Below are 55,762 nucleotides of genomic sequence, written 5' to 3'. Positions count from 1 at the left end.
AAGGGCGGCGATTGCCGCCTCAGGCGCGCTAACGTCGGATTCATCAAAAGCAGCCGGACGCGGTGCGACTCCGCCCCGTCCTCCTCGGCGCGGAAATCCTTCAGCGGCAACTATTTCTGCACTCGAGCAGCACACACTCGAGTAGCACACCGGCACATTCACGAGAGAACGGAACACCGATGTACGCAGCAGAGGTCGATTCGGTGGCGCGTAAACAAGCTCGTTCGCACCGGAGACCCGAGCACCGCCTCAAGGACGGCGAGCGAAGACCCAGGGCGTCATCCCAGCGTCTGCCACCAACCGTCCACCGCGGGCGGGTTCGCCACGTCGATCCGCTGACCGGGCTTCGGCACGGCGAGGGTGAGGTCGTTCGCCTTCGCCTCACGCCACACCCGGTCCGCAGGCTCGCCCCAGGGGTGCATGGCGAGGGAGAACGTGGCCCAGTGCACCGGCACGAGCAGCCCACCGCGAACGTCGATGTGCGCGGCGATGCCCTCTTCGGGCGTCATGTGGATGTCCGGCCAGTGCGGGGCGTACGCGCCGACCTGGATCAGCGTGGCGTCGAACGGGCCGTACTCCTCGCCGATCTTGGCGAAGCCGTCGAAGTAGCCGGTGTCCCCGCTGTAGAACACCCTGTGCTGCGGCCCGGCGATGACCCACGACGTCCACAGGGTGCTGTCATTGCCGATGCCGCGGCCGGAGAAGTGCTGGGCCGGCGTCGCCACGAACCGGATGCCGGCGACCTCGGCTTCCTCGTGCCAGTCGAGCTCGACGATCCGCGAAGCCGGCACGTGCCACCGCTCCAGGTGCGCGCCGACGCCCAGCGGCACGAGGAACGGCGCGTCGTGCGCCTCGAGCAGGGCGCGCACGGTGGCGAGGTCGAGGTGGTCGTAGTGGTCGTGCGAGATCACGATCGCGTCGATTCGGCCGACGGCGTCCAGCGGCACCGGCGCGGCGTGCAGGCGGCGCGGGCCGACGAAAGCGGCGGGCGAGACCCGGTCGCTCCACACCGGATCGCACAGCACGCGGGCGCCGTCGATCTCCACGAGCGTCGACGCGTGGCCGTACCAGGTGAGGAACAGCCCTTCGGAGGAATCGGCGCCGGCATCGGCCACGAGCGGGATCTCTCCGGTCGGCTTGCGGCGGTCGCGGTCGTCGCCGAAGAGCAGCTCGCGCAGGATGCCGCCGGCGGCCGACGGCGACGGGGACGAGCGCGTGGGTGAGGCGTTGCGGAAGACGCCGTCGGCGTACTGCGGCGAACGACGCATCCGCTCGGCACGCGCGCCGGTGGCCTTCGCGCCGAAGGCCACCGGGAGGTCACCGAGTGCCGAGACAGTTTTCCTGAGCATGCCCCCGAGTCTACGAACGCTTCCTGAGAGGAGCCCCAGCTTCGTGGAGGTGGGTCAGCGCCTGCCGGTAGGACTCCACGAGGCTCGTCTGCAGGTAGGGAATGCCGAGCTCGGCGCAGTAGCCCTGCACGATCGGTTGCGCGCGTCGCAAGTGCACCGACGGCATGCTCGGGAAGAGGTGGTGCTCGATCTGGTAGTTGAGGCCGCCGAGGGCGACGTCCACGATCGCGCCGCCGCGGACGTTGCGCGAGGTGAGCACCTGCTTGCGAAGGAAGTCGAGCTGGGGGCGGCCGGTGAGCGTCGGCATGCCCTTGTGGTTCGGCGCGAAGATCGATCCCATGTAGACACCCCACAGTCCTTGGTGGACGGCGAAGAAGAGCAGGGCCAAGCCCGGCGGGAGGACGACGAACAGCGCGGTGAGGTAGGTCGCGAAGTGCAGCGCCAGAAGAGCGGCCTCGAGGCCACGCCGGCGCAGGCCGGGCCGGGCGACCGCGCGGATGCCGGACCAATGCAGGTTCAGGCCTTCGAGCGTGAGCAGCGGGAAGAAGAGGAACGCCTGGTGCCGCCCGATGAACCGGGGCACGCCGCGGCTGGCGCGGGCCTGGTCCTTCGACCAGACGAGGATGTCGGGGTCGACGTCGGGATCCAGCTCCTCGTGGTTGGGGTTCGCGTGGTGGCGGGTGTGCTTGTCCATCCACCAGCCGTAGCTCATGCCCACGCCCAGGTTGCCCGCGAGGAGCCCGGCGGCTTCGGTCGGGCGTCGCGTGCGGAACACCTGGCGGTGGGCGAGGTCGTGGGAGAGCAGGGCGATCTGGCCGAACATGAAGGCCTGGAACGCGGCGACGGCGAGCTGCCACCACGAGTCCCCGAGGAGCGCGAAGGCGACCCAGCCGCCGGCGAACAGCGTGGCCACCACGGCGATCCTGGCCGTGTAGTAGCCGGGGCGCCGCGCGAGCAGCCCCGCGTCGGTGATGCGACGGGAAAGGCGGGCGAAGTCGCTGCCCGGGCCGGCCGCGGCCGGGAGGACGAGATTGTCTGTGGTCACCTCGTCGAGTTTTTCGGGGAAGCCGGTCGAGCAGAACCCGGCAGACCCCAGAACCCGCACGGGGGGTGGCCCTACCCCGCTAGGGGTGGACGCGCGAAAGGTGGTGATGGGGTGCGCCGAAAAGCTGCGAGGTGGCGTGTGCTCGTTTGAAGTACCGGTGCGCGGGATGGTCCCAGGTGATGGCGATGCCGCCGTGCAGCTGGATCATCTCGGCGGCGACCGCGGCGAACACCTCGCTGCAGTGCACTTTCGCCACCGCGGCGAGCCGGGGCGACTTCGGCGCGGCGTAGGCGGCTGAGCGTGCGGTCTCGACCAGCACGTGGAGGTCGGCCATTCGGTGCTTGAGCGCCTGGAAGCTCCCGATCGGGCGGCCGAACTGCACTCGCCGCCGCGTGTACTCCACGGTGAGCTCCAGTGCCCGGGCTGCGGCGCCTGCCTGTTCGGCGGCGAGGACGGCACAGGCGACGTCGCGGACTCGTGCGAGGTCGACCCGTCCGAGCGGACGCGCGCGGACACGGTCGAGCGTCACGGTGGCGAGGTGGCGGGTCTCGTCCATCGTCGGTACGGGTTCGCACCGGACGCCGGGGTTCGCGGGGTCGACCTCGAAAAGGGCGGGTCCGTCCGGGGTTCGGGCGGCGGCCAGGAGGACGTCGGCGCCGGCGGCGTCAAGTACGTAGTGGGCGGTTCCGTTCACTGTGGACTCGTCAGCGGTGAAGGCGGGCTGCAGAGGGTCCCAGTGCCCGTCGGCGGTCCAGGCGAGAGCGCCGACGATGCCCTCGGCCAGGGCCGGGAGCAGGCGGGCCAGGACCGGAGAGTCGGTCTCGGTGGCGTTCGTGTTGGTGTTGGTGGTGGCGAGGAGGGAGGTGACGGCGAGGACGGAGGAGCCGAGAAACGGTACGTCGGTGAGGTCGCGGCCGAGTTCTTCCGCGACGATCTGCACCTCGGTGATGCCGATGGCGTTGTCCGGAGAGCCTGGAGCGGCCGACTGGCGCGGGCGGATCGGGCCGGAGTGGTGGATCGGGTCGGCCGGATCTGCCGGCTGGGTCACCGGTTCGATGGCGAACCCGCCGAACCGCTGGGGCACGGTGAGGGCTGCGACGCCGACCTGTCCGCACAGGGCTGGCCACGGCTCAGCCTCGCGGTCGAGGAGTTTGCGGACGCTGGCGCGGAGGTCGTCCTGCTCGGGTGTGAACGTCACGGTGCGATCGCCGCCAGGACGCGTCGGCGGTGTTCCGCCGGGGTGCCCCAGGCGCCGGCGAGGGCGCGCACGCGCGTGAGGCGCAGGCCGAGTGGGTGTTCGGCGGTGTAGCCGACGGCGCCGTGGACCTGGAGCGCCGTCCGGGCGGCGAGGTGGGCGGCGTCGCCGCAGGCGGTCTTGGCGGCGGAGACGTCGGCGGGTTCGCCGGTGACCGCGGCGCCGTAGAGGAGGGGGGTCGCGAGCTCGAGGGCCGTGGCGACGTCGGCGAGGAGGTGCTGCACGGCCTGGTATCGGCCTATCTCGCGGCCGAACTGGCGGCGGGTGAGGGCGTGGCTGACCGAGGCATCGAGGAGCCACCGGCCGGCGCCGAGGAGCTGGGCCGCAGTGAGGAGGGCGCCGAGATCGAACGCACGCTCCGGTGCGAGCGCGGGGCCGACGTCGGTCCCGGGCACGGGTTCGAACAGGCGGCGTGCTGCGTCGAGAGAGGAGAGGGCGGCGCCGGGTGTGAAGGTGCGGAGGCGCGGGCCGTCGACGAGGTAGCGCGCGTCGGCGAGGTCGGCGTCGAGGGCGAAGGGAACGTGAGGTGGGAAGGAGAGCGATACGAGTGTTTCGCCGGTGGCCACGGAGGCCAGCACGTCGTGGTCGAGCAGCAGCGGCAGCACCGCGGCGTCGGTCCACGGGCCGGGCGGGCAGAAGCGGCCGAGCACCTCGAAGGCGACGACGGCATCGACGACGTCCGCGCCTGAACCGCCGGCGCCGGCTGGAGTGTGATCATCGGCTGGGCAGTTGGCCGTGGCGAGACCGCCGTGGTGAGTGGGGATGGTGAGGGATTGGAGGCCCTGGTCGGCGAGTCGGCGCCAGATTTTCAGGCCCGGGCCGGCGTTGCCGATGGCCCAGGCGCGGGTGGCGGTGTCGCAGTCGAGGGTGGTGAGCAGGGCCGTGAGGGAGGCGGCGAAGTCGAGGTGGTCGGGGGAGAGGGTGAACCTCATCGGTCTCCTCTCGGGAGGCCGAGCAGGCGCTCGGCGATGATGCCGCGCTGGATTTGGTCGGTGCCGCCGTAGAGGGGGCCGGCGAGGGAGAAGAGCCAGCCGTCGGGCCAAGGGCCGCGGAGTTCGGCGGACGGGCCGAGGAGGTCGAGTGCGGTTTCGTGGAGGGAGAGGTCGAGGTGTGACCAGAAAAGCTTGGTGACGCTGGCTTCCGGGCCGGATTGGGTGCCGTCGGCGAGGCGGGTGACGGTCGCGAACGTGTGGAGCTGGTAGGCGCGGGCGCCGATCCAGGCGTCGGCGACCTGGGCGGCTGTGGCGTCGGGGCGGCCTGAGGCGGACCAGAGGTCGGCGAGACGTCTTACGGCGGCGAGAAATCTGCCGGGGCTGCGCAGAGAGAGGCCGCGTTCGTTGGCGGCGGTGGTCATGGCGACGCGCCAGCCGTCGCCGGGGGTGCCGATGATGTCGGTGTCCGGGACGAAGGCGTCGTCGAAGAAGATCTCGGCGAAGCCGGGCTCGCCGTCGAGCTGGGAGATGGGGCGCACAGTGACGCCGGGGGCGCGGAGGTCGGCCATGAGGTAAATGAGGCCGCGGTGGCGCGCCGAGCCGGGTTCGCTCCGGAACAGGCCGAACGCCCGGTCCGCGAAGGCGGCGCGGGAGCTCCAGGTCTTCTGGCCGTTGAGGAGCCAGCCGCCGTCGGTGCGGGTGGCAGTGCTGCGGAGGGAGGCGAGGTCGCTGCCGGCTTCCGGTTCGGACCACGCCTGGGCCCACACTTCTTGTGAGCGCGCCATTTTGGGCAGGATCCGGGTGAGCTGCTCGGGGGTGCCGTGGGAGAAGAGGGTGGGGGCGAGCATGAAGATGCCGTTCTGGTTCACCCGCGCGGGCGCGCCGGCGGCGTAGTACTCCTCCTCGAACAGGACCCACTCGAGGAGGCTCGCGTCGCGGCCGCCGTACTCGCGGGGCCAGGAGACGACGGACCAGCGCGCATCGGCGAGCTCCTCTTCCCAGACGCGGTGTGCTGCGAAGCCCTCGGCCGTGTCGAACGAGGGCAAGGGCTCGCGCGGCACGTGCGTGGCCAGCCACTCGCGCGCCTCGTCGCGAAATGCCTCGGCAGCGGGGCCTAGTTCGAGGTCCACTGGGCTCACGCTCCGCTTTCGGCCGCACCGCCAGCGGGCTCGGGTCCGAGGCCGGCCGAGTTGCGGCGGGCCGTGGCGCAGTCGGCGGATTCGGCGCTGGCGTTACTTGGGATACGGCGACCCGTGGGCTGGCCGGTGGGTTCAGGACCGGTCCTGCCTGCGGCACCGTGATCTGTGGGGCTGCCGGCGGATTCGGGACTGGTGACGCCTGAAGGGCGGTGATCTCTGGGAGGGCCAGAGGATTCGGGACTGGTGTTGCTGGCGCTGCGCTGATCCGTGGGGTGGGCGGCTGGTTCGGGATTCGTAACGGCTGGAGGGTGTCGGTCTGTGGTAGGGCCAGGGGGTTCGGGACTGGTCTTGCTGGCGCTGCGGCGACCCGTGGGCTGGCCGGTGGGATTGGCGACGGCCGTAGGGCGGTGGTCAGGGGGAAGGCCAGAGGAATCAGGACCGATGTTGCTTGCGGTGCCGTGATCCGTGGGGTGGCCAGCGGATTCGGGGTTGGTGTTGCTCGAGATGCCGGGATTCGTGGCGTGGTCGGTGGAATCCGGGCTGGTGAAGGCTGAGGTGATGAAGGCTGACGTGGGGTGGGCTGCGGATGCGGGACCGGTGTTGCTTGTGGGGCCGTGATTTGTGAGGTCGGGGCTCGTGGCGCCTGAGGTGGCGTGGGCGGCGGGGGTTGGCGCAGCGACGGGCGTTGGCGGTGTGGGGTGGCGCATGGAGTGGGCGGTGTGGCCGCCGAGGGAGTCGCCGGTGGTTTCGGCGTTGTGGGCGTGGGCGAGGTGGTGGAGGGCGAATGCGGAGTCCATGCCGTTGCGCAGGCCCATGAGGTCTTCGGCTTGGTTGACGGCTTTTTTGGCGAGCGCGAGGCCGAAGCGGGGCATCTCGGCGATCTGGGCGGCCAGTGACAGAGCCTCGGATTCCAGGGCAGCGCGGGGGACGACGCGGTTGACCATACCCCATGTCAGGGCTTGGTCGGCGGAGAAGCGGGCGCCGGTGAAGAGGACTTCCTTGGCGGCGCGCGGGCCGAGGACCCAGGGGTGGGCGAAGTACTCGACGCCGGGGATTCCCATGCGGACCACGGGGTCGGCGAAGAAGGCGTCGTCGGAGGCGACGATGAGGTCGCACGTCCAGGCGAGCATGAGGGCGCCCGCGATGCAGGCGCCTTGGACGGCGGCGATGGTGGGCTTCGGCAGGTCGCGCCAGCGGCGGCACATGCCGAGGTAGACCTCCGATTCGCGGGCGAAGCGCTGGTCGGCGCCGGGGGCGTCGACGTGGTCCCACCAGGTCACTGCGCGGCGGGGGAACGAGACGTCGGCGTCGCGGCCGGGGGAGCCGATGTCGTGGCCGGCGGAGAAGTGCTTGCCCGCGCCGGCCAGGACGATGACCTTGACGTCGGAGTCTTCGACGGCGCGGGTGAAGGCATCGTCGAGGGCGTAGGTCATCGCGGAGTTCTGGGCGTTGCGGTACTCCGGCCGGTTCATGGTCACGATGGCGGTCGGGCCGCGGCGTTCGTAGAGGACTTCAGACATCGGTGAGTCCTCCCCGATTGCTGTGGTCGGCCCCGTAGCCGGCGGGGATGGCGATGAGGGCATGACTTTTGTGTGCGTCGTGAGTCATTGTGGTGTCCCGGGTTGCGGTGGTTGGCCTGGTCCGCGGCGAGGACGGGGATGAGGACGCGACTTTTGTGCGCGTCGTGAGTCATTGTGGTCTCCCGGGTTGCGGTGGTGGGCCCGGTCCGCGGCGAGAATGGGGACAAGGACACGACTTTCGTGCGCTTCTTCAGCCATTCTGATTTCCGATTGCTGTGGTGGGTTCACAGTCAGAAGCGAATCGGGCCACGGTGTGCGCGCACGTCTTCGGGCATCGGTGCGGTCTTCGCCGGATGTGGTGGGTCGGCCGGTTCGCGGTGACGAGGATGGTGGCGCCGTGGTGTTGGTGGAGGGTTTCCGGCATCGGTGTTCGCGCCGTTGCGGTGGGCCGGGCCGATCCCGTGGCGAGGGCGATGGAGACGCAGTGGTTGTCGAGGGCTTCAGGCATGGGTGAGCTCCTCGGGATTCCACCCAGCGGGCCGGTTCGCGGTGGGGATGGGACGGCGGGGTTCGTCTGGCGGCCTAGGACATGCGAAGTGCCGACTGGAGGACGTCGGGTCTGCGCGGCGTGGCCGTGATGGCCGGCACGCCCGGTGCGAGGACTCAGGCATGCGGGCGCTCCTGTGGTGGGACCGGGGTGGTGGGCGTAGCAGGGGCGGGGTCGGGTGGGGCGTCGCGCAGAAGGCGTTTGAGGACCTTGCCCGAGGGGTTGCGGGGGAGGGCGGACATGAACTCGACCGAGCGCGGAACCTTGTTGTTCGCCAGTTTTTCCTTGCAGTAAGCCAAAACCTGCTCGGCGGACACGGCGGCGCCGGGGCGGGGGACGATGTAGGCGCGGCCCACCTCGCCCAGGCGGGGGTCGGGGTGGCCGACGACGGCGGAGTCGGCGATGGCGGGGTGGGTGGCGAGCACCTGCTCGACCTCGGCGGGGTAGACGTTGAAGCCGCCGGTGACGTAGAGGTCCTTGAGGCGGTCGGTGATGCGGAGGTGGCCATCGGGGGACAAGTACCCGACGTCGCCGGTGTGGAGCCAGCCGGCGGGGTCGATGGCGGACGCGGTGGCGGCCGGGTCGTCGAGGTAGCCGAGCATGACGTTGGGGCCGCGCAGGAGGATCTCGTCGTGGGCGCCGAGGCGGATTTCCATGCCGGCCGTGGGGAGGCCGGAAAAGTGGGCGATCACGTCCAGCGGATCGGTCGGCCGGCTCATGGTGGCGACGACGGCTTCGGTCAGGCCGTAGGCCGTGAGCACCGTGTCGAAGCCCAGGTCGGAGTGCATGCGGGTCACCAACGACGCGGGGACGGTGGCTGCACCCGTGACGGCCAGGCGCAGAGTGGACAGGTCGTGGCGTGAGCGGCCGGGGGCGTCCAGGAGCATTTGGTAGACGGTCGGGGCGCCGGGGAGCACGGTGATGCGTTCCTGTTCGATCAGCTGCAACGTCGTAACAACATCGAAGACGCGTTGCGGAACGATCGTCGCGCCCGTCAGGACGCAGGCCAGGATGCCGGCCTTGTAACCGAAACTGTGGAAGAACGGGTTCACCACCAGGTACCGGTCCTGTGCGGACAGAGAGGCGCACGAAGCCCACGCGGCCGCCACTCCGAGGGCTTGACGGTGTGCGCTCATGGCGCCTTTGCTGCGGCCGGTGGTGCCGGAGGTGAAGAGGATGTCGCTGACGTCGTCCGGGGTCACCGCCGCCGCATCGCAAGTGCCGTCCACATCGGACCATTCGACGACGCCCGGCACCGGAGGTTCTGCGCCTTCGACAGGAACCCGCACGACGAGCGGTGGCAGGGAGTCCAACGCGGCCAGCCGCGAAGTGCCGAGGAACCGGCCCGTGATCACCAAACCCGAGACCCGGGCGCGAGAAAGCACATCCAGCGTCTCCCGCGCGGTGAACCGGGTGCTCACCGGAACGAGCTTCGCGCCCGCGTACAGCACGCCCAGGCCGGCCACGACCCAGTGCCAAGTGTTGGGGGAGCACACCGCGACCCGATCACCGAGGCCAACGCCGTGGGAAGACAGGAAGCCTGCGAAGACCCGCACGCGGGAGCGCAGCGCGGCCCACGTCAGCCGGACGTCGCCGTCGGCCACGGCTTCGCCCGTGGGGTCCCGCTCCGCGGCCGCGTCGAGTGCTGCGGGGACCGTCAGCGTCATCGCAGACCTCCCTAGCAAGTGCTTGGTAGGGTAACCTACTGACGAGCCCCGGGGCCAGAGAGGAGAACGCGGTGGACGAGTTCCGGACGCGGATCCGCACCTGGCTGGCCGAGCACCTCGATCCGAAGCTGAAAGGCCTCGGCGGGCCAGGCCGTGAGCACGAAGCCTTCGCGGAACGCCGCGCCTGGGAACGGAAACTCGGCGCCGCCGGGTGGAACGGGATCGGCTGGCCGACCGCGCACGGCGGGCGCGGCGCGACGATCGAGCAGCAGGTCGCGTTCCACGAGGAGTACGCCCGCGCCGACGCGCCCGCGCGGGTGGGGCACCTCGGGCAGGAGCTGCTCGGGCCGGCGCTCATCGCGTTCGGCACCGAAGCGCAGCAACGCCGGTTCCTGCCGAAGATCCTCGCCGTCGACGAGCTGTGGTGCCAGGGCTACTCCGAACCCGGCGCGGGGTCCGACCTCGCCGCGGTCGCCACGAAAGCCCGGCTCCGCAACGACGAGTGGGTGATCACCGGCCAGAAAGTCTGGACTTCCCTCGCTCACGTCGCCGATTGGTGCTTCGCGCTCGTCCGCACCGAGCCGGGCAGCAAACGCCACCACGGGCTGTCGTTCCTGCTCATCCCCATGCACCAGGACGGCGTGGAACTCCGGCCGATCCGTCAGCTCACCGGCACGGCCGAGTTCAACGAGGTCTTCTTCACCGAAGCCCGCACCGCCAAGGACCTCGTGGTCGGCGCGCCCGGTGACGGCTGGCGGGTTGCGATGGGGCTGCTCGGGTTCGAACGCGGCGTCGCGACGCTCGGGCAGCAGGTCGGGTTCCGTCGGGAGCTGGAGGCGATCACGGAGCTGGCCGAAACGTCCGGCGTGGCAACGGATCCGCACATCGCCGAAGCCATCGCCCGGGCGTGGGTCGGCCTCGAAGTCATGCACGCGCACGCCCTGCGCGCACCCGACGGGCCCGGCGCCGCGTCCGTCGCGAAGCTGGTCTGGGCCGGCTGGCACCGCAAGCTGGGCGAGCTGGCCATGCTCGTGCGCGGCGCCGCGGGCCTGATCGCGACCGAAGACCGCTGGCATCGCCTGTTCCTCTTCTCCCGCGCCGACACCATCTACGGCGGCTCCGACGAGATCCAGCGCACCGTGATCGCCGAGCGCGTGCTCGGCCTGCCCCGGGAGGCCCGCCCGTGATCACCGTCCCGAAGTACCCGCGTGGCAACAACCTGCTCAAGGACAAGGTCGTCGTGGTCACCGCGGCAGCGGGCACCGGCATCGGCTCCGCCGCCGCGAAACGCTGTCTGGAAGAAGGCGCGAACGTCCTCATCAGCGACCGCCACGAACGCCGTCTCAAGGAGACCGCGACCGACCTCGGCGTGCCCGGCGTGCCCTGCGACGTCACGCACGAAGAAGACGTGCAGCACCTCATCGACACCGCCGTCGAGCACTACGGCCGCCTCGACGTGCTCGTGAACAACGCCGGTCTCGGCGGCACCTGCTCGCTGCTCGACATGTCCGACGACGAGTGGTCGCGCGTGCTCGACGTGACGCTCACCGGCACCTTCCGGGCCACGCGCGCGGCCCTGCGCCGGTTCGCGGTGCAGAAATCCGGCGGCGCCATCGTGAACAACGCGAGTGTGCTCGGCTGGCGCGCGCAGGAGGGCCAGGCCCACTACGCCGCCGCGAAGGCCGGCGTGATGGCCCTGACCCGCTGCGCCGCCGTGGACGCCGCGCCCTACGACGTGCGCGTGAACGCCGTCGCGCCCAGCCTCGCGATGCACGTCAACCTCGCGAAGGTGACCAGCGACGAGCTGCTCGCCGAGCTCACCGCGCGCGAGGTCTCGGGGAGGGCGGCGCAGCCGTGGGAGGTGGCGAATGTGATGGTGTTCCTGGCCAGTGAGTACGCCTCGTACCTCACCGGCGAGGTGGTGTCGGTCAGTGCCCAGCACGCGTGAGGTGGAACGAGTGAAGAACGCCCCCGGATCCCGGCGAGCCGAGCTGCTCGCGCTCGCCGCGAAGCTGTTCGCCGAGCGCGGGTACGTGTCCACCACGGTCCGCGACATCGCCGATGCCGCGGGCATCCTGTCGGGCAGCCTGTACCACCACTTCGACTCGAAGGAGTCGATGGCCGACGAGATCCTGTCCGGCTTCCTCGACGAGCTCTTCGGGGCCTACGCCGAGATCGTCGCGGAGCGCAAAGGCCCGCGCGAGACGTTGGAAGCCGTGGTCGTCGCGTCGTTCGACTCGATCCACCGCCGCCCCGCCGAGGTCGCGATCTACCAGAACGAAGCCCAGCACCTCATGCAGCTGCCGCGCTTCGCCTACCTCAACGACCGCAACGCCGAGTTCCGCAAGCTCTGGAACGGCATCCTCACCGACGGCGTCGAGGCCGGCGTCTTCCGCCCGGACCTCGACGTGGAGCTCGTCTACCGCTTCATCCGCGACACGGTCTGGGTCGCCGTGCGCTGGTACAACCCCGAAGGCGCGCTGAGCGCCCACGACGTCGCCGACCAGTACCTCGGCATCCTGCTCGACGGCATCGCGACCCGCAGGAGGCGCCGTGGCTGAGGCCTACGTGCTCGACGCCGTGCGCACGCCCGTCGGCCGGCGCGGCGGCGCGCTCTCGGCGGTGCACCCCGGGGACCTCGGCGCGCACGTGATCCGGGCGCTGATGCACCGGACGCGAATCGACCCGGCACTGGTCGACGACGTGATCCTCGGCTGCGTCGACACGCTCGGCCCGCAGGCCGGCAACCTCGCGCGCACCGCGTGGCTCGCCGCCGGGTTCCCCGACCACGTGCCGGGCGTGACCGTCGACCGCCAGTGCGGTTCGAGCCAGCAGGCCGTGCACTTCGCCGCGCAGGCGGTGCTCAGCGGCACGGCCGACCTCGTGCTCGCGGGCGGGGTGCAGAACATGTCGGCCGTGCCGATCGGTTCGGCGATGCTCGCCGGGCGTGAGCTGGGGTTCCCCGACCCGTTCTCGGGCTCGAAGGGCTGGCAGGAGCGCTACGGCGCCGAGGAGGTCTCGCAGTTCCGCAGCGCCGATCTCATCGCGCGCCACTGGGACCTCTCGCGCGCGCAGCTGGAGGAGTTCGCGCTGCGCAGCGACGAACGCGCGGCCGCCGCCATCGACGAAGGGCGCTTCGACGCCGAACTCGTGGCCTACGGTGACTTCCGCGTGGACGAAGGTCCCCGTCGCGACACCAGCCTCGCCAAGATGGCCGCGCTGAAGCCACTTTCCGAAGGCTCCTGCATCACCGCCGCGGTCTCCAGCCAGCTTTCCGACGGCGCGAGCGCGACCCTGCTCGCCTCGGAAGCGTTCGTGCGGGAGCACAAGCTGAAGCCCAAGGCACGCATCCACCACCTGTCGGTGCGGGCCGCGGATCCGGTGTGGATGCTCACCGGCCCGATCCCGGCGACCGCGCACGCGCTGCGCAAGACCGGCCTGACGATCCGGGACATCGACCTGTTCGAGGTCAACGAGGCGTTCGCCAGCGTCGTGCTCGCGTGGCTCGACGAGACCGGCGCCGACCCGGACCGCGTGAACGTCAACGGCGGCGCCATCGCGCTCGGCCACCCGATCGGCGCTTCGGGCACGAAGCTGTTCGCCACGCTCCTGCACGAGCTCGAACGCCGCGACGCGCGGTTCGGCCTGCAGACGATGTGCGAAGGCGGCGGCACCGCCAACGTCACCATCGTCGAACGGCTCTGAAGGGCCGGCCACCACACCGTCCAGCCGCAGGGACGGCGTGGTGACCGGCAGGAGGGGGCAGCCGCCGCGCGCGGCGACCCCCGGCTCTCACCGCGCGTAGTCCTGGACCGTGCCGAGCTCGTCGGCGAACTCCGCGTAGAACTCCTGCGTGTCGAACCGCTCGTCGGTGTCGAACTGTTCGTCGTCGGGCCAGGTCTCGACCGGCTCGGGGGCGGCCGCCGGTGTGTACTGCGGCACCGGCAGCCGCCGGTCGAGCTCGGCCGTCCAGTCGAGCATCGCGCGCGGCTTGTCCCACGCCGTGATGCCCACGAGCTGTCCCGCGCGGATGAACCCGGTGATGCCGTCGGCGAGCGAGACGGTGTCCTCGCCCAGCGCCGGCAGGCCCGCCATCTGCAGCCGCACGTCATACAGCGTCGACCACGCCCGCGGCAGCGGCGCGAACGGAGTGGCCGCCGACCGGCCCGCGATCAGGTTCTCCGCGGCCGCCCGCGCCGACTCCACGGCGTTGATCCAGTGCTCGACGCGGCGCGGCACCTCGTCGAAGCGCAGGTTGGGCCAGCGCGCGAGGTCACCGGCCACCACGACGTCGTCGGCGCCCTCGGCGAACAGCGTCGGCTCGCACAGCACGCCGTCCTCGACGTCGAGACCCGAGCCGCGCAGGTAGTCGACCGCCGGGACGCTGCCGATCGCGAGCACGACGCAGCTCGCCACGAGCAGCTTGTTGTTCGTCAGGTGCAGTCCGACGGTGTCGTCGGTGCTGATCCAGTGCCGCACCTCCGAGCCCATCGCCAGCTTCGTGCGGTGTTCCTTGTGCAGCTTCACCACCGCGTCGGAGATCCGGTTGCCGAAGCGGTGCAGCGGCGCCTTCGCGTGGCCGACGAGCGTGACGTCGCGGCCGAGGTGGCGCATGCTCGCGGCGAACTCGTTGCCGATCAGGCCACCGCCGATCACCACGGCCGGTTTGTTGCTCGCGTGCAGGCAGTGCCGCACGGCCAGCGCGTCGTCGATCGTGCGCAGCACCCGCACGCGCGGGTCGTGGCGCGGCGAGCCGGGCAGGTGCCGCGGCACGACGCCGGTGGCCAGCACGAGCCCGTCGTACCAGAGCGATTCGCCGCCGGGCAGGTGCACGACGCGCTCGACGGTGTCGAGGTGCGTCGCCCGCGTGCCGAGCCGCCAGTGGACGTCGAGGTCGCCGTAGGCCCGCAGCGTGGTGTCGGGTGGCCGCGCCGCTCCCATCACGAGCTGCTTCGAGATCATCGGCCGGTGGTACGGGCGGCGGGCCTCGTCGCCCACCATCACGATCTCGCCGTCGAAGCCGAGCTCACGCAGTCGTTCCGCCGCGCGCAGGCCGGCGACACCTGCGCCGACGATGACGATCCGGTCGCCGTCAGCCATCGAGTTCCCCTCTCAGCACGACCGCCTGCATCGGGCACACGCGTGCCGCGGCGATCGCTTGGGTCATGTCTTCGGGCTCGAGCAGGCGCTTGCGGAAGCGCAGGCGCCCGTCCCGGCCGAGGTCGAAGAGGCCGGGGGCCTCCATCGCACAGATTCCGTAGAGCTCGCACCGGTCGTTGTCGACGCTCACGCGCGGTCCGCTGCCGGGGAGTTTCACGCCACCTGCTCCTCGACTAGCCCGATCCGCTCGAGCGTCCGCGGCGGCAGGAACCGCAGCAGCGACAGCGTGACCGGGGGGACGAGCAGCGTGATGCCGACGAGCCACAACGTCGCGAGGTGACCGTTGGCGATCGCGCCGAAGAACGCGTGCAACGCGGTCAGCGCGACGGCCGGGTAGGCCAGCCGGTGCAGCCACAGCCAGCGCCGGTACGACGTCCAGCGCTGCACGCACGTGGTGAGCGCGATGGCCAGCATCAGCTCCAGACCGACGATGCCGAACGTGTGCCGGGCGAGCGTGCCCGGCATGAACGGGATCGTGATGTAGGCCAGCGAGAACGGGTTCACGGTGAGGTAGAGGAACCCCAGCGCGTGCAGGCAGCCGAACGAGAGCGTGAGCGTCGCCAGGGTGAGGTGGCCGCTGCGCAGGGCCTTGCGGCCGGTGACCGAGCGCACCCAGCCCGTGGCGGTGAGCACGCCCCAGCACAGCGTGAGGCACATGAACGCGTACGACAGCCTCGCCGAGAGCGCCGCGATGCCGCGGGCGGCCGGGTCGGTGGACTGCTGAGCGAGGGTGGTCACCGCCTCGTGGACGGTGTCAACCATGGGTTTCTCCTGAGTTCGGGCGGAGCCGGCCGCCGCGCAGGCGGCCGGACTTGAGGTAACGGATCCCGAGCAGCGTCGCGCCGCCGACCAGCAGGATCAGCAGGGCGCCGGTGAGGATGTCGCCGGTCCGCAGGTCGAGGGCGGCGCCCGCGGGCGCCGCGGAACTGGCCACGTTGGCCTGCGGCAACGCGGTGAAGTCCACGAAACCGGTGCTCTCCAGCAGTGTCATGTGCCGCAGCACGGCCTGGTTCGCGACGGTCGCGTATGCGCGGATCTCGGGGTTGCGCGTACCGGCGCGGACCTGTGCGATGACGGCGAACACCTGGCCGTGGGCCGCGCGCAGGCGGTTGGCGAAGATGCGGTCGAAGTCCTGCGGGGTGGGGGCGTTCTGCAGTTCGTTGAGCCAGCCCATCTGCTCGGCCGACGGCTCGGCGGGCAGCGCGACGTTGAGCTTCGCGGCGAGCTGGCGTGTCATCACGTCGAGCCGGCCGTGGTCGACCATGATCGCGGCGCCGACCTCCCGCACCTTCGGGCTCGCGCCGCGGGTTTCGGCCCAGGTCCCGGCGGGCATCTCCCACAGACCGGCCTGGCGCACCTTCACGAGCAGCAGCTGGTCGCCGGCGTCGGTGCCGGTCTGGGCGGACGCGGGGGCCGGCTGCAGCACCACGAGGGCGGCGAGCAGCACGACAACGACGCGGACGAACCTTCGGGCGAGCTCAGATCCGGAACGCATCGGTCCGCCAGGTGTCGGTGGTGGTCTCGATCTTGCGGCCGTCGGGCGACAGCGGGAACCACGCGCGGTCGGCGCCCTGCCCGGCGGTCTGACCCGGCATTTCGTCGCCGGTGAAGCGGTAGAGCGGCCAGCCGGCGAGGGTGACCTGGTCCGTGCCGTCGGAGCGCGTGACGCTTCCCACAAGGTCACGGTCGATGCCGGTGAGCTTCACGTCACCACTCGCGCGGACGGGCAGCCACTTCTGCGCGCACTCGTCGTCGCAGCGGGAACGAGACGGCTTGGCGCTGTCGCGGTCGTAGCGGTAGACGGCGAAACCGCTTCCGTCCACGACCACCGGGCCGAGGTCGAACGCGCGCGCGGCACGCAAGGCGGCTTTCGCCGGGTCGGTCTGGTCGGCCGGCATCTCCATCGGCATGGTCATCGAGCCTGCGCTCGCGGAATAGCCACCGGGAGCGGTTCCGGACTGACATGCGGTCAACACTGTGAATGCGGCCAGGCACACAGCGGGCGGTGCCGCTGTGCGGAACAAGCGGTTCACGGCTTCCTCCAGGGGGCGGAACTGCGCACCGTCGCGGGGGAACGACGGGAAAAGGGCGCAGTTGATCCACTGTGGACAGTAAGCCCAGGGTGAATGCGGCGCGTCGCGGGGGAACGACGCTTTGTCGGGGTCTTCGACGGTGGATACGGACACGGGTTCGACACGGTTCAAAAAACTTTCGTGACCAAAGCCCGTGATTTTGGTACTGGACGAAATGGTGCCGTTGCCACAAAGATGGCCCGCGTGGGACGGCACAATCGAACGCTGAGCCCGACGGACGATCATGAAACCGAAAACCCCGGAGTTCATGACGACCTGGCCAAAGCGTTGTACCAAGAGTTCGGCGGAGCCTTGATGGGTTTCGCGCTGCGCCTGACCGGTCACGACCGGCAGTGGGCGGAGGACGTGGTGCAGGAGACGTTGATCAAGGCGTGGCGCAATGCCGACAAGCTCGACCGGAGGCCGGCGATGCTGCGCGCGTGGCTGTTCACCGTCGCTCGGCGCATCGTCATCGACGGCTGGCGCAGCCGCAGTGTCCGTCCGCAGGAGCTCGAGGAGATCGAGTCCGACGCCGTGTTCGTGTCCGACGAGTCGGACAAGACCGTGGCGGCCATGATCCTCTACGAGGCGCTGCAAGGGCTTTCGCCCGAGCACCGGGAGGCCGTGCAGCAGACGTACCTGGCCGACCGGACCGTGAACGAGGTCGCCGCCACCCTGGGGGTGCCGCCCGGCACCGTCAAGTCGCGAATCCACCACGCCGTCCGCGCCCTGCGGAAGGCCATGCGCGAGCGGGGGTGAGGTGACGGTGGCCGGGTCCCCGCACACCGACCTCGCCGCGTACGTGCTCGGCGTGCTCAGTGAGGCCGACAACACGCGGTTCGAGGAACACCTGCTCGACTGCCCGCACTGCCAGCTCGACCTCGTCGAGCTGCACCAGCTGCCCGACGTGCTCGACCTCGTGAAGAAGAACTGGCCGGAGCCGCCGGTACCGGTCACGCCCGGGCGCACGCTGGCGCCCGGTCCGCGCGTGCTGCGGGCGCTGATGGCCGAGGCGACGGTGAAGCGCAAGCGGCGCCGGCGCATCGGGCTCGTCGCCGCGGCGGCCGCGGCCGCGCTCGTCGTGGCGGGTCCGCTCGTGACGCTCGCGGTGCGCCCGGCCGACGCCGCCGGCCCCTCCGTGAGCCTGGCCGCGCCGACGTCGGTTCCGCCGGCGCCGTCCTCCTCGCTGTCCGCGCCCGGTGGTGGCACGTCGTCGGGTCAGGGCGCTTCGGCCGTGACCGCGCGGGTGACCGTGACCCCGCGCGAGTGGGGCAGCTCCGTGGACCTCGACCTGAGCGGCGTCGCGGGACCGATGAACTGCCAGCTGCTCGCCATCTCCTCCTCCGGCGACATCCGCACGGTCACGGGCTGGTCCGTGCCCGCGAAGGGCTACGGGATCGCGGGCTCGCCCGACCCGCTGCACGTGACCGGTGGCACGTCGCTGCCCGCCGACGAGATCACGCGGTTCGAGGTCCGGGCCGACGACGGCACGCTGCTCGTGGTCGTCGACCGCTGAGCCTCCCCGCTGGGGAAATGCTCTGTCCTTTGTGGACCGTACGACTGGCTTCCCGATCACGTGCGGATAACGCGGCGATTTCTTTTTGAACCACTTCGCCTTCCCGTCCGTATTCCCCAGTGCCGGCACCGGATTCCCCCGCATCCGAGCTGCCGAGCATCTCGACTCCAAGTAGTTCACACCCGGGCCGCGGCCGTAGTTCGGCGCGCCCGGAGGATCGAACGAGGTGAGCACAGCACCATGACCAGGAACCATCCCCGGCACCGGTCGGCGAAGCGCGTCACGATCGCCACCGGTGCGCTCGGCCTCGCCCTCGCGGTCGGCGCGCTGGCCGTGAACGCCACGTCCGGCGAGCCCGACCGCGCCGGCGCCGACCCGGCCGACAAGTCGTTCTTCCTGGACATCAACAAAGTCCCGAAGGGCTCGAACGTGAGCCGGGCGCAGAACCGCGGCGCGCGCGGCACGTTCACCGTCGACTGTGGACGCAACGAGAACGGGCACTTCAACCCCGACAACTTCATCGCGCAGCCGGGTGTGCGCAACGGCGCCCAGCACCTGCACGACTACGTCGGCAACCTCTCCACCAACGCCGACTCGACCAACCGCAGCCTCGCCAAGGCCGGCACCACGTGCAAGAACGGCGACAAGTCCACCTACTACTGGCCGGTGGTCCGCATCGACACCGGCGACGAGGAAGAAGCCCCGGCGTCTTCGGAAGCCTCCCCGCCGGCTGACGACGTGGCCGCCGACCGCGCCGGCGCGGCCAAGGACGCCGCCGCGCCGCAGGTCGAGTGCCCCGACGTGGTGAGCGAGCTGCCCGACGTGCCCGACGCGGCCATGGACGCGGTGAACACCGAGCTCGACGCGATGGACGCGCAGGTCGACCAGGCCGACAAGCAGGTCGAGGCCGGACAGGATTCGGCCGCGGTGCTGAACTCGTTGAAGAGCAAGCGGTCCGCGTCGCTGAAGAAGATCTCGGACAAGATGACCGAGCAGGGCGTGAAGCCGGAGGACCCGGCCGCGCTCGCGGGCTGCGCCGTGCAGGACTCCGACAGCACGGGCCTCGACAACGGCGGCGCCAACAGCGATCCGGCCGCCGGCGAGAGCGCCACGGAGCAGAAGCAGAAGCAGGACAACGGCGCGGCCGCCGAGCTCCCGGGCGTGAACGACGCGAACGAGGTCGCCGGCAACGACGGCGAGATCCAGCGCGTGGTGTCCGCGACGCTGTCCTTCGGCAGCGGTGGTGCGCGCAAGGTCGTGGCGATGCCGCGGTTCCTGCGTGTGCTCTACGGTGACGCGAAGGAAGGCGCCAACGGTCCCGCCAACGCCCGCGCCAGCTGGACGTGCTCGGGCTTCGAAGACCGCCTGACCGACCACTACCCGATCTGCCCCACCGGCAGCAAGGTCGAGCGCATCCACGCCTTCCCGAACTGCTGGGACGGCAAGAACATCGACAGCGCCAACCACCGCACGCACATCGTCTTCTCCGACGCGAACGGCAACTGCAAGCGCGGCTTCAAGGCCGTGCCGCAGCTGAAGATCACCCTGGTCTACAACATCCCGCACGACGTGCAGGTCAAGGGCCAGTACAAAGTGGACGCGTTCCCCGAGGAGAAGCACAACCCCCGTTCGGACCACGACGACTTCGCCAACGTCATGACGCAGTCGCAGATGAACCGCGTGGTCTCCTGCATCAACACGGGCAAGCGCTGCAAGGAATGACCAGGGGAGAGGGCGGCTCGGGGCGGTGTCTCGCTCGGACACCGCTGGGACCCGGGCCGCCCCCACCCCGCCCCGGCCGGGATTCGGCCGGGTGACCGGAGGAGTCGAGATGCGGTTTTCCCCGAGCCACGCGGAGTTCACGGCCCGCCGCCGTCGGGTGGGTACCCGGGTGTTGCGCTTCGGGCGACCGGAACGCCGGCGCGGTGCGGTGCCTCGCGCGGGAGCTGCGCGGGCTCACCTCACCTCGCCGGAGCACGGAAAGACCCAGGAGCAGTGATGAATTTCCCTTACCACACAGAGGATTTCGACCGCGACGGTCGTGAGGATCCGGCGCGCGACACCGCTGCCGATCTGTCGTGGTGTGACGGAGGTGGCAGGGCGGCCGGTTCCGGGCGGTTCTCCGGTGTGCTGCCGGTGCCGCCGGTGTCCGCTTCGGAAACCGGCTGACCCCACCCCGAAAAAGCTCCGATTCGGCGAGGTTCCCTCTCCTTCACCCACCCCCCACTCGCCGGGTCGGGTTCCTTGCCGGTCCGGCGGGCGCTTCCCTCCCACATCCCCCCGCACCCGCCGGACCGGTCAAGGGTTTTTCGTCACCGGGGACCAGAAGTCCAAGGGGAGGTGGCCGGCGGCGAGGCCTTCGTCGTCGAGCAGGTGGCCCATGAGCTTGATCCCGCGCAGCGTCACGGCGCGGTCGACGATCTCCAGCCACGGCAGCTTGGCCGCCAGTGATCCCTCCAGCGGCAGCAGGTCGTGCTGGGAACCCAGCCACACCACCAGCATCAGGTTCGCCGCCCCGCTGAGGGCGGCGCACATGCGCACCTCCGGCAGCATCGCGAGCGACCGCGCGGTCGTCTCGAGCTTGTCGGGCGGCACGCGCAGCCACAGCATCGCCGTGACGGGTGCGGGGGACAGGGGCCGCGCGATCTCGCAGCGCAGGCGGACGGCGCCGCGGGCCAGCAGGGCGTCGAGGCGGCGCCGGACGGTGCTCGCGCCCACGCCCAGCTGCACCGCCAGCGAAGCGGCCGACGCGCGGGCGTCCTCGCCGAGAGCCAGGATCAGCGCCTGGTCGAGCTCGCCGAAGCGCAAAGGTCCGGACGATCGCGCCGACGGCGACACCAGAGCTTCCCGCTCGCCCGGCGAGATCGCACGAACTCGCCACCGGCTGCCCTCGGTGAACAGCCGCGGCGACACCACCGTGCGCGTCGCCGTGACACCAGGCAGCGCCGACAACCGGTGCAGCACGTAGTCGGAGATCGCGCGCAGCGACGGCGCCACGAGGTGGATGTGCAGGTCGCAGTGCCCGGCCAGGAACTCCACCGTCGCCACGTGCGGGTCGGCCGCGAGGCGCCGCGCCACAGCCAACGCCGCGCCCGGTGCGCAGTCGATCTCCACGAACGCCAGCGCCAGCTGCGCCACCAGCTCGCCGCCCGGGTACGCGGTCAGCCAGGCCTGCCCGCGCGACACCAACGTCTCCCACCGGCGTGCGGCCGTCACGGCGCCGATGCCCAGCGCCTGGCCCAGCACGGCCCACGTCGCGCGCGGCCGGGTTTGCAGCGCGTCGAGGAGTTTGAGGTCGCTCTCGCTCAACATGGCCGATCCTTCGTCCACGCGGCGCCGATTTGGCGGATTCCTGCGATCCGGCCGGCAGGAGCGTTCGACACTCGCATCATCGTCGGGCCAGCATATGTCGATGTTCCAGCGAGGGAGACCCATGTCCTTGCGCTCCGACGCCGCAGCCCTGCGCCCCGACCTCGTCGCGCTCCGCCGATCGCTGCACCGCACCCCCGAGATCGGCCTCGACCTGCCCCGCACCCAGGAAAAAGTGCTGCAGGCCCTCGACGGCCTCGGCCTCGAGATCAGCCTCGGCCGCGACCTGTCCTCGGTGACCGCCGTCCTGCGCGGCGGTGGCGGATCCGGCGGCACGGTGCTGCTGCGCGGCGACATGGACGCGCTGCCTGTGACGGAAGCGTCCGGCGAGGAGTTCTCCTCCCAGATCGACGGCGCCATGCACGCCTGCGGACACGACCTGCACACGGCCGGGCTCGTCGGCGCCGCGCAGCTGCTCGTCTGCCGCCGCGACCGGCTGGCCGGCGACGTCGTGTTCATGTTCCAGCCCGGCGAAGAAGGCTGCGACGGCGCGGGCTACATGATCGACGAGGGTGTGCTCACCGCGTCCGGCCGCCAGGTCGACGCCGCCTACGGGCTGCACGTTTCGGCTTCCCGCCACGCGCGGGGCCTGTTCACCTGCCGTCCCGGACCGCTCATGGCCGCGTCCGACGCGGTGAAGGTGCGCGTGGTCGGCGCGGGCGGCCACGGTTCGGCGCCGGAGGCTTCGCGCGACCCCATCCCGGCCGCGTGCGAGATGGTCACCGCGCTCCAGACCCGCATGACCCGGGCGTTCGGCGCGTTCGAGCCGGTCGTGCTCACCGTCGGCAGCTTCCACGCCGGCACGCGCCGCAACGTGATCCCGGACGACGCGGTGTTCGAGGCCACCGTGCGCTCGTTCGACCCGGAGGTGCGCGAGCGTATCCGCGCGCAGGTCGTGCGCGTGTGCGAGGGCATCGCCGCCGCGCACGGCCTGGACGTCGAGATCACCTACGACGCCGAGTACCCCGTGCTGGTCAACCACGACGCCGGCCATGACTTCATCGCGGGCACCGTGCGCGAGGTCTTCGGCGAGGAACGGTTCCAGCTGCTGGAAGACCCGATGACGGGCTCGGAGGACTTCTCCCGGGTGCTCGGGAAGGTGCCGGGCGCGTTCGTGTTCCTCGGCGCGTCACGCTCGGACGATCCGGCCAGCGCGCCCAACAACCACTCGCCGCGCGCCGCGTTCGACGACTCGGTGCTCGCCGACGGCGCGACCCTGCTGGCCGAGCTGGCGTGCCGGCAGCTCGCGGTCCTGGCAGCGTGATCACATGCGCAGCTACCACCTCCCGCCGATCATCCCGGTGATCGCGCTGGTCCTCATGCCGTTCCTGCCGTTCGTCAACTCCACCGGGCTGTGGCTCGGCCTGCCGAAGATGCTGGTGTGGGGCGCTTTCTGGTGCCTCATGTTCACCCCGGCCCTGCTGCTGAGCGAGCGCATGATGGCGCGCGCCGGGGCGGGTGACGACTGATGATCCTGGCCTTCACGATCGTCGGCATCGTCCTCATCGGCGTGCTCGGCTTCGTCGGGCGGCGCAAGCCCGCGGCGGATCTGAGCGAGTGGACCGTCGGCGGCCGCAAGTTCGGCGCGCTCACGATGTGGTTCCTGCAGGCCGGCGAGGTGTTCACCACCTTCACCTTCCTCGGCATGGCGGGGCTCGCGTTCTCCGGCGGCGTCGCGGCGATGTACGCGCTGCCCTACGTGCCGATCGCCTACGTGGTCCTGTTCTTCCTGGCGAAACGCCTGTGGCGGATGGGCAAGGAACGCGGGTACCTCACCCAGGGCGATTTCCTCGAGGACCGCTTCTCCAGCAAGTTCCTCGGCACGCTCTCGGCCGTGCTCGGCGTGATCTTCGTGCTGCCCTACCTGCAGCTGCAGATCACCGGCCTCGGCCTGATCGTGCGGCTGGTGACCGGCGACGCGGCGTCGGGCAACCTGAGCATGGTGCTCGGCAGCGTGCTCATCGTCGCGTTCGTGCTGTGGGCCGGGCTGCGGGGTGTGGCCGCGACGTCGTACTTCAAGGACGCGATCATGCTCGTGGTCCTCGTGGTGCTGATCATCGCGGTGCCCGCGCACTTCGCCGGCGGCGTGTCGGGCGTGTTCCACAAGATCGAGCAGCTGCACCCGGAGAAGCTGTTCATCCACGCCGGCACCAACGACCACACGTGGTTCATCACCAGCATGCTCGTGAGCGCGATCGGCGTCGGCCTCATGACACTGCCGCACTCGTGGCCCGCGCTGATGGCCGCGCGCGACCCGAAGGTGCTGCGGCGCAACTACACGTGGATGCCGATCTACGAGCTGTGCCTGCTGCTGCCGATGATCATCGGGTTCGCCGCGATCCTGGTGGTGGACAAGACCAGCGACCCCAACGGCGTGCTCCTGACTTTGAGCAAGGACGCGCTGCCGGGCTGGGTCACGGGGCTGGTCGTCGTGGCGGCCACCGCCACGGCCATGGTGCCCGCGGCCGGCATCCTCATCGGGATCTCTTCGCTGGTGGCCCGCAACATCGCGCGGGTGCGCGGGGAACGCAAGCAGTTCTGGATCAACCACGGCACGGTCGTGCTCGCGAGCGCGCTCGCGTTGGTGCTCGGCATTTTCCGGCCCGATTTGCTCGCGAACCTGCTGCTGCTCACGTACTCCGGCTCGGTGCAGCTCGCGCCGGCCAACCTGCTGGGCTTCCTCAAGAAGGTGCCGGTCGGCAAGGGCCCGGTGCTCGCCGGGCTGATCGCCGGCGAGATCGTGGTCATCTGGCTGACGTTCTTCGACACGAAGTTCGCCGGCACCGTGAACGTCGGCCTGATCGGGCTCGCGGCCAACGTCGTCGTGCTCGCTGTGGCCGCCGGCGTCGAACGGGCCGTGACGCGGCCCGGTGTTCCCGTGAAGCAAGGAGAACCGGTATGACCCGCACGGTGTTCAGCGGCGGCTCGGTGTTCGACGGCACCGGCAGCGCCCCCGCTCCGGCCGACGTGGTGGTGGAGGACGGGCGGATCGTCGAGGTCGGCACCGGTCTCGACGGCGACCGGTCCGTCGACTGCACCGGCGCGACGCTGCTGCCCGGCCTGTTCGACTGCCACGTGCACGTGACGGTGTCCGACCTGGGACTGCTGCCGCGCGTGCAGAAGCCGTTCTCCTACCAGTTCTACGAGGCCGCCCGGAACCTCTGGACCACGCTCAAGCTCGGCATCACGACCGTGCGCGACGCGGCCGGTGCCGACCTCGGCATCAAGCAGGCCGTGGCCGACGGGCTGATCCCCGGGCCGCGGCTGCAGATCGCCATCGGCCTGATCAGCCCCACCGGCGGCCACGGCGACGGCTGGATGCCTTCGGGCCACTGCGTTCCGCTGTCGCTGCCGCACCCCGGCCGCCCCGACGCGACGGCCGACGGCCCGGACGAGATGCGCCGCGTGGCCCGGACGCTCTTGCGCGCCGGCGCGGACGTGCTGAAGGTCTGCACCACCGGCGGCGTCCTGTCGCCGCGCGACGACCCGCGGCACTCGCAGTTCACGTTGGAGGAGCTCGACGTCCTCGTCACCGAGGCCCAGATGCAGGGCCGCGCGGTGATGGCCCACGCCCAGGGCGCGGAGGGCATCAAGAACGCCGTGCGTGCCGGCATCCGCTCCATCGAGCACGGCATCTACCTCGACGACGAGGCCATCGAGCTCATGCTGGCCCGCGGCACCTGGCTCGTGCCGACGCTGGTGGCGCCGGTCAACGTCATCCGCGCGGCCGCGGCGGGCGCTTCGCTGCCGGACGCCGTGGTGCAGAAGGCGAAGGAGGTCGCGGAGGTCCACGCCGATTCGGTGCGCCGCGCGGTCGCCGCGGGGGTGCGGATCGCGATGGGGACGGACAGCGGCGTGGGTCCGCACGGGACGAACCTGGAGGAGCTGGAGCTGATGCGCTCGTGCGGCATGAGCCCGGCCGACGTGCTCGTGGCGACGACGTCGTCGGCCGCCCGCCTGCTCGGGATGGACGGAGAGCTGGGCCTGCTCGCGCCGGGGCAGCGCGCGGACGTCGTGGTGGTGGCGGGGGATCCGTACGACTTCGCGAACCTGGCGGCCAACGTCCGGGAAGTCTGGCAGGACGGTGTGCGGGCGGTGTGACGCTTTCCTGGGTGCTCCGGCTGTTTCCGGGAGCCGGAGCACCCAGGCCTGCCATGATCGGCTGATGACCACGAGCAGAGTTCCGGATTGGGAAGGGTTTCACAACACGCGGGACCTCGGCGGCCTGCCGACCACGTCGGGCCGCACGACCCGCCACGGCGCGTTCTTCCGCTCGGGCGACCTCCGGTTCGTCACCGCCGAGGGCTGGGCCCGGGCGCACGAGGACGGCTTGCGGACCGTGCTCGACCTGCGCAACGCCGACGAGATCGCGGGATCTCGGGCGGGTTCGGCGCAGTTCGCGGGCGCGGACGTCGCCACGCCGGCCGGCCTTGACCGCGTCGAGGTGCCGCTCGACGACGTCGCCGACGTGGAGTTCTGGGCGTACGTCGACGAAGAGCAGCTCGACGGCAGCCCGCTCTACTACCGCCCCTTCCTCGAACGCAAGGCCGAACGCTGCGCCGTCGTCGTCACCGCGCTCGCCCGATCCGGGCCCGGCGGGGTCGTGTTCCACTGCGGTGCGGGCCGCGATCGGACCGGTCTCGTCGCCCTTCTGCTGCTGGCTCTCGCCGACGTGGAACCCGCAGCGATCGCCGCGGACTACGACCTGTCCACCGCGGCCGTGAAGCCGCTGTTCGCCGCGCTGGGCCGGGAGGACCAGGGGCCGCTCATCGAGACCTTCCTCGCGAACCGCGGTACGACAACGCAAGGCGCGCTCTTGGCCGTGCTCGACGGCTTCGACGCCGAGCGCTACCTCCTCGACGCCGGCGTCAGCGGGGCTGACCTGGCGGTGATCCGCGCGAAGCTGGCCGGCTAGAACGCGCCGAGCCCCACCGGCACGCCCAGGCCCGTCGGGCCGTCCCAGCCCGGGCCGGCGGAGCAGACGACGGGCTTGAACTGCGCGCAGTCGGCGGGGCCGTGCTGGGCGTTGGAGCCGGCGGAGACGTCGGCGAGAGTGCCGGGAGGGGCACTGTACAAGGTGTTCGGACCGTCCACACCGGACAGCCGGCCGCCGCGGGCGTAGAGGCCGGCGACGAAGGGCGAGGCGGCGCTGGTGCCGCCGACGACGAGCCAGCCGGCTTTGCCGTTGTTCGGCGCGTACGAGCGGTAGACGGCGACGCCGGTGAGCGGGTCGGCGACCGCGGAGACGTCGGAGCCCGCGCGGTGGCCGGAGCAGTTGGCGGCGATGGCGGCGGGCTGGCCTTGCGCGGGTCCGAGGTCGAGCGCGCAGCCGCTGCCGGCGCCGACCCAGCGCTGCTGTTCGCCGTGCGGGGTGAAGAGGCTGCCCCACGCCTTCTGCACGAACGAGCCGCCGGAACCGCTCAGCGACGTGCCGCCGACCGACGTGACCCACGGCAGTTCCTGCGGCCACAGCTGCGGCCCGCCGAGATAGCCCTTGTCACCCGACGCGGCGACCACGGCCATGCCCGGGTGGTGCAGCGCCACGGCGGGCGCGCCCGTGCCGAGGTAGTCGCCCTGCAGGCCGGTGGGCACGCCGTAGCTCATGCTGACGGCGCTCGAATGCAGGCTGGCCGCGTAGCTCACCGCCGTGCCGAAGTCGTCCGCGAGCTGGCCGGGCAGCTGCAGCAGCACGGCGTTGAGCAGGCGCCCGACGTCCATCGGGATCTGGACCATCGTGATGCGGCACATCGGGCACGCGGCGGAGGCGAGGTCGACGTCGAGCGCGGTCTCGGTGGCGTAGGCCTCCTCGATCTCGCCGAGCCCGTCGGCGGGCTTGAGCGGCGGACCGCCGTGGTAGTCGGTGATCTTGAGGCAGCCGTCGGCGGTCGTGCACTCGGGGAGGCCGAACTGGCTGCGGTAGGTCGTGAGGTCGGCCTCCAGCGTCGGGTACGCGCCGATGCCGACGATCGTCACCATGCCGCGTTCGCCGGTCTTCGCGTCCGGCAGGTGGTACGCACGCGCCAGGTCCGCGGGCGAGAACCCGGCCGGCGCGGGGGTGGTGAGCGGATCGGCCGACGCCTTGTCGCGCGTGACGACGTTCGTCAGGCAGCCGAGGTCCACCTGATGCCCCTGCACGACCCCGGTGCACGAGTCGGCGACCCCGTGGTCCTGGCCGAGCGTGCCCGCCCGGACGGCCTGCGCGACCTCGGCCGTGGCCGCGTCCGGCGGCGTCGCCACGGCCGGCGCGGCGAGCGGAACAGCGACGACCACGGCCAGCACGAGCGCCCGACCCAGCTTCATGCCCAACTCCCCTCGGCGGCGACCCCCTCAGGCCTACACCGCCGAGCCACCCCCGGCAGGGGCGGACGGGTCCTCGCACCCGCACGAGTGAACGATCACCTGGTTGTCAGCGTGTGCGAGAGTCCCACCAATCGAGGACCCGCGTTGCGTGGAAGGTGAGCCACTTCGACGGTTCGCCGGCCGGGGCGTCGATCTCGAACCAGACCTCGCCGGGGTGGCGGCGGGCCTGCAGCCAGGTGCCGTCGGGTTGGCGCGCGGCGCGGATGAGGTCGACGGCTTCGGCCATCCGCGGGTCCGGGGCGGTGCCGTCGAACAGGGCGGCGGCGCGGAAGTAGTCGGCCGCGTTGAGGACGTTGTAGAACCAGCGGAACGGGTAGCTGAAGGACCGGACCCACGGCGCGATCGGCTCGCCCGTGGACAGCCGCCGGAACAGGCTGCGGGACAACAGGTATTCCTCGCCGGCGTGGCGAGCGTCGGCAACAGAGCCGGCGGAGTCCACGGAGCCGCCGGCTTTCTCGTGGTCCAGCAAGGCTTTCAGCGCGTTGAGGGTCGAGTGCACGGATGACCGCTCGGCCCCCTCCACCCAGAGGCAGTTCCACCCACCGTCGGCCAATCGGTGCTCGACGAACCACCGGGCGATGCCGTCGACGTCGGCGCCGAGCCACAGGCCGTTGGACAGCGTCCACGAGTTGATGCAGACGTCGACCTCACCGTCCCAGTACGGCAGGTTCTCGTACTCCCACCGGCTGTTGCGCGCCAGCAGCTCGGCCGTGCCGTCGAGCACCGACGCGTCGAGGCCCCAGTCGCGCAGGGCGTTGAGCGACCACGTGGTCGCGGTCCACGGCTGACCGTCCTCGGGCGAGCCCTTGAACTCGGCCGGGAAGAACGCGCCGCCGGCCCACTGGCCGTCCGGGTCCTGCAGGGCGAGCAGCCGCGCGCCGAAACCCTCCGTGGCGACGCGGGCGCGCGTCGCCTCCCAGACCTCCGGCGGTGAGCCCGCCAGGTCGCGTTCGACCTGCCAGCGCAGCGCCGGGTCGGAGTCGAGCAGCCACGCGAGCACCTCAGCCATGGGCCGACTCTACGGCCGCCTCACCCCGAAGTCAGCCCGTGACGATAGGCGTACCCGACGGCCTGCGCCCGGTCGCGCGCGCCGATCTTGCCGAGGATGCGGTTGATGTGGCTCTTCACCGTGGCCTCGGCGACGAAGAGCCGGTGCGCGATCTCGGTGTTGGACAGGCCGTCGGCGATCAACGTCAGCACGTCCACCTCGCGGGGTGTCAGGCCGTCAGGCACCGAGGCGGACGGCGTCCGGGGCGCGCCGGACGTGAGCGCGTCCACGAGGTGGTGCTGCACCGCGGGGTCGATCACGGCGGCGCCCTGCGTCACCTGGCTCAGCGCGCGGCGGATGTCGTCGGCGCCGGCGTCTTTCGTGAGGTAGCCGCGGGCGCCGGCCTGCAACGCGTCGAGCACGGACTTGTCGTCGGCGTACGTGGTGAGCGCGACGACCTGCACGTCGTGGTCGCGGCCGCGGATACGGCGCGTGGCCTCGATCCCGTCGCAGCGCGGCATGCGCAGGTCCATCAGCACGACGTCCGGCTTCAGCCGCCCGGCCAGCTCGGCCGCCTGATCGCCGTCGGCCGCGGTGCCGACGACCTCGACACCGGGCAGCAGCCCGAGCAGCATCGACAGGCCGTCGCGCACCACGCGTTGGTCGTCGGCCACCAATACGCGGATCACGCCGGCGCCCACAGGCTCACCCGGAACCCCGTGCCGGTCGGTGCGGCGTCGAGCTGCCCGCCCAGCAGCTCGGCGCGTTCGCGCATGCCGCTCACGCCGTAGCCGTGGTCGCCGGGCGCCGTACCCGGGCGGCCGAGGTCCTCGACCGTCAGGAGCGTGCCGCTCGGTTCGTAGCTCAGCCGCAGGTCGACGCGCTCGGCGTCGGCGTGTTTGCGGACGTTGGTCAGCGCCTCCTGCGCAACCCGGTACAACGTCAGCCGCGTCTGCGCGGCCAGCTCCGGCGCCTGACCGCTCACGGTGACCTCGCACGGGATCCCGGTGTCGCGTTCGAACTCCGCCGCCAGCACCGGCAGCCGCTCCGGCCCCGGCAAGTCCTCGCCGCGCAGCGCGCCGATCGCCTGGCGCGCCTCGGCGAGCCCGCTTTGCGCGAGCTGGTGGGCGCGTTCCACGGTGTCGGTGAGCCGCGGGTCCGCTCCACTGTGGACGGACAGCAGCCGCGCTCCTTCGAGGTGCAGCAGCAGACCGGACAGCGAGTGGGCGAGCACGTCGTGCATCTCGCGCGCGAGCCGCTGCCGTTCGGCGAGCGCCGCCGCGCGGACCTGGGCCGCGCGGGTCTGCTCCAGCTCTTCGGTGCGTTCGCGCAGCTTCCGCGTGTAGACCCCCAGCCGGTAGAACGCCAGCATGCCGAGCGCGCTCAGCAGCGTCGGCACGGCCTCGTGGCGCGCCCCGAACAGGCTCGCCGCCACGAGTGCGGCCGCGCTCAGGCCGGCGACGATCGTGCCCTTGCGCTGGTCCAGCCGCGCCGACGCCGTGGCCGCCAGCAGGAAACCGCCGAAGAACCCTGTGCCGTTGGGTTCGAGCCACACCAGCGTCACGGAGCTGGCCAGCACGAGCAGGAACGAGCCGATCTCGACCGGCGCCGGCAACCGCCACTGCTGCACGCCGTACATCAGCATCGCCCCGCCGAGCAGCACGCCGAGCAGGCCGAGCAGCACCCCGAGGCCTTGGCCGTGCAGCGCGGGCTGCGGTTCGGACTTCGCCGCGAGCACCGTGAGCAGCACCAGGACGAGCACCGAGACCACCCGCCGGACGCGGTGGTCGGCGCTGTTCAGGGGTGCGTCGGACACCCGGCCGACGATATCGGCGGGACGCGCGGGAGTCTTCAACCCTCGGGTGTAGATCCCGCGGCCATACTGTCCGCCATGACCACGACCGAGAAGAGCGAGGAACGGCACGCGTCCTGGCTCGAGCTGTTCTTCGACCTGGTGGCCGTGGCGGGGGTCGCGCAGCTGGCGCACCTGGTGCACGGCAGCACGTCCTGGGGCGACGTCGGGCTGTACGTGGTGTGCTTCCTGGCTTTCTGGACGGCGTGGATGTGCTTCACGGTCTACGGGAACGTCGCGAAGGGCGCCGCCCACACGATGCCCGTGCTGCTGGCGATGGCCGGCCTCGCGTTCATGGCCGCGTCGGTGTCGGACATCCACGGCAGCCACGCGAAGGTGTTCGCCGTCGCCTACATCGCCGTGCGCGCCCTGGCCGACCGCGTGTGGGAGAGCCGCCGCGGCGGCGTGCGCGTGATCGTCGACTGGCCGGTGGCGCAGCTGGGGTTCGGCGTGGTGCCGTGGGTGGTGTCGCTCTGGGTCGACTCGCCGTGGCGCTACGGGCTGTGGGCGCTGGGGCTGGCGCTCGACCTGGTGATCACGTTCGCCGTCTCGGGCGACCGGCTGGTCGCCAGCATCACCGCGAAGCTCGCGCACCGCGAGGGCCCCGTCCAGCACCCGACCCTGGCCCGCCTCGACACCGTCCACTTCGGCGAACGGCTGGGCCTGTTCACGATCATCGTGCTCGGCGAAGGCGTCCTCACCGTCACCGACGCGATGGCCTCGACCCCCGAGTGGAGCGCCCGCCTGTTCTTCACGGTGATCGCCGCGCTGGCCCTGCTCGCGACTCTCTGGGGCACGTCGCTCAACCAGGGCTTCGGCGGCATTCCCTACCTGGCCGCCGACGCCCTCGGACCGCGCCTGCTGCTGCCCCTGCACTGCCTGGTCGCCGGTCTGCTGGCCGCGTTCGCGGGGGCGCTGGGCGATGCGGTCGAGTCCGTCGCCGAGGGCCCTCTCGAACCGTCCACGCGCTGGCTCCTGTGCGGCTGCATCGCGGCGTTCGCGGTGATCGGCTCGCTGGCGGGTTCCGCTGCGGGCCGCGGTGTCCGGTGGGCGATCGTGACGGCGATCCCGGGCCTGGCGATCCCGCTGGCGCTGGGTCTGGCGGGCGAGACGATGGCGCCGGCGGCGTTCCTGTGGCTGCTGGTCGTGGCCGCGGGCGCCGGGTTGCTGCGGCGTCGTTCGGCGGCGCCGGCGGCCGCGTAGACCCGTGGGTGGAGAAGGATTTCCCACCCTGGCGCCGACGCGGTGAGGCGGCGCCGGAAGCCACGCTGAGCAGGTCCTAGTCGCCGAAGGGGAGGACCTGCTCGTGAAACCCGAACTGCTGCGCCGGCTGCTGCCGAGCCTCGTGCTGAACATCGCGCTGCCGCTGGTCGTGTACCTGCTGCTGAAGCCCGTCGTGGGGAGCGAGGTGGTGGCGCTGGCGATCTCCGCGGCCATCCCGCTGCTCGTCACGGTCGGGCAGTTCGCCGTCCGCCGCCGGCTGGACCCGATCGGGGTGGTGGCGATCGCCGGGTTCGTGGTGATGCTCGTGGTCCTCGGGCTCACGGGCGGCAACGAGCTCGTGGTGAAGCTGCAGGACGCCGTGCTCACCGGGCCGGTGGGGATCGTGCTGGTCGGCTCGGCGGTGATCGGGAAGCCGTTGCTGCTGCTGGTCTTCCGGTTCACCGGCCGTCCCGCGCCCGCGCCGGCCCAGCGCCGGGGGATCACCGTGATGACCGCTCTGCTCGGCGGCGTTCTGGCCGTGCACGCGGCCGTGCTGCTGGTGCTGGCGATCTCGCTGCCGACCGCGACGTTCCTGGCCGTGGGCAAGCCCGTCGGTTACGCCGTGATCGGCGCCGGGCTGCTGGCGGTGTTCGTCTACCGCAACCGCGTGCGTGCGGCGTGAGCGAGCCGTGGGTCGTGCGCGGGCACGCGGAGGTCAAGCGGCTCTTCGCCGACCCGCGGCTCGAGCCGCTGCCCGCCCGCGACCCGGCCGAGCACCGGCGGATGCGCCGCCTGCTCAGCGGTGCCTTCGCAGCCCGGCGTCTGGCTGTGCTGCGCGGGGATGTCGACGCGCTGGCCGAGCGGCTGCTCGCGGAACTGAGCGGCCCGCCTGTCGATTTCCACGCGGCGTTCTCGGACCCGTTCCCCGAGCTGGTGATCCGCCGGCTGCTCGGCGCCCCACCCGGGGAAGATCTGGCCGACGTCGCTCGCTTCAAGCTCGGCCACCCGGCGGACGATCTGCTGTCCGAGCTCGTCCGCGAAGTCCCGCCCGCCGAAGCCGCCCGGTACGCGACGCTGCTGCTCTACGCGGGCCACGTCACCACCACAACCGCGATCGACAAGGGTGTCGTGCTGCTCGACTGCCACCCCGCGCACCGGGCGGCTGTCTGGGCCGATCCCTCGCTGGTGCCCGGCGCCGTCGAGGAGATCCTCCGGTTTCCCCTGCACCCGCCGAACGGTGGCCGTCCTCGCCGGGCCACGGCCGGGTTCGACGTCGGTGACCACCGTGTCGAAGCGGGCGACGTCGTCTTGCTGAGCGCGGTCGCGGCGAACCTCGACGAGACGGAGTTCCCGGGCGCGCACGAGTTCGACGTCCACCGCGACGCCACCGGCCACCTCGCGTTCGGCCACGGCCCGTACTACTGCCTCGGCGCGCCACTGGCCCGGCTGGAGCTGCAGGCGGTCTTCACGGCCCTGCCGCGGCTCCTGCCGGATCTCCACCTCGCCGTGCCGGCCGGAGAGCTGCGGTTGCGCGCCGACGTCGGGCACACGGCGTTCGCCGAGCTGCCCGTGACGTGGTGAGCGCTCAGGCCTGCGCCGACGCGAGCAGTTCGCGCAGCGCGGCCGCGAACTTCGGCGCGTTGCGCTGCGGCGCCAGGTGCGCGCCGGGGACCTCGACGAACGGCAGGCCCAGCTCGAGCGCCAGGATCTTCGCCGGCTGGTAGTGGTAACGGCCGCGGCTGGCTTCGCCGGCGACGGGCACGATCTCGGTGCTCGCGCGACGCAGGGCGCGCAGGTCAGGCAGGTAGTCGAAGAACTCGGCGAGCTCGCGGTCGAACAAGCGCAGCCAGTCGGCCTCGTTCGGCAGGCGCAAGTTGGGCAGATCGGGCAGCGCCGCGCCCGCGATGCCGTCGGCGAAGCGCGTGACGGCGCCCATCAGGTCACCCGAACGGGCCAGCCGGATCTGGTCGTTCGCGGCCTCGAGCCAGCCCGTGGCGTCCGGCATCAGCTGGACCGCGGGCGGTTCGTGCGCGACGAGCACCGACACCCGGTCGGGGTGGCGGGCCACGAGGTCGAGGCCGATCTGCGCGCCGGCACTGGTGCCGAACACGGGGATCGGGCCGGCGCCGATGTGGTCGAGCACGGCGAGCGCGTCGTCCGCCTGCCGGGAAACCGGCACCGGACCCGTGGTGGAGTCGGTGCTGGCGAAGTGGCCGCGCCGGTCGTAGGTGACCACGGTGTGGTCCGTCTGCAGTTGCTTGACGAGCGCGCGCAGCGAGTCCGCGCCGCCGGTGCCCCCGGGGATGAGCAGCAGCATCGGGCCCTCGCCACCGGTGCGGACGGCGAGCTCGCCCTCCGCGACCGGGCAGCGGCTTTCCGAGATCATGCCTTGAAGTCAAGCACAACGGCCGTCGCCGAGGCGGCGCAGGATCGCCTCCGCGTCGGCCACGATCCCCTCGATCAGGTCCGCCACCGAGGGCAGGTCGCGCAGCAGCCCGACGACCTGCCCGGACGCCAGCACCCCGGCCGCCGGGTCGCCGTCGACGAGGCCTGCGCGCAGCAGCATCGGCGTGTTGGCGGCCATCAGCACCTGCGCCCGCGTCCGCCCGCTGGTGCGCAGCCGCAGGCCCTCGCGCACGAGCGCGGCCCACGAAAGCCCGCTCGACCGGCGGAACCGGGCGGCGTTCGCCGCGGCACGCGCGAACCCGGCGAGCGGGCCGGACTTCTCCAGCGCGTCGACGAGGCCGGTGCGCAGGACGCGGTGCGGCAGCCCGTCGACCTTGCGCGTGACGACGGTGCCGGCGAGGTCGTGGTCCAGGTACAGCTGCTTCACGGCGTCGGGCACGGTGCTTTCGCGCGTGAGCAGGAACCGGGTGCCCATCGCGATCCCGGCCGCACCGTACGCGAGCGCGGCCGCCAGGCCCCGGCCGTCGAAGAAGCCGCCCGCGGCGACCACGGGGATGTCGACGGCGTCGAGCACGGCGGGCAGCAGCAGCGTCGTGGCGACGCCGCCGGTGTGCCCGCCGCCTTCGCCGCCCTGCACGACGACGGCGTCGGCGCCCCAGTCAGCGACCTTCTCCGCGTGCCGGGCCGCGCCGACCGACGGCAGGACGACCACGCCGTGGTCCTTGAGCTTGGTGATCAATTCGCGGTTTGGCGCGAGCGCGAAGGACGCGACTTTCACGCCTTCGGTGATGAGCAGGTCGACGCGCCGGGTGGCGTCTTCGGCGTCGGCGCGGAGGTTGACGCCGAACGGGTTCTCGGTGCGGGCCCGGGTTTCCTTGATCGCGGTGGCCAGCTCGTCGTAGGTCATGGTGGCCGAGGCGAGGATGCCGAGGCCGCCGGCTTCGGCCGTCGCGGAGACGAGGCGGGGGCCGGCGACCCAGCCCATGCCGGTCTGGACGACGGGGTGGCGGACGCCGACGAGATCGGTCAGCGCCGTCCTCACGACGGAACTTCCTTGTCGCGCAAGGACTTCGGGTCGAGGACTTCTCTGATGAGGTGCAGCTCGTGGTCGCTGGGCGCGCGGGTCCGGTCGGTGCCGGTGGTGTCGAGCGGGAACGATGTCGCCGCGGTGACGTCCTCGACGGAAACCCCGGGGTGCACGGAAAGCAGCCGCGGCGCGTGGCCGGTGCCGCCGAAGTCGAGCACCCCCAGGTTGGTCACCACGCGGTACACGTCGTGGTACGGCAGGGAATCCGCCCGCGCGTAGCCGACGCCCGACACCACGTCCACGCGGTCGACGAACACCCGCCGGCTGTGGCGCGGCACCCAGTAGCTCGTGCGGTGGTTCACGGTGTTGCCGGGCCCGCCGCGTACGCCGAGAAGCTGCTTCGCCGGCTTCGCGTGTGGGCCGATGGCGGAGATGTTCTGGTTGCCTTCACGGTCGAGCTGGTTCGCGCCCATCACGACGTGCCGTTTTCCGTGCGGCACCACGGTGTCGAGCACCTTCCGGAACGGCTGCCAGCCTTCGACGACGCCGTCCGCGGTGACGAGGGCGGCTTCGCCGTCGGTGAGCAGCAGGTCGGGTTCGAACGTCAGCCGCGCGAGCTTCGCGCCCAGACTCGGGATGAAACCCATGGGGCTGATAAGGATCTCGCCGTCGCCGCGGAAGAGCTCCGCGCACGCGATCACGGCGTACTCGGCGCGCGTCACGTCGGTCATGCCGCCTCCTGCGTCTTGCGGGACACCCGCGCCCGGCCGGCGGCACGAGCGGGCCGGCGCGATCGTGAGCTCATGCCGCCTCCTCGGCGAAGCGGGCGACTTCGCGCTGGTACTGGGCTTCGTCGCCGGAGAGGAACCGGTCGGCGAACCGCGGCCACCGGTCCGGGTCCTTGGCCACGCTCGCGTAGTGGCGTTGGAAGTTCTCGTCGCGGCCGTAGTCGGGCACGGCGCTGGTGAAGTGCGCGCCGTGCGGGGTTTCGACGATGCCGTGCACGCTGGCGCGATTGAGGAGCAGGCTCTGCAGGGGTGCGGCGGACAGTTCCGCAGTGGGGACAACGCGTTCGGCGGAGACGTAACAGCGGTCGGCGGCGAGGGCGAACAGCTCGTCGAAGTACGGGTCGGGGCCGAGGTACTGGGCGTTGCCGCGGGCGTCGGCGCGGTTGAGGTGGACGAGTGCGGCGTCGAGCTTGAGCGCGGGGACGGCCAGGAGCTCTTCGCCGTCGGCGTAGGGGGAGCGGATCGTGCGCAGATGCGGGTTCAGCGTCACGACGTCGGAGCCGAGGCCGGCGCGGGTGGGGAGGAACGGAAGGCGTTGCGCCGCGGCGGAAAGGCCGGTGCTGAGCACCCCCTCGTCGTACTCGGTGACCTCGAACGCGCCGGCTTCGCGGGCGCGGCTGAACAACGGGTCGTACGGGATCGAGTCGAGCGTGACGAACCCGAAGACCAACCGGCGGATCTTGCCCGCGGCGGCGAGGAGGCCGACGTCCGGGCCGCCGTAGGAGACCACGGTGAGGTCCTTCAACGGCGAGCGCAGGATCGCGCGCACGAGCGCCATCGGCTTGCGCCGCGAGCCCCAGCCACCGAGGCCGACCGTCATGCCGTCGCGCAGCTCGGCGACGACCTCGTCGGCTGTCATCCGCTTGTCGCTCAAGGCTTTCCCTCTCCGTCGAGGAACTGCTGCCGGGCGGCGCCGGACACGCCGGCGAGGTTGAGCTGGAAGGTGAATCCCTGCTCGAAGCGGTAGCTGCGGTGCACCGGCTGCACGTCGATGCCGTTGATGGCCTGCTTCGCCGCGCGGATCACGCGGGTGTCCTTCGCGGCGATCCGCCGGGCGAGGGCCAGGGCGGTCGCGTCGAGCTCTTCGCGGGGTACGACCGCGTACACGGAACCGTGGTGGTGAAGCTGTTTCGCGGAGATCGTTTCGGCTGTGTAGTACAGCGCGCGCATGAGGTGCTGCGGGACGAGCCGTGCGAGGTGCGTGGCGGCGCCGAGCGCGCCACGGTCGACCTCCGGCAGGCCGAACTCGGCGTCTTCGCTGGCCACGACGACGTCGGCATTGCCTGCCAGCCCGACTCCGCCGCCGAGGCAGAACCCTTGCACAGCGGCGATCACGGGCACCGCGCAGTCGTAGACGGCGGAGAAGGCGGCGGCACAGCCCTCGTTCGCGCCGATGAGCGCCGTGTGGCCGGGGTCGCGCTGGATCTCCTTGATGTCGACGCCGGCGTTGAAGCCGCGGCCCTCGGCGCGCAGCACCACGACGTGGGTTCCGGGATCACGGCCCGCGTTCGTGACGGCTTCGGCGAGAGCGAACCAGCCGCCGGCCGTGAGCGCGTTGACCGGCGGGGCGGCCACCGTCACCACGGCGACGCCGGACTCCGGGGAGTGCGTGGACACGGTCATGGTCACCTCTGACGGGTTACAAACCTAGCACTTGCTTGGTACGTTAGCACGGCAACGGCGACGCGGCGGGAGGTCTCGGGTGGCACTGGATCTTCGCCTCGATGGTGCCGTCGTGCTGGTCACCGGCGGGACGCGCGGGGTCGGCGCCGGGATCGCCGAGGTGTTCCGCGAGGCGGGCGCGCGGGTCGTCGTGTGCGCGAGAAGCGGTGGCGGGGCGGATTTCGTGCGGTGCGACGTGCGAGAGCCGGCCGAGGTGACGCGGCTGGTTTCCTTCGTGGTGACGGAGTACGGGCGGCTCGACGTGCTGGTGAACAACGCCGGGGGAGCGCCGTTCGCGGACACTTCGACGGCGTCGGCGCGGTTCCACGAGAAGGTGGTCGCGCTGAACCTGCTGGCGCCGCTGGGGGTGGCGCAGGCGGCGAACGCGGTGATGCAGCAGCAGGAAACCGGCGGCGTGATCGTGAACGTGAGCAGCGTCAGCGCGACGCGACCTTCGCCGCGGACAGCGGCGTACGGGGCGGCGAAGGCGGGGCTCGACAACCTGACGGCGACGTTGGCGGTGGAGTGGGCGCCGAAGGTGCGGGTGAACGCGCTCGACGTGGGGATGGTGGGGACCGCGCCTTCGCTTTACGACCCCGCGGTTGCCGCGACCGTGCCGTTGGGGCGGCTGGCGACGCCCGCGGAAGTGGGGGCGTGTGCGGTGTTTCTGGCTTCCCCGTTGGCTTCGTACGTGAGTGGCGCGCGGCTGGCAGTGCACGGCGGTGGTGAGGCGCCGGCGTATCTGCGGGCCGGTTCGGAAGGGGTGTGACGTGGGGCTGGTCGACGGTCGGGTCGTGGTGGTCACCGGTGCGGGGCGCGGGATCGGGCGGGCGCACGCGCTGGCGTTCGCGGCCGAGGGGGCGCGGGTGGTGGTGAACGACGTCGGGGCTTCGCTGGACGGCAGCGGGGGTGCGGCGGGCCCGGCGGGTTCGGTGGTGTCGGAGATTCGTGCTCTGGGCGGGGAAGCGGTGGCGAACACCGACGACGTCGCCGAGTGGTCCGGCGCGGCGCGGCTGGTGTCGGCGGCGGTGGAGGCGTTCGGTGGGCTCGATGTGCTCGTGGCCAACGCCGGGTTCCTGCGGGACCGGATGCTGGTGAACCTGTCGGAGGACGAGTGGGACGCCGTCGTGCGGGTGCATCTGAAGGGGCACTTCGCGCCGTTGCGGCACGCGGCCGCGTACTGGCGCGCGGAGGCGAAGGCGGGGCGCGCGCGGGAGGCGCGGGTGGTGCTGACGAGCTCGGGCGCGGGGCTGCTGGGGAGTGTCGGGCAGGGCAACTATTCGGCGGCGAAGGCGGGGATCCTGGGGCTGGCGTCGGTGGCCGCGGCCGAGCTCGCGCGCTACGGCGTGCTCGTCAACGCGATCGCGCCGGCCGCACGGACGCGGATGACGGAGGGGACGTTCGACATGGCGGCGCCGGCGGTGGGGTTCGACGCGATGGCGCCGGGGAACGTGTCGCCTTTGGTGGTGTGGCTGGGTTCCGTCGAGTCTTCAGGGGTCACGGGCCGGGTGTTCGAAGTGGACGGTGGCCGCGTGTCGGTGGCGGACGGCTGGCGCCACGGCCCGTCGCGCGACAAGGGCGCGCGCTGGGAGCCGGCCGAGCTGGGCCCGGTGGTGGCTTCGTTGCTGGCCTCGGCGCCTTCACCTGAACCGGTGTACGGCGCTTGAGCCGGTTTTGTCGGTGGCGCGTGCTTGACTCTCTCGCATGACCACCTGGCAGACCTTCGCGGCGGCCGCCCCCTCCCTGGCCGAGCGCATCCACGAACGCTTCCTCAGCGGCGAGTCCCACGTCCTGGCCACCCTGCGCCGCGACGGCTCCCCCCGCGTGAGCGGCTCCGAAGTCTCCTTCCGCGACGACGGCTCCCTCTACATCGGCTCCATGCTCGCCGCCCGCAAAGCCCGCGACCTCCAACACGACGGCCGCTTCGCCCTCCACGCCTACCCGGGCATCGAAGAAAACGGCCCCGGCGACGCCAAACTCGCCGGCGTCGCCCGCGAAATCACGGACGCCCGCGCCGACGCCGACAGCCACCTCTTCGAACTGGACATCCACGAGGCGGTGTACACGTGGGTCGCGGACAACACGCTTTTTGTGGAGTCCTGGCATGACGGGGGCGCTTGGGTGCGGTTTGCCCGGCCGGACAACGGACCGGTGGAACGCACGGTGCTGGGTTGAGGGTTGCTGGGTCGGCTGGCACGGCCGCGAGCCGAGCCGGACGATGCCGGGGGTTTCGCACGGCCTGACAACGCCCTGCCGGGCGCGCGGTGCGGTTGAGCGTTGGGGCCCGAGGATCGGCGCTGCTGCGGGCAGGGACCGCATGCGGCGGTTGCGTTTCGGTCGCCTGGACGACGGTCTGCCGGGGCGCACGGTGCGGTTCAGCGTTACGGGGTTTCGGGGACCGGCGTAGCCGTGGGCTGAGGCGGGCGGTGCCAGGGTGCGTTTCGCACGGCCGGGCAACGGCCTAGCGGGGCGTGCAGTGTTCAGTCGAGTTGTTGCGAGGTTTGCCACGAGCCGGGCCGGGCGGTGCCGGGGGTTTCGCCCGGCCGGATACTCCCCGGCGGGGCGCACGGTGCTCAGTTGAGTGTTGCGCGGCTGCGGGCTGGGACGGCCTGCGGCGGATGCGTTTCGTTCGGCCTAACCTACGACTGGTGGTGCACACGGTGATTGGCTGAGTGTCGCCGGTTTGTGCGAAGGCGTTTGCGCGCCGGGACGGGTGGCGCCGGGGAGCGGTCCGGTCTGTCGGGGCGGGCGGCGTGCGGCCGAGCGGCTCTCGGTGGTTCGGCGGGCGAGTTCGATCGGCGTTTCCGCTGCGGGGACGACTGTCCGTGGCGGTGTCAGGGTGCGCTCGGCGTGATCGGCTCGCGACCGCGTCAGTCCGAGTGTCCGGCGGCCCTGGGCAACGCCGGTTTCGACCCGCCCGGATGGTCGATCACGTGTGCCGTGGAGGCGTTGGGCCGGGTGGTTGAATGCGGGCATGCGTCTGGTGGAGGGCCTGGTCGACGAGCCCGGCACGTTGCTGATCATCGGGCCGTCGAAGGCCAAGGTCGTCGGTGGCAGTTCGCGACCGGTGGGGCGGGCGGATTGGCCCGAGGGGTTGCTCCGCGGTCGTGAGGAGCTCCTGCCGCGGTCGGCGGTCGACGAGCGGGCGTGGCTGCCGGCGTGGCAGCGGTACAGCGGGCATTTCTACCGGAACGTCGGCGACGCGCTGCCCGACGCGGCGGCGTCCGGGCGGTTGCTCATCCTCAGCGGTGGCTACGGCGTCGCCAGGGCGGAGGAGCCGATCGCCTACTACGACCGGAAACTTCGCCAGCGCGACTGGCCGCCCGGCACGCTGGAGGACGCGATCCGGTACGAGGTGGACCGGCTCGGTGCGCGGCGGGTGCTCGGGTTCGTGTCGTCGAGCGCGGACTACGCGAAGCTGCTGCGCCGCGTGCCGTGGGAGGTCGAGGCGACGTTGGTGACCATCGACTTCCACGGGGGCGGCGCGCAGGTCGAGGTTCCGAAGCGGCTCGCCCACGCCTTCGCCGCGGCGTGGCGGCGTGAGCCGGAGCGGATGCCGCCCGGGGTTGTCGCCGTGCCGTTGTCGTGAGCCGGGTCAGGGGTTGACCCACAGGCAGAACGGGTGCCCGGCCGGATCGAGGTACACGCGGACGTGCTTCTGCGGCTGGAACGGGGCGAGCCGCGCCCCGGCCGCGACGGCTTTCGCGCCGGCCTTCGCCAGGTCGTCGACTTCGATGTCCAGGTGCAGCATCATCTGCTGGTAGCCGGGCTTCTGCGGCCACTTCGGGGGAACCAGCTCTCGTTCCAGCTGGAACGACAGCCCGGGCCCACCCTCGGGCGGCCGCAGCGTGACCCAGTCCGGCTCGTCCGCGCCGAGGGGCCAGCCCAGCAGCGCTTGGTAGAACTTCGCCAGCGCGCGCGGGTCGGGCGCGCCGAGGACGGTCGCCGTCAGTTTCATCGCCCCAGCGTAGGCCGCTCAGAGCCGTTCGATGATTGTCGCCGTGGACATCGCGCCGCCTGCGCACATGGTGACGAGGGCGGTCGCGGCGTCGCGGCGTTCGAGTTCGTGCAACGCCGTGGTGAGGAGACGCGCGCCGGTGCTGCCGACGGGGTGGCCGAGCGCGATGGCGCCGCCGTTGACGTTCACCCGGGCCGGGTCGGGGGAGTGCACGCGTTGCCAGGAAAGGACGACCGAGGCGAATGCTTCGTTGACTTCGAACACGTCCGGGTCGTCGATGGTCATGCCGGCCTGCGCCAGCACGCGGTCGGTGGCCTGGACGGGCCCGTCGAGGTGGTAGTACGGCTCGGCGCCCACCAGGGCCTGGGCGAGGATCCGCGCGCGGGGGCGCAGCCCGAGGGAGCGGGCGAGCGCGGCGTCCATCAGCAGCAGCGCGGCGGCGCCGTCGGAGATCTGGGACGACGTGCCGGCCGTGTGGATGCCGTCGGGCAGCACGGGTTTCAACGCGGCCAGACCGTCCACAGTGGTCTCCCGGAGCCCCTGGTCCCGGGCGATCAGCCGCGGTTCCCCGGAGACCGGGTCGGGCGCCTTCACCGGGACGACCTCCCGGTCGAACCGTCCGTCCGCCCACGCGGCCGCGGCCTTGTGCTGCGAAGCGGCCCCGAACTCGTCGACGTCCGCGCGCGTCAGCCCGCGCCGCACGGCGATCCGCTCGGCCGCCCGGTACTGGTCCGGCAGGTCGATCGACCACGACTCCGGCCGCGGCGACCCGGTGGCAGCACCGGAGCGGCTGTCCGATCGGGCCACCCCTCGGTTCGCCCCCAACGGCACCCGGCTCATCGACTCCACCCCGCACGCCACCCCGGCCGAAATCGCGCCCGCCGCGATCAAGCCCGCGATCAGGTGGGCCGCCTGTTGAGCCGAGCCGCACTGGGCGTCGATGGTGGTGGCGCCGGTGGTGGGGGGCAGGCCGGCGTGGAGCCAGGCCGTGCGGGTGACGTTGCCGGCCTGTTCGCCGGCCTGCGTGACGGCGCCGCCGATGACCTGGTCGACCAGGGTGGGATCGATGCCGCTGCGGTCGAGGACCGCGAGGTGCGCCGCGCCGAGCAGTTCGGCCGGGTGCAGGCCCGAGAGCCGGCCGCCGCGTTTGCCGATCGGCGTGCGCACCGCCGCGACGAGCACGGGCTCGCGAGGAGAGCTAACAGTGTTCACCCGGCCAAAACTAGAACACGTTTCTATTTGACGCAAGAACTCCCAGCTGCCCGCTGATATTGATCTTCATCAACTGAGCGCTCGTTAACCTGCGCAGAATCGGTAAAGTAAACGGGTATCACCAAACGGGGTTCCGTAAGTTAACACCGTATGCTCCAATAACTCATAGAACGTGTTGCAGTGCGCGAATCACCGCCGATCCCGTGCAGGAGGCAGCCGTGGCCGCTCCGCTTTTGCCCGCCGGTTTCGACTTCACGGACCCGGACCTCTACGCCGACCGCCTGCCGCTGGAGGAGTTCGCCGAGCTTCGCCGCACGGCGCCGGTGTGGTGGAACCCGCAGCGCCGCAACACCGCCGGCTTCGGGGACGACGGCTACTGGGTCGTCACGCGCCACGCCGACGTCAAGGCGGTCTCCCGCGACAGCGAGCTGTACTCGTCGTGGGAAAAAACCGCCATCATCCGCTTCGACGACCAGATGACGTCGGAGAACCTCGACGCCAACCGCCTCGTGCTGCTCAACATGGACGCCCCGCAGCACACGAAGCTGCGCCGCATCGTCGCGAAGGGCTTCACGCCGAAGTCCATCGCCAAGCTCGAAGACACCCTGCGCGAACGCGCCGAGCGCATCGTCGCGGAGGCAAAAGGCAAGGGCGAAGGCGACTTCGTCACCGACGTCGCGTGCGAGCTGCCCCTGCAGGCCATCGCCGAGCTCATCGGCGTGCCGCAGGAGGACCGCATGAAGATCTTCGACTGGTCCAACCAGATGGTGGCCTACGACGATCCCGAGTACGAGCTCGAGCCCCTCACCGCGAGCGCCGAGCTCGTCGGTTACGCCTGGAACATGGCCGAGGAACGCCGCCGCTGCCCGGTCGACGACATCGTCACCAAGCTCGTGCAGGCCGACGTCGACGGCGAAGCGCTCGGCTCCGACGAGTTCGGCTTCTTCGTGATCCTGCTGGCCGTCGCCGGCAACGAGACCACGCGCAACGCCATCACCCACGGCATGAAGGCCTTCCTCGACCACCCCGGCCAGTGGGCGCGCTACCGCGAGGAAAAGCCCAAGACCGCGCCCGACGAGATCGTCCGCTGGGCCACGCCCGTGGTCGCGTTCCAGCGCACCGCCACACGCGACACCGAGCTCGGCGGCGCGCACATCCGCCGCGGCGACCGCGTCGGCATGTTCTACAGCTCCGCCAACTTCGACCCCGACGTGTTCGACGAGCCCGAGCGCTTCGACGTCTTCCGCGAGGACAACCCCCACGTCGGCTTCGGCGGCACCGGCTCGCACTACTGCCTCGGCGCCAACCTCGCCCGCCTCGAGATCGACCTCATCTTCTCCGCGATCGCCGACGTCATGCCGGGCATCACCGAGGCCGCGCCCCCGCAGCGGCTGCGCTCCAGCTGGCTCAACGGCATCAAGCACTACCCGGTCCGCTACGCCTGACCAGGCTCGATCCGCCCGAAACCGGCATGATGGCCTGGTGGCGCAACGCGTGACGGTCGACGTCGAGTTCGGCGTCCGGGTGACGAAGCCCGGTCTCGCCGCGATCTCGGTCGCCGCCGTCCAGGCCGACACCGACGAGCTCACCGTCTCCGCCGCCGGCGCTCCCCGCATCGCCGAGCTCGACCACGGCACGCGCGCCGAGGTGTACGACCTCCCCGCCGGCGAGCACCGCGTGACCTACCACGGCGAACGCACGCTCTGCCGCACCGCCGCCGAGCCCGTCACGCTCGCCGACCTCGCGCGCTACACCCGCCCGAGCCGTTTCTGCCCGTCCGACCGCATGGCCGCCCTGAAACCCGGCGAGGGCGACGACCGCACCCGCGTCCGCGCCATCGCCGACCACGTCCACGACCGGCTGAACTACGTCGCCGCCACCCCCTGGGGCCGAGACGCCGCCACCGCCCTGAGATCCGGCGAAGGTGCCTGCCGCGACTTCGCCCACGCTTGCGTCGCCCTCTGCCGGGCCGCGGGCATCCCCGCCCGCTTCACCACCGTGTACGCCCCGGGCCTCAAACCGATGGACTTCCACGCCGTGTTCGAGGCCGGCGTCGGCGGGCGCTGGCTCGTGTTCGACGCGACCCGCCTCGCCCCGCGCTCCGTGATGCTCCGCATCGCCACCGGTCGCGACGCCGCCGACACCGGGTTCCTCACCCCGCTCGGCTGCGAGCTCGAGTTCCTCGGCGCCACCGTCTTCGCGACCACCGACAGCGCGCCGCCGCCCGACGATCACGACAAACTCGTCGTCCTGGGGTGAAAGGCGGGTCCGGTGCGACAAACCCGGCTCCGGCTGGGTAGACAGTGACCGTGAACCCTCAACTGCCGGGGCCGAGCCGGTGGGCCCGCGCGCGGGCCCGGTACCGCTGGCTCGACCACCTCGCGCTGGCCACCAACCGGTACCTCGACTACGGGGGCTACCACTACGTCGCCTCGATCACGTACTTCAGCCTGCTCTCGCTGGTGCCGATTCTGATGCTGGCGTCGTCGGCCGCGGGGTTCGTGCTGGCCACGCAGCCGCAGCTGCTCGATCAGATGCTGCACGCCATTTCCGGCACGCTGCCCGGCGCGCTCGGTGAGAAGGCGTCGGACCTGCTCACCGGGTTCGTGGAGCAGCGCACCAGCGTCGGCGTCGCGGGTCTGGTCGTCGGGCTGTACTCCGGGTGGAACTGGATGAACTCCCTGCGCGACGCGCTCACGGCGATGTACGGGCAGAACCGCTCCGACGGGCCGCTGCTGCGCACGATCCTCATGGACGTGCTCGCGCTGCTGGGGCTCGCCGCCGCGCTGATCGTGTCGTTCGGCATCACCGTGTCGGGCACGGCCATGGGCCGTTACCTGCTGAAACTCGTCGGCGTCGACGACACCAGCTGGGGCCACTCCGTGCTCTCGGCGACGTCGGTGCCCCTCGCGCTGCTGGCCGACTGGCTGGTGTTCCTCTGGGTGCTCACACGGCTGCCCCGCGAACGCGTCGGCTGGCGCAGCGCGATGCGGGGCGCGGTCGCGGCGGCGCTGGGGTTCGAGCTGCTCAAGCAGGCGGGTGGCATCTACCTGAACTTGATCAGCGCGTCGCCCTCGGGCGTCGCGTTCGGATCCGTGATCGGTCTGCTGTTCTTCATCTCCCTGATCGCGCGCATGCTCATCTACATCACAGCCTGGACGGCCACGGCTCGGGACGCACCGCAGAAACCGGTCCCGCCGCCGTCGCCCACGGAGCTGCGGCCGGTCATCGCGCCGCGCCAGCACACGGCCGGTCCGCTCGCCCTCGGCGCGGTGCTCGGGGCGCTCGGCACGCTGTTCGCGCTGCGCGGCCGGCGCCGGTCATGAGCCGGGTTTGGCCGAGCCCACCACCCACATGCTGAAGTACTGCGAGCCGCCGCCGTACGCGTGGCCGAGCGCCACGCGCGCGCCCTCGACCTGGTAGTCGCCCGCACGGCCCATCACCTGCTTGGCCGCCTCGGAGAACCGCAGCATCCCCGACGCGCCGATCGGGTTCGACGACAGCACCCCGCCCGACGGGTTCACCGGCAGCCGGCCGCCCAGCGCCGTGTCGCCGGCCTCGGTGACTTTCCAGCCCTGGCCCTCCGGCACGAACCCCAGATTCTCCAGCCACATCGGCTCGAACCACGAGAACGGCACGTAGATCTCGGCGACGTCCACTTCGGACAGCGGGTCGGTGATCCCGGCCTCGTGCCACAACGCTTTCGCCGCATCGCGCCCGGCCTGCGGGTTCACCTGGTCGCGGCCGGCGAACGTGGTGGGCTCAGTGCGCATCGCTGTCGCGTGGATCCACGCGGCCCCGCCCGGCACCGCGTCGCCCGCGGCTTCGTCGCCGAGCACCATGGCGCAGGCGCCGTCGGAGGAGGGGCACGTCTCGTCGTAGCGGATCGGGTCCCACAGCATCTGCGACGCCTGCACGGATTCCACGGTGATGTCGGCCTGCCGGAGGTGCGCATACGGGTTGAGCGCGCCGTTGCGCCGGTCCTTCGCGGCGACGATCGCCCCGACGTGCGCGGGCGCGCCCGAGCGGCGGATGTAGGAGCGCACGTGCGGCGCGAAGTACCCGCCCGCGCCGGCGCCCACCGGCATCTGGAACGGCGGCAGGATCGAAAGCCCCCACATCGCGTTGGACTCCGACTGCTTCTCGAACGCCACCGTCAGCACGCGCCGGTGCACCCCGGCCTGGATGAGCGACGCGGCGACCAGCGCCGTCGAGCCGCCGACCGAACCCGCGGTGTGCACGCGCAGCAACGGTTTCCCGGTCGCGCCCAGCGCGTCGGCCAGGAACAGCTCGGGCATCATCACGCCCTCGAACAGGTCGGGGGCCTTGCCGAGCACCACGGCGTCGATGTCGTCCCAGCCGACCTGGGCGTCGGCCATCGCGCGATCGATGGCCTCGCGCAGCAGGCCGGGCATGGAGACGTCGGTGCGCTTCGCGCGGTGGTGGGTCTGGCCGGTGCCGAGCACGGCCGCGAGCTGCTTGGTCATCGCGCCTCCAGCACGGCGAGGAGGTTCTGTTGCAGGGCCGGGCCGCTCGTCGCGTGGGCGAGGGCTTTGCCCGCCTCGCCGCGGTGGATGCGTGCGGCCGCCTCGCCGATGCGGGCGAGGCCGGCGGAGAACATCGGGTTGCCGGTGAGCGCGCCGCCGGACGGCGTGATCCGCACGCCGTCGCGGAGCCCGAGCGCGGTGCGGACGATGAGTTCCTGGTGCGTGAACGGTGTGTGCAGCTCGGCCAGCTCGACTCCGTCGAGGTCGAGGTTGCGGGCGGCGGCTTCGGTGGACGGCGACCGAGTCAGGTCGCGGGCGCCGAGGACGGGGGAGTCGATGCGGTGCTCGACGCCGGTGAGGACGGCGGGCCGGTCGACGAGGTCCTTCGCCCGCTCGGCGCCGGCCAGCACGAGCACGGCCGCGCCGTCGGTGACCGGCGCGATGTCGTGGGCGCGCAAGGGATCCGCGACGTACGGAGTGTCGAGCAGGGTGGCGACGTCGACCTCACCCGACAGCTGCGCGGCGGGGTTTCCGGCCGCGTCGGCGCGGCTGCGGGCGGCGACCTCGGCGAGGTCCTTTTCGGACCAGAGCCCGGCGTCGAGGCCCAGCCTGGCCTGCAGCCCGGCGATGGCGAGGGAATCGGGCCAGAGGGGAGCGAGCACGTACGGATCGAGCTGCAGCGCGAGCACCCGGCGCAGCTGCCCGGCGCTGGCCTTGCCGAAGCTGTAGACGAGCGCGGTGTCGACCTCGCCCATGCGGATCTTCAGCCAGGCCTCGTACAACGCCCACGCGGCGTCCATCTCCACGTGCGACTCGTGGATCGGCGGGAAGGCACCGATGGCGTCGACGGCCGCGATGAAGGAGAACGCCCGGCCGGCCAGGTAGTCCGACGAGCCGGAGCACCAGAACCCGATGTCCTGTTTGGACAATCCGGTGGCGGCGAACACCTCGGCCAGGATCGGGACGAGCATCTCGACGCCGTTGGTGGTGCCGGCGGTCTCGCGGACGTTCGGTGCCTGCGCGAACCCGGCGACGGCGACTTCGGGCATGCGTCCCCCTCACAGGTGGTGGGCGAAGGATTCGTACGGCGCGTCAGGCCCGCCGGTCGGTTCGAAGTGGCTGATGTTCTCCAGCGACGTCCACCACTCCTCGCGCGGCCGCCACGCCGCGCGCACGCGCATGCCCATCCGCACGTCCTCGGCGGCGCAGCCGAGCACGAGGTGCAGGAAGGCGATGTCGGCGCCGTCGAGGAGTACGTAGGCCGCGACGTAGGGCGGTTTGATGCGCTGGCCGAGGAAGGGGACGTTGACGATGCAGAACGTGGTGACGATGCCGGTGTCGGGCAGCTCGACCTCGTCGGTGGTCGGCACGCCGTCGGTGGGGCACGCGCCGCGCGGCGGGATGTACACCTTCGCGCAGGCGGGGCAGCGCTGCCCGATCAGCCGGCCTTCGGCGAGCGCGCGCAGGTAGCGGCTTTCCTCGGGGGACGCGGAGTGGCGGTAGTGCAGGTGGACCGGGGTGATGACGACCTCGACGGGGGCGCCGTCTTCGCGTTTCGCCACCGGGGGTGGAGGTTCGGTGGGTTCGGTTTCGGGTGCGTCCGCTGGCAGGAAGTACGCGATGTCGCGGATGTGACCGACGGTTTCGGTCGCCCACCGGACTTTGACGCGCTGTCCGGTGTGGACTCCTCCGGGTTCGCCGGCGTCGAGGGCGTGCAGGAGGGTGGTGTCGGCGCCGTCGAGCTTGACCAGGACCCACGCGAACGGGCGCGACAACGGCTGGCCTTCCAGCGGCTTCGCACACCACGTCCAGGAGACGACGGTGCCCTCGGCGCGCACCGGCACGAACTCGCCGAGCGCTTCGGCGGTCACGGGGTCGTACTCGGGCGGCGGCACGTGGACGCGCCCGTCGCTGCCGCGGACGCCTTCGATCCGGCGCTCGCGCAGGGCGTTCACGAACCGGCCGAGCACCGGCCCGGTCGAGCGGGTGTAGTCGAATCCGACGTCGAGCGGCGCCGAGAGCGGGGTGTCCGTCACGTTCCTGAGTGAAACACGTTCTCGAATTACAGGCAAGATGGCTGTTGTGCGTATGTGTAACGCGTTCTAGATTTGGAGCCATGGACCTGGGACTGTGGACGATCGCCGCGGCCGAGCCGGACCGCGCGGCACTGGTGGACCCCGACGGTCGCGAAGTCGGCTACGGCGAGCTGGCGGCGAAGGCGAACCGCTACGCGCTGGGCCTGCGCGAGCTCGGCCTCGAGGCCGGCGACGCGATCGTGCTGCTGCAGCCCAACGGCGACGAGCTGCTGGCCGCCTACTTCGCCGCGATCCAGTCGGGGCTGTACGTGGTGGTGGTCAACTGGCATCTCGTCGCGCCGGAGGTCGCGTACATCCTGGCCGACAGCGGGGCGAAGGCTTTCCTGGCGCACGAACGGTTCGCGGACGTCGCCGTGGCGGCCGCGGACGAGGCCGGGATCAGGGCGCGGTTCGCCGTGGGGGAGGTGCCGGGCTTCCAGCGGATGGAGGAGCTGGGCGCGGGTCTGGGGGAGGGGCGGCCCGGTTCCAGGACCGCGGGTTCGCCGATGCTCTACACGTCGGGCACCACGGGCCGGCCCAAGGGTGTCCGGCGGCCGCTGACGGGCGCCGACCCGGACGAGGTGCCGGCGGCGTCGACGTGGTTCTTCGGGATCTTCGGCCTGGCGCCCTTCGACGGGCACGTGCACCTGTGCGGCTCGCCGCTCTACCACACGGCCGTGCTGAACTTCGTCGCGATTTCCGTGCAGCTGGGCCACACCGCAGTGCTCATGGACCGCTGGGACGCGGCCGACATGCTGCGCCTGATCGAGCGGCATCGCGTGACGCACAGCCACATGGTGCCCACGCAGTTCCGCCGCCTCCTCGCGCTGCCGCCCGAAGTGCGGTCGGGCTTCGACCTGTCCTCGCTGCGCGTGATGATCCACGGCGCCGCCCCGTGCCCGCCCGAGGTCAAGCGCCGCATGCTCGACTGGTGGGGCCCGGTCGTCACGGAGTACTACGCCGCCACGGAAGGCGGCGGCACCGTCATCACGGGCGAGGAGTGGCTGCGCAAGCCGGGCTCCGTCGGCCTGCCCTGGCCGGGCTCGACCGTGCGCGTCCTGGACTCCGCCGGCGTCGAGGTCCCGCCCGGCGAGGTCGGCACGGTGTACCTGAAGATGGGCGACTCGTCCTTCGAATACCACGGCGACCGCTTGAAAACCCAACGCTCCCGCGTCGGCTCGCTCTTCACCCTGGGCGACATCGGCCACCTCGACACCGACGGCTACCTCTACCTCCACGACCGCGCCGCCGACCTCATCATCTCGGGCGGCGTGAACATCTACCCGGCCGAAATCGAGGGCGAACTGGTGATGCACCCGAAAATCGCCGACATCGCCGTCTTCGGCATCCCCCACGACGACTGGGGCGAGGAGATCAAGGCGGTGGTGCAGCCGGCTCCTGGCGTTTCTCCCTCTGCTGCCTTGACTTCGGAACTCCTGGCTTTCGCGGCGACCCGCTTGGCGCGGTTCAAGCTGCCCCGGTCGGTGGACTATCTGGACGAGCTGCCGAGGGACCCGAACGGGAAGCTGTACAAGAGGAGGTTGAGGGAGCGGTACGTTTCCTGAGGTGTCAGGTGGGTTGTCCGTCGAGGGCCTTCAGTTCGCGGGCTAGGGATCGCAGCGTGGTGTCGAAGGTCCGGTACAACGTCTGGACCGTCTGCGCCGACCACTCCGCGGCTTCGCTCCGGCTCTGGGCTTCGGCGTGCTGCAGGTCGAAACCCTCCAGATACACCGCGATCCGGCTCGCGCGGGCTCGATCGAGTCGCTCCCATGTGAGATCCAGACACGTTCGCCCGCCGAATTCCTCGCGCTGCTCGTGAAGTCGATCGAACAGTGCCGAGGTCGACGCCGCTTTCCCCGTGTCGAGGTACATCTCGACGCGGTAGCCGTGTTTGCTGAACACCAGCGCGTAGCGGCCGAACGGGCCACTGGCGAAGTCGCACCAGTTGGTCGAGGGAATCGCTGGAGTGCGGATTCCTACGCCTGAGGCTTCCAACCGCGCGAAGACGTCGGTGTAGAAGGCTTTTCGCTGGTCCACGAGATCGGTCGAGACTGGGGCTTCCTCGACTTCGTCGCTGCGCTCTCCAGACCGAACTCGTTGGGCCCGACGCTTCAGCAGTCTCCGGGTCGGAGCGATCGAGCACGCGACGAAGATGAGCGAGAAGAACACGTAGCCGACGACCCCGGTTGCGGCGTCCCGGTAGCCACCACTCGCGCCGGCGCCGATGGTGGCGATGAGCAGCACCGCGCTCAGCGCGAAGAGAGCCCAGACGACCGTCGTGCGCAGGCCGCTTCCTATGCCCCTGAGGGCGCCGGCCGAGACCACTGACTGCCGAGGCGTCGCCGAGGTGTCGGGCTGGTGCGGGGGTACCAGTGGCGCCACGCCGGTCGTCGGCATCGAGGACGACTCGGTGTGCTCGGGAGGGGGCGCCTGGACCGTCGTGACCTGTGACTGCTCTGGTGGTGGCGCAGCAGAGGTTACGGGCGGCCGACGAAGTACGACGTCGGCACTGCTGTCGCTGACTCGCTGCCTGGGGCTTGGGAGGCCTTTCTCTGCCATGGCCGAGGACAGCTGGGGATACAAGTCGTGCAGTCGGACCTCTGGGTTCCCTTGTGGCAAGCCGGCGTCGAGCAGATTGACCAGCGCTCCGGTGAAAGCGGTGTACCGCTCGCCAGGCACTGAGCGGGAGATCCTGTTCGCCGAGCTGGACGTGAGGACGAAGGTCCCGGCCGCCGAGATCTGGTTCACCGCGGCCGACGTGCTGGACATCGCGCCGATCGCCCTGCCGGAGAAGCAGCAGTCGAGGATCAGGATCCGGACTTTGGCGACGCTGTTTCCGATCACGTTCTTGATGGTCTCGAACTTCACCGCTGTGTTGTCGGCGAGTTCCTCGTCAGTTTCGTGAACGGCGAGATAAAGATCGCCATCAGGTCCGCTCAGTATGCCGTGGCCGGCGTAGTACACGAGAAGAACATCCTGAGCTCGTCGAGCTGTGATACTCAATCTGGTCATGAAACTTTTCGCGGAATGCGGGTTGTCCACGACTACACAGTGATCTTCTCGGAAGACTCCGGTCGCAGGATTGGTGAGAGCGCGCTCGAGAGCCACGAGGTTGTTGTGCACCCCGCGGAGTGGCTGAAGATCACCGGATTCGTAGTCGCTGGTGCCGATGAGCACGGCCCACGAATGATCGCGATCGGGTTCGTGGCTCATGGAGACCCACTTGCGGAGAAGAATGCGTCGGCCTGCTTCATGGCGGCGTCGAGCGTGTGCTTGTCGGTCAACTTCAACCGGAGTTCGCGACCGTATTCGCGCTTCAGGTCCAGGTCCAGGACTACTTCCTTGCGCCGCTGGCCGAGGTACGTGAACAGGCTGGTGACGAAAGCGGTACCGGTACCGGAACTGATGGCGATCATCAGCGCTTCCAGGGTTCCGCCCATGTCGCCCGGTTGTTGCTCGGCGTCCACGGGCCGAACGCGACCTCGGAACTCTTCTTCGTGTTGGAACCAATTCGCTATCGAGCGAAGTTCGTCGGGTTCGCCGTCGACCGCGATGCGTGCGTTGCCGTTTATCACATGAGCACGTGTCGGTTCGGCGGGCTCCCCCGTTACGCCTCGTGAAAATCACGCTGGAACTGGTCTCAACGACCCTCGAACCGTGGCTTCCTCTTCTCCGCGAACGCGCGCGGTCCCTCCTTCGCGTCGGCCGACGCGAAGACCTCCATGCCGTACTTGGCGTCCAGTTTGAAGGCCTCGTTCTCCGGCAGGCCCTCTGTGTCGCGCAGGGTGCGGAGGATGGCGCGGACCGCGACGGGGCCGTTGGCGTTGATGAGTGACGCCAGTTCCAGGGCGCGGGAGAGGGCGGTGCCGTCGGGGACGACGTGGCCGATGAGGCCGCAGGCGAGGGCCTCGGGGGCCGAGAGGTGGCGGCCGGTGAGGAGGAGGTCGGCGGCGAGGGTGTAGGGGATCTGGCGCGCCAGCCGCACGGCGGAGCCGCCCAGGGGGAACAGGCCCCAGCGGGCCTCGGAGACGCCGAAGCGCGCGGATTCACCGGCGACGCGGATGTCCGTCGCCTGGAGGATTTCGGTGCCGCCGGCGATGGCGGGGCCCTCGATGGCCGCGAGTAGGGGTTTCGAAAGGCGGCGGCCTTTCAGGAGACCGTCGATGCGGCTCGGGTCGAAGGCGCCGGAGTCGAAGGCGTCGGAAGGGGCGTTGCGGGACATCGACTTCAGGTCGGCGCCCGCGCAGAAGGCGCCGCCCGCGCCCGTGAGGATGCAGGAGCGCACCTGCGGATCGGTGTCCACGCGGTCCCACGCCGAGGTCATGATCGCGAGCATCTCGCCGGTGAGCGCGTTGCGGGCCTCGGGGCGGTTCATCGTCACCACGAGGGTCTGGCCTTCCAGGGACACGAGGGCGTGGGGTGCGGCCAAGGAAACCTCCCGGAGAACGCGGGCCATTGCCCAGAACGATAACATGTTCTACTTTGAAGGGCGTGGCACTCAACATCGCGGATCTACTCGAGCACGCCGTCGACGCCGTGCCGGAGCGTGTCGCGGTCGTGTGCGGAGCGAGGCAGGTGACGTTCGCCGAGCTGGAGGCCCGCGCGAACCGCCTGGCGCACCACCTCGCCACCCACGGCGTGGGACGCGGGTCCCACATCGGTGTCTATTCCCGCAACTCCATCGAGGCCCTGGAAACGATGTTCGCCGCGTACAAGCTGCGCGCCGTCGCCGTGAACGTGAACTACCGCTACGTCCACGGCGAGCTGAGGTACCTGTTCGGCAACGCCGATCTGGTCGCCCTCGTGCACGAGCGCCGCTTCGCCGGCAAGGTGGCGAAAGTCCTCCCCGAGACGCCGAAACTGAAACACGTTGTCGTCGTCGAAGACGGGTCGGACGCGGCCTTCGAAGGCGTCGCCTACGAGGAAGCGCTCGCGCGGCACGACCCGTGCCGCGACTTCCCCGAGCGCAGCGCCGACGACCTCTACATCCTCTACACCGGCGGCACCACCGGTTACCCGAAGGGCGTGCTCTGGCGTCACGAGGACATCTGGCGCGCGCTCGGCGGCGGCATCAACTTCGTCACCGGCGAGTACGTGCCCGACGAGTGGACGCTCGCCGAGCAGGGCAAAGCCGGCAGCCTCACCCGGTTGCCGGCCGCGCCGCTCATCCACGGCGCCGCGCAGTGGGCCGCGTTCGGCGCGTTGTTCACCGGCAGCCCGGTGGTGTTCGTGCCGCAGTTCGACGCGCACGACGTGTGGAAAGCCGTGCAGGAGAACAAGGTTCAGGTGATGACCATCGTCGGTGACGCCATGGCGCGCCCGCTGGTGGAGGCCTACCGCGAGGGCGACTACGACGCTTCTTCGCTCGTCGCCGTGTCCAGTCACGCTGCGCTGTTCTCGCAGTCGGTGAAGCAGGAGCTGCTCGACCTGCTGCCCGGCGTCGTGCTCACCGACGCGATCGGCTCGTCGGAAAGCGGTTTCACCGGGATCGGCATGGTGGGCAAGGACTCCGACCACAGCGCCGGACCGCGCGTGATGTTCGGCAAGGACGCGATCCTGCTCGACGAGGACGGCGCGGTCGTCGAGCGCGTGCCGGGCGCGGTCGGGCTCATCGGCCGCCGCGGCCACGTGCCGCTCGGCTACTACAACGACCCCGAGAAGAGCCGCACGATCTTCGCCGACGTCGACGGCGTGCGTTACGTCGTGCCCGGCGACTGGGCCCGCTACGAGGACGACGGCACGGTGACTCTCCTGGGCCGCGGCTCGCAGTGCGTGAACACCGGCGGCGAGAAGGTGTACCCCGAAGAGGTCGAGGGCGCCCTGAAATCCCACCCCGACGTGTTCGACGCGCTCGTGATCGGCGTCCCCGACGAGCGCCTCGGCCAGCGCGTGGCCGCGGTTCTGCAGCCGCGGCCCGGCGTGGCGCCCGACCTCGCGGCGATCGAGGCGCACCTGCGCACCGAGATCGCGGGCTACAAGGTGCCGCGCACGGTCTGGCTCGCCGACGAGATCGGCCGCTCGCCCAGCGGCAAACCCGACTACCCGTGGGCCCAGCGCTACGCAGCCGAACACGAACCCGCCTAAGGGATGTCTCGTAACTGGTCTTGTGGTTGATGGGGCTGGTGTTGTGGATCAGTCGGTGAGGAGGATGTTGTGGAGGTGTGCGATTCCGG

The 55,762-nt window shown here is 71.1% G+C and carries 53 protein-coding genes and 1 pseudogene; 24 read left to right on the top strand and 30 right to left on the bottom strand.

Translation table 11 applies throughout. The features are described 5' to 3' along the window. Positions 1–278: 278 nt before the first annotated feature. From ACFY1H_RS46055 to ACFY1H_RS46025, 7 genes and pseudogenes are all read right to left on the bottom strand, one after another. Positions 279–1,349: an MBL fold metallo-hydrolase gene (locus tag ACFY1H_RS46055; RefSeq protein ID WP_386956319.1), complete on the bottom strand. Its 1,071-nt coding sequence runs from the start codon at positions 1,347–1,349 to the stop codon at positions 279–281. A gap of 10 nt (positions 1,350–1,359) precedes the next feature. Further along, positions 1,360–2,394: a fatty acid desaturase family protein gene (locus ACFY1H_RS46050; RefSeq protein ID WP_386956318.1), complete on the bottom strand. Its 1,035-nt coding sequence runs from the start codon at positions 2,392–2,394 to the stop codon at positions 1,360–1,362. Positions 2,395–2,473: 79 nt separating this feature from the next. Beyond that, positions 2,474–3,592, bottom strand: a complete 1,119-nt coding sequence (locus ACFY1H_RS46045) for an acyl-CoA dehydrogenase family protein (protein ID WP_386956317.1) — start codon at positions 3,590–3,592, stop codon at positions 2,474–2,476. Continuing rightward, a complete protein-coding gene (locus ACFY1H_RS46040) occupies positions 3,589–4,581 on the bottom strand; it encodes an acyl-CoA dehydrogenase family protein (RefSeq protein WP_386956316.1) in 993 nt (330 codons plus the stop codon). The genes ACFY1H_RS46045 and ACFY1H_RS46040 overlap by 4 nt, the downstream gene beginning before the upstream one ends. Continuing rightward, positions 4,578–5,711 carry an acyl-CoA dehydrogenase family protein gene (locus ACFY1H_RS46035; protein ID WP_386956315.1) on the bottom strand — a complete coding sequence of 378 codons (1,134 nt, stop codon included), beginning with the start codon at positions 5,709–5,711 and terminating at the stop codon, positions 4,578–4,580. Before ACFY1H_RS46035 ends, ACFY1H_RS46040 begins: the two co-directional genes overlap by 4 nt. Positions 5,712–6,421: 710 nt before the next feature. After that, positions 6,422–7,240 (bottom strand): annotated as a pseudogene (locus ACFY1H_RS46030) (enoyl-CoA hydratase); the annotation flags it as partial. Between the two features lie 663 nt (positions 7,241–7,903). Continuing rightward, positions 7,904–9,454, bottom strand: coding sequence for a FadD3 family acyl-CoA ligase (locus tag ACFY1H_RS46025; RefSeq protein WP_386956314.1), 1,551 nt, complete (start codon positions 9,452–9,454; stop codon positions 7,904–7,906). Between the two features lie 71 nt (positions 9,455–9,525). Here ACFY1H_RS46025 and ACFY1H_RS46020 point away from each other — a divergent pair, with 71 nt between their 5' ends. From ACFY1H_RS46020 to ACFY1H_RS46005, 4 genes are read left to right on the top strand one after another with little or no spacing between them, the layout of a single operon-like run. Further along, entirely contained in the window at positions 9,526–10,641 is a 1,116-nt protein-coding gene (locus ACFY1H_RS46020) for an acyl-CoA dehydrogenase family protein (RefSeq protein ID WP_386956313.1), read from the top strand. After that, the gene (locus ACFY1H_RS46015) at positions 10,638–11,402 is read left to right on the top strand and encodes an SDR family oxidoreductase (RefSeq protein ID WP_386956312.1); all 765 of its coding nucleotides are present in this window, start codon (positions 10,638–10,640) and stop codon (positions 11,400–11,402) included. The genes ACFY1H_RS46020 and ACFY1H_RS46015 overlap by 4 nt, the downstream gene beginning before the upstream one ends. A gap of 10 nt (positions 11,403–11,412) precedes the next feature. Then, on the top strand, positions 11,413–12,015 hold the full coding sequence (locus tag ACFY1H_RS46010) for a TetR/AcrR family transcriptional regulator (protein ID WP_366583424.1): 603 nt from the start codon (positions 11,413–11,415) through the stop codon (positions 12,013–12,015). Further along, complete coding sequence (locus tag ACFY1H_RS46005; RefSeq protein WP_386956311.1) at positions 12,008–13,159, top strand: acetyl-CoA C-acetyltransferase; 1,152 nt, start codon at positions 12,008–12,010, stop codon at positions 13,157–13,159. The genes ACFY1H_RS46010 and ACFY1H_RS46005 overlap by 8 nt, the downstream gene beginning before the upstream one ends. 87 nt (positions 13,160–13,246) lie before the next feature. Here the strand turns inward: ACFY1H_RS46005 and ACFY1H_RS46000 are convergent, their stop codons facing one another. From ACFY1H_RS46000 to ACFY1H_RS45980, 5 genes are read right to left on the bottom strand one after another with little or no spacing between them, the layout of a single operon-like run. Continuing rightward, positions 13,247–14,554: an NAD(P)/FAD-dependent oxidoreductase gene (locus tag ACFY1H_RS46000; protein ID WP_386956309.1), complete on the bottom strand. Its 1,308-nt coding sequence runs from the start codon at positions 14,552–14,554 to the stop codon at positions 13,247–13,249. Next, on the bottom strand, positions 14,547–14,771 hold the full coding sequence (locus ACFY1H_RS45995) for a ferredoxin (RefSeq protein WP_220238256.1): 225 nt from the start codon (positions 14,769–14,771) through the stop codon (positions 14,547–14,549). Before ACFY1H_RS45995 ends, ACFY1H_RS46000 begins: the two co-directional genes overlap by 8 nt. Next, on the bottom strand, positions 14,768–15,376 hold the full coding sequence (locus tag ACFY1H_RS45990; RefSeq protein ID WP_366583421.1) for a ferric reductase-like transmembrane domain-containing protein: 609 nt from the start codon (positions 15,374–15,376) through the stop codon (positions 14,768–14,770). The genes ACFY1H_RS45995 and ACFY1H_RS45990 overlap by 4 nt, the downstream gene beginning before the upstream one ends. After that, on the bottom strand, positions 15,369–16,109 hold the full coding sequence (locus ACFY1H_RS45985; protein ID WP_366583420.1) for a DUF4142 domain-containing protein: 741 nt from the start codon (positions 16,107–16,109) through the stop codon (positions 15,369–15,371). The genes ACFY1H_RS45990 and ACFY1H_RS45985 overlap by 8 nt, the downstream gene beginning before the upstream one ends. Then, positions 16,093–17,031, bottom strand: a complete 939-nt coding sequence (locus ACFY1H_RS45980; RefSeq protein ID WP_386956308.1) for a hypothetical protein — start codon at positions 17,029–17,031, stop codon at positions 16,093–16,095. Before ACFY1H_RS45980 ends, ACFY1H_RS45985 begins: the two co-directional genes overlap by 17 nt. Here ACFY1H_RS45980 and ACFY1H_RS45975 point away from each other — a divergent pair. From ACFY1H_RS45975 to ACFY1H_RS45965, 3 genes are all read left to right on the top strand, one after another. Continuing rightward, positions 17,002–17,445: a sigma-70 family RNA polymerase sigma factor gene (locus ACFY1H_RS45975; RefSeq protein ID WP_285969050.1), complete on the top strand. Its 444-nt coding sequence runs from the start codon at positions 17,002–17,004 to the stop codon at positions 17,443–17,445. The two genes, ACFY1H_RS45980 and ACFY1H_RS45975, sit on opposite strands and share 30 nt — an antisense overlap. Positions 17,446–17,452: 7 nt before the next feature. Next, entirely contained in the window at positions 17,453–18,202 is a 750-nt protein-coding gene (locus ACFY1H_RS45970) for an anti-sigma factor family protein (RefSeq protein ID WP_386956307.1), read from the top strand. A 240-nt stretch (positions 18,203–18,442) separates the two neighbouring features. Beyond that, positions 18,443–19,924, top strand: a complete 1,482-nt coding sequence (locus ACFY1H_RS45965) for a DUF1996 domain-containing protein (protein WP_386956306.1) — start codon at positions 18,443–18,445, stop codon at positions 19,922–19,924. Between the two features lie 576 nt (positions 19,925–20,500). Here the strand turns inward: ACFY1H_RS45965 and ACFY1H_RS45960 are convergent. Then, on the bottom strand, positions 20,501–21,514 hold the full coding sequence (locus ACFY1H_RS45960; protein ID WP_386956305.1) for an Lrp/AsnC family transcriptional regulator: 1,014 nt from the start codon (positions 21,512–21,514) through the stop codon (positions 20,501–20,503). Positions 21,515–21,635: 121 nt separating this feature from the next. Between ACFY1H_RS45960 and ACFY1H_RS45955 the strand changes: the two genes are divergently transcribed. From ACFY1H_RS45955 to ACFY1H_RS45935, 5 genes are all read left to right on the top strand, one after another. Next, positions 21,636–22,835, top strand: coding sequence for a M20 family metallopeptidase (locus tag ACFY1H_RS45955; protein WP_386956304.1), 1,200 nt, complete (start codon positions 21,636–21,638; stop codon positions 22,833–22,835). A 4-nt stretch (positions 22,836–22,839) separates the two neighbouring features. After that, positions 22,840–23,040 carry a hypothetical protein gene (locus ACFY1H_RS45950; protein WP_220238265.1) on the top strand — a complete coding sequence of 67 codons (201 nt, stop codon included), beginning with the start codon at positions 22,840–22,842 and terminating at the stop codon, positions 23,038–23,040. Continuing rightward, entirely contained in the window at positions 23,040–24,473 is a 1,434-nt protein-coding gene (locus ACFY1H_RS45945) for a sodium:solute symporter family protein (protein WP_366583414.1), read from the top strand. Before ACFY1H_RS45950 ends, ACFY1H_RS45945 begins: the two co-directional genes overlap by 1 nt. Next, the gene (locus tag ACFY1H_RS45940) at positions 24,470–25,672 is read left to right on the top strand and encodes an amidohydrolase family protein (RefSeq protein WP_386956303.1); all 1,203 of its coding nucleotides are present in this window, start codon (positions 24,470–24,472) and stop codon (positions 25,670–25,672) included. Before ACFY1H_RS45945 ends, ACFY1H_RS45940 begins: the two co-directional genes overlap by 4 nt. Before the next feature lie 64 nt (positions 25,673–25,736). Next, on the top strand, positions 25,737–26,486 hold the full coding sequence (locus ACFY1H_RS45935; protein ID WP_386956302.1) for a tyrosine-protein phosphatase: 750 nt from the start codon (positions 25,737–25,739) through the stop codon (positions 26,484–26,486). Here the strand turns inward: ACFY1H_RS45935 and ACFY1H_RS45930 are convergent. The 4 genes from ACFY1H_RS45930 to ACFY1H_RS45915 form a co-directional block, all read right to left on the bottom strand. Then, positions 26,483–27,871 carry a hypothetical protein gene (locus ACFY1H_RS45930; RefSeq protein ID WP_386956300.1) on the bottom strand — a complete coding sequence of 463 codons (1,389 nt, stop codon included), beginning with the start codon at positions 27,869–27,871 and terminating at the stop codon, positions 26,483–26,485. The two genes, ACFY1H_RS45935 and ACFY1H_RS45930, sit on opposite strands and share 4 nt — an antisense overlap. 106 nt (positions 27,872–27,977) lie before the next feature. Continuing rightward, the gene (locus tag ACFY1H_RS45925; protein WP_366583410.1) at positions 27,978–28,940 is read right to left on the bottom strand and encodes a squalene cyclase; all 963 of its coding nucleotides are present in this window, start codon (positions 28,938–28,940) and stop codon (positions 27,978–27,980) included. Between the two features lie 20 nt (positions 28,941–28,960). Beyond that, positions 28,961–29,608, bottom strand: a complete 648-nt coding sequence (locus tag ACFY1H_RS45920; protein WP_366583409.1) for a response regulator transcription factor — start codon at positions 29,606–29,608, stop codon at positions 28,961–28,963. After that, a complete protein-coding gene (locus ACFY1H_RS45915; protein WP_366583408.1) occupies positions 29,605–30,735 on the bottom strand; it encodes a histidine kinase in 1,131 nt (376 codons plus the stop codon). The genes ACFY1H_RS45920 and ACFY1H_RS45915 overlap by 4 nt, the downstream gene beginning before the upstream one ends. Positions 30,736–30,810: 75 nt before the next feature. Here ACFY1H_RS45915 and ACFY1H_RS45910 point away from each other — a divergent pair, with 75 nt between their 5' ends. From ACFY1H_RS45910 to ACFY1H_RS45900, 3 genes are all read left to right on the top strand, one after another. After that, positions 30,811–31,974: a low temperature requirement protein A gene (locus ACFY1H_RS45910; RefSeq protein WP_366583407.1), complete on the top strand. Its 1,164-nt coding sequence runs from the start codon at positions 30,811–30,813 to the stop codon at positions 31,972–31,974. A gap of 103 nt (positions 31,975–32,077) precedes the next feature. Further along, positions 32,078–32,656: a VC0807 family protein gene (locus ACFY1H_RS45905; RefSeq protein ID WP_366583406.1), complete on the top strand. Its 579-nt coding sequence runs from the start codon at positions 32,078–32,080 to the stop codon at positions 32,654–32,656. Beyond that, positions 32,653–33,555 carry a cytochrome P450 gene (locus tag ACFY1H_RS45900; RefSeq protein WP_386956299.1) on the top strand — a complete coding sequence of 301 codons (903 nt, stop codon included), beginning with the start codon at positions 32,653–32,655 and terminating at the stop codon, positions 33,553–33,555. Before ACFY1H_RS45905 ends, ACFY1H_RS45900 begins: the two co-directional genes overlap by 4 nt. A gap of 4 nt (positions 33,556–33,559) precedes the next feature. On the opposite strand, the gene ACFY1H_RS45895 is transcribed toward ACFY1H_RS45900, so the two are convergent. The 5 genes from ACFY1H_RS45895 to ACFY1H_RS45875 all read right to left on the bottom strand — a co-directional run bounded on the left by ACFY1H_RS45895 (position 33,560) and on the right by ACFY1H_RS45875 (position 37,818). Continuing rightward, positions 33,560–34,360 carry an alpha/beta hydrolase gene (locus ACFY1H_RS45895; protein WP_366583404.1) on the bottom strand — a complete coding sequence of 267 codons (801 nt, stop codon included), beginning with the start codon at positions 34,358–34,360 and terminating at the stop codon, positions 33,560–33,562. Between the two features lie 9 nt (positions 34,361–34,369). Then, positions 34,370–35,422: a nitronate monooxygenase gene (locus ACFY1H_RS45890; protein ID WP_366583403.1), complete on the bottom strand. Its 1,053-nt coding sequence runs from the start codon at positions 35,420–35,422 to the stop codon at positions 34,370–34,372. After that, entirely contained in the window at positions 35,419–36,138 is a 720-nt protein-coding gene (locus ACFY1H_RS45885; RefSeq protein ID WP_366583402.1) for a CoA-transferase, read from the bottom strand. Before ACFY1H_RS45885 ends, ACFY1H_RS45890 begins: the two co-directional genes overlap by 4 nt. A gap of 70 nt (positions 36,139–36,208) precedes the next feature. Continuing rightward, positions 36,209–37,069 (bottom strand): CoA-transferase, encoded by an 861-nt coding sequence (locus tag ACFY1H_RS45880; protein ID WP_366583401.1) that lies wholly within the window; start codon positions 37,067–37,069, stop codon positions 36,209–36,211. Beyond that, a complete protein-coding gene (locus tag ACFY1H_RS45875; protein WP_366583400.1) occupies positions 37,066–37,818 on the bottom strand; it encodes an enoyl-CoA hydratase family protein in 753 nt (250 codons plus the stop codon). Before ACFY1H_RS45875 ends, ACFY1H_RS45880 begins: the two co-directional genes overlap by 4 nt. Positions 37,819–37,897: 79 nt before the next feature. Between ACFY1H_RS45875 and ACFY1H_RS45870 the strand changes: the two genes are divergently transcribed. From ACFY1H_RS45870 to ACFY1H_RS45855, 4 genes are all read left to right on the top strand, one after another. After that, positions 37,898–38,626 (top strand): SDR family oxidoreductase, encoded by a 729-nt coding sequence (locus ACFY1H_RS45870; protein WP_366583399.1) that lies wholly within the window; start codon positions 37,898–37,900, stop codon positions 38,624–38,626. A gap of 1 nt (position 38,627) precedes the next feature. Continuing rightward, positions 38,628–39,524, top strand: coding sequence for an SDR family oxidoreductase (locus ACFY1H_RS45865; RefSeq protein WP_366583398.1), 897 nt, complete (start codon positions 38,628–38,630; stop codon positions 39,522–39,524). Positions 39,525–39,561: 37 nt separating this feature from the next. Then, positions 39,562–40,032 carry a pyridoxamine 5'-phosphate oxidase family protein gene (locus ACFY1H_RS45860; protein WP_366583397.1) on the top strand — a complete coding sequence of 157 codons (471 nt, stop codon included), beginning with the start codon at positions 39,562–39,564 and terminating at the stop codon, positions 40,030–40,032. Positions 40,033–40,831: 799 nt separating this feature from the next. Further along, positions 40,832–41,446: a hypothetical protein gene (locus tag ACFY1H_RS45855; protein WP_386956297.1), complete on the top strand. Its 615-nt coding sequence runs from the start codon at positions 40,832–40,834 to the stop codon at positions 41,444–41,446. Positions 41,447–41,452: 6 nt separating this feature from the next. Here ACFY1H_RS45855 and ACFY1H_RS45850 read toward each other — a convergent pair whose 3' ends face one another. Both ACFY1H_RS45850 and ACFY1H_RS45845 read right to left on the bottom strand, forming a co-directional pair. Next, positions 41,453–41,815, bottom strand: coding sequence for a VOC family protein (locus ACFY1H_RS45850; protein WP_366583395.1), 363 nt, complete (start codon positions 41,813–41,815; stop codon positions 41,453–41,455). Between the two features lie 18 nt (positions 41,816–41,833). Then, on the bottom strand, positions 41,834–43,027 hold the full coding sequence (locus tag ACFY1H_RS45845; protein WP_386956295.1) for a steroid 3-ketoacyl-CoA thiolase: 1,194 nt from the start codon (positions 43,025–43,027) through the stop codon (positions 41,834–41,836). A 218-nt stretch (positions 43,028–43,245) separates the two neighbouring features. Between ACFY1H_RS45845 and ACFY1H_RS45840 the strand changes: the two genes are divergently transcribed. From ACFY1H_RS45840 to ACFY1H_RS45830, 3 genes are read left to right on the top strand one after another with little or no spacing between them, the layout of a single operon-like run. Beyond that, positions 43,246–44,472, top strand: a complete 1,227-nt coding sequence (locus ACFY1H_RS45840) for a cytochrome P450 (protein ID WP_366583393.1) — start codon at positions 43,246–43,248, stop codon at positions 44,470–44,472. 37 nt (positions 44,473–44,509) lie between these two features. Next, positions 44,510–45,286, top strand: a complete 777-nt coding sequence (locus ACFY1H_RS45835; protein ID WP_366583392.1) for a transglutaminase-like domain-containing protein — start codon at positions 44,510–44,512, stop codon at positions 45,284–45,286. A 50-nt stretch (positions 45,287–45,336) separates the two neighbouring features. Beyond that, positions 45,337–46,353, top strand: a complete 1,017-nt coding sequence (locus tag ACFY1H_RS45830) for a YhjD/YihY/BrkB family envelope integrity protein (protein WP_386956294.1) — start codon at positions 45,337–45,339, stop codon at positions 46,351–46,353. On the opposite strand, the gene ACFY1H_RS45825 is transcribed toward ACFY1H_RS45830, so the two are convergent. The 3 genes from ACFY1H_RS45825 to ACFY1H_RS45815 are packed head-to-tail and all read right to left on the bottom strand — an operon-like array spanning position 46,348 to position 49,550. After that, positions 46,348–47,514, bottom strand: coding sequence for a thiolase domain-containing protein (locus ACFY1H_RS45825; RefSeq protein WP_366583390.1), 1,167 nt, complete (start codon positions 47,512–47,514; stop codon positions 46,348–46,350). The two genes, ACFY1H_RS45830 and ACFY1H_RS45825, sit on opposite strands and share 6 nt — an antisense overlap. Beyond that, on the bottom strand, positions 47,511–48,563 hold the full coding sequence (locus tag ACFY1H_RS45820; RefSeq protein ID WP_366583389.1) for a thiolase domain-containing protein: 1,053 nt from the start codon (positions 48,561–48,563) through the stop codon (positions 47,511–47,513). The genes ACFY1H_RS45825 and ACFY1H_RS45820 overlap by 4 nt, the downstream gene beginning before the upstream one ends. A gap of 9 nt (positions 48,564–48,572) precedes the next feature. Further along, positions 48,573–49,550: an OB-fold domain-containing protein gene (locus tag ACFY1H_RS45815; protein ID WP_366583388.1), complete on the bottom strand. Its 978-nt coding sequence runs from the start codon at positions 49,548–49,550 to the stop codon at positions 48,573–48,575. Positions 49,551–49,630: 80 nt separating this feature from the next. Between ACFY1H_RS45815 and ACFY1H_RS45810 the strand changes: the two genes are divergently transcribed. Further along, the gene (locus ACFY1H_RS45810) at positions 49,631–51,154 is read left to right on the top strand and encodes an acyl-CoA synthetase (protein WP_386956293.1); all 1,524 of its coding nucleotides are present in this window, start codon (positions 49,631–49,633) and stop codon (positions 51,152–51,154) included. Positions 51,155–51,158: 4 nt separating this feature from the next. Here ACFY1H_RS45810 and ACFY1H_RS45805 read toward each other — a convergent pair whose 3' ends face one another. The 3 genes from ACFY1H_RS45805 to ACFY1H_RS45795 form a co-directional block, all read right to left on the bottom strand. Further along, positions 51,159–52,802, bottom strand: coding sequence for a DUF4268 domain-containing protein (locus tag ACFY1H_RS45805; RefSeq protein WP_386956292.1), 1,644 nt, complete (start codon positions 52,800–52,802; stop codon positions 51,159–51,161). After that, entirely contained in the window at positions 52,799–53,164 is a 366-nt protein-coding gene (locus tag ACFY1H_RS45800; protein ID WP_386956291.1) for a hypothetical protein, read from the bottom strand. Before ACFY1H_RS45800 ends, ACFY1H_RS45805 begins: the two co-directional genes overlap by 4 nt. A gap of 65 nt (positions 53,165–53,229) precedes the next feature. Further along, the gene (locus tag ACFY1H_RS45795; RefSeq protein WP_386956362.1) at positions 53,230–54,018 is read right to left on the bottom strand and encodes a crotonase/enoyl-CoA hydratase family protein; all 789 of its coding nucleotides are present in this window, start codon (positions 54,016–54,018) and stop codon (positions 53,230–53,232) included. Positions 54,019–54,080: 62 nt separating this feature from the next. Between ACFY1H_RS45795 and ACFY1H_RS45790 the strand changes: the two genes are divergently transcribed. After that, complete coding sequence (locus ACFY1H_RS45790; protein ID WP_386956290.1) at positions 54,081–55,673, top strand: acyl-CoA synthetase; 1,593 nt, start codon at positions 54,081–54,083, stop codon at positions 55,671–55,673. Positions 55,674–55,762: the final 89 nt, after the last annotated feature.

This window comes from Amycolatopsis sp. NPDC001319, from assembly GCF_042896185.1.
Taxonomy (GTDB): domain Bacteria; phylum Actinomycetota; class Actinomycetes; order Mycobacteriales; family Pseudonocardiaceae; genus Amycolatopsis.
This window is presented reverse-complemented; position numbering and strand designations above follow the sequence as displayed.

Excerpts from the sequence above, each read along its gene's own strand:
- ACFY1H_RS45810 (WP_386956293.1), top strand. The coding sequence starts at position 49,631 with ATGGACCTGGGACTGTGGACGATCGCCGCGGCCGAGCCGGACCGCGCG.
- ACFY1H_RS45925 (WP_366583410.1), bottom strand. The coding sequence starts at position 28,940 with ATGGCTGAGGTGCTCGCGTGGCTGCTCGACTCCGACCCGGCGCTGCGC.
- ACFY1H_RS45960 (WP_386956305.1), bottom strand. The coding sequence starts at position 21,514 with ATGTTGAGCGAGAGCGACCTCAAACTCCTCGACGCGCTGCAAACCCGG.
- ACFY1H_RS45910 (WP_366583407.1), top strand. The coding sequence starts at position 30,811 with ATGACCACGACCGAGAAGAGCGAGGAACGGCACGCGTCCTGGCTCGAG.
- ACFY1H_RS45885 (WP_366583402.1), bottom strand. The coding sequence starts at position 36,138 with ATGACCGACGTGACGCGCGCCGAGTACGCCGTGATCGCGTGCGCGGAG.
- ACFY1H_RS45895 (WP_366583404.1), bottom strand. The coding sequence starts at position 34,360 with ATGATCTCGGAAAGCCGCTGCCCGGTCGCGGAGGGCGAGCTCGCCGTC.
- ACFY1H_RS45940 (WP_386956303.1), top strand. The coding sequence starts at position 24,470 with ATGACCCGCACGGTGTTCAGCGGCGGCTCGGTGTTCGACGGCACCGGC.
- ACFY1H_RS46000 (WP_386956309.1), bottom strand. The coding sequence starts at position 14,554 with ATGGCTGACGGCGACCGGATCGTCATCGTCGGCGCAGGTGTCGCCGGC.
- ACFY1H_RS45805 (WP_386956292.1), bottom strand. The coding sequence starts at position 52,802 with ATGAGCCACGAACCCGATCGCGATCATTCGTGGGCCGTGCTCATCGGC.
- ACFY1H_RS45955 (WP_386956304.1), top strand. The coding sequence starts at position 21,636 with ATGTCCTTGCGCTCCGACGCCGCAGCCCTGCGCCCCGACCTCGTCGCG.
- ACFY1H_RS46025 (WP_386956314.1), bottom strand. The coding sequence starts at position 9,454 with ATGACGCTGACGGTCCCCGCAGCACTCGACGCGGCCGCGGAGCGGGAC.
- ACFY1H_RS45930 (WP_386956300.1), bottom strand. The coding sequence starts at position 27,871 with ATGAAGCTGGGTCGGGCGCTCGTGCTGGCCGTGGTCGTCGCTGTTCCG.
- ACFY1H_RS45860 (WP_366583397.1), top strand. The coding sequence starts at position 39,562 with ATGACCACCTGGCAGACCTTCGCGGCGGCCGCCCCCTCCCTGGCCGAG.
- ACFY1H_RS45945 (WP_366583414.1), top strand. The coding sequence starts at position 23,040 with ATGATCCTGGCCTTCACGATCGTCGGCATCGTCCTCATCGGCGTGCTC.
- ACFY1H_RS45990 (WP_366583421.1), bottom strand. The coding sequence starts at position 15,376 with ATGGTTGACACCGTCCACGAGGCGGTGACCACCCTCGCTCAGCAGTCC.
- ACFY1H_RS46055 (WP_386956319.1), bottom strand. The coding sequence starts at position 1,349 with ATGCTCAGGAAAACTGTCTCGGCACTCGGTGACCTCCCGGTGGCCTTC.
- ACFY1H_RS45825 (WP_366583390.1), bottom strand. The coding sequence starts at position 47,514 with ATGACCAAGCAGCTCGCGGCCGTGCTCGGCACCGGCCAGACCCACCAC.
- ACFY1H_RS45935 (WP_386956302.1), top strand. The coding sequence starts at position 25,737 with ATGACCACGAGCAGAGTTCCGGATTGGGAAGGGTTTCACAACACGCGG.
- ACFY1H_RS45950 (WP_220238265.1), top strand. The coding sequence starts at position 22,840 with ATGCGCAGCTACCACCTCCCGCCGATCATCCCGGTGATCGCGCTGGTC.
- ACFY1H_RS46040 (WP_386956316.1), bottom strand. The coding sequence starts at position 4,581 with ATGAGGTTCACCCTCTCCCCCGACCACCTCGACTTCGCCGCCTCCCTC.
- ACFY1H_RS45875 (WP_366583400.1), bottom strand. The coding sequence starts at position 37,818 with ATGACCGTGTCCACGCACTCCCCGGAGTCCGGCGTCGCCGTGGTGACG.
- ACFY1H_RS45855 (WP_386956297.1), top strand. The coding sequence starts at position 40,832 with ATGCGTCTGGTGGAGGGCCTGGTCGACGAGCCCGGCACGTTGCTGATC.
- ACFY1H_RS45985 (WP_366583420.1), bottom strand. The coding sequence starts at position 16,109 with ATGCGTTCCGGATCTGAGCTCGCCCGAAGGTTCGTCCGCGTCGTTGTC.
- ACFY1H_RS45850 (WP_366583395.1), bottom strand. The coding sequence starts at position 41,815 with ATGAAACTGACGGCGACCGTCCTCGGCGCGCCCGACCCGCGCGCGCTG.
- ACFY1H_RS45975 (WP_285969050.1), top strand. The coding sequence starts at position 17,002 with ATGGGTTTCGCGCTGCGCCTGACCGGTCACGACCGGCAGTGGGCGGAG.
- ACFY1H_RS45965 (WP_386956306.1), top strand. The coding sequence starts at position 18,443 with ATGACCAGGAACCATCCCCGGCACCGGTCGGCGAAGCGCGTCACGATC.
- ACFY1H_RS45820 (WP_366583389.1), bottom strand. The coding sequence starts at position 48,563 with ATGCCCGAAGTCGCCGTCGCCGGGTTCGCGCAGGCACCGAACGTCCGC.